The organism is Kribbella pratensis, from assembly GCF_004366075.1.
Lineage (GTDB): Bacteria > Actinomycetota > Actinomycetes > Propionibacteriales > Kribbellaceae > Kribbella > Kribbella pratensis.
Map to the genome: position 1 here is coordinate 791,329 of NZ_SODU01000003.1, position 56,013 is coordinate 847,341.

Genomic DNA, 56,013 nt, shown 5'->3' on the forward strand with positions numbered 1-56,013 from the left:
GCCGTACGACATGATCCGGCGGGCGCGGTCGAGAAACTCCTCCTCGCCCTCCTTCAGGCTGATCGAGTTGACGACGCCCTTGCCCTGCACGCACTTCAGGCCGGCCTCGAGCACCGACCACTTCGAGCTGTCGATCATGATCGGGATCCGGGCCACCTCGGGTTCGGTCGCGATCAGGTTCAGGAACGTGGTCATCGCCTGCTCGCTGTCGAGCAGGTCGGCGTCCATGTTCACGTCCAGCAGGTTCGCGCCGCCGCGCACCTGCTCCAGCGCCACGTCGACCGCGGCCTGGTGGTTGTCGCTCTCGATCAGCCGGCGGAACTTCGCCGACCCGGTGACATTGGTCCGCTCGCCGATCATCACGAACCCGGTGTCGGCGCCGATCTTGAACGGCTCGAGCCCGGAGAACCGCGTGGTGTGATCGGTCGGTACGACGGTGCGCGGCTGCAGCTGATCCACGGCGGCCGCGATCTGCTTGATGTGGGCAGGCGTCGTACCGCAACAGCCGCCGACGATGTTGACCAGTCCGGACTCGGCGAACTCCCGCAGCAGCGCCGACGTCTCCTCGGGAGTCTCGTCGTACCCGCCGAACGCGTTCGGGAGGCCGGCGTTCGGGTGTGAGGCGACGTACGTGCCTGCGAACCGGGCCAGGTCGGCCACGTGCGGGCGCAGCTGGGCGGCGCCGAGGGAGCAGTTGACGCCGACGACGAGCGGGTCGGCGTGCTCGACCGAGCTCCAGAACGCCTCGACGGTCTGCCCCGACAGCGTCCGGCCGCTCAGGTCGACGATCGTCACCGAGATCCACAGCGGCAGCTGCGGCGCGACCTCGCGGGCCGCGGCGACGGCGGCCTTGGCGTTCAGGGTGTCGAAGATCGTCTCGATCAGCAGCAGGTCGACGCCGCCCTCGGCGAGCGCCGCGATCTGCTCGGCGTACGCGTCCTTCACCTGCTGGAAGGACACGGCGCGGTACGACGGGTCCTCGACGCGCGGGCTCAGCGACAGGGTGACGTTCAGCGGGCCGATCGAACCGGCGACGAACCTGCCGCCGAACTCGTCGGCCGCCTGGCGGGCCAGCCGCGCGCCGGCGACGTTCATCTCGCGGACGTGCTCCTGCAGGCCGTAGTCGGCCTGGCCGATGCTCGTCGCGGTGAAGGTGTTCGTGGTGGTGATGTCCGCGCCGGCCGCCAGGTACTGCCGGTGGACGTCGAGGATCAGGTCCGGCCGGGTCAGGTTCAGCACGTCCGGGTCGCCGGTCACGTCGTGCGTGTGGTTCCCGAAGCGATCGCCCTGGAAGTCGGCCGTCCGCAGCTTGGCGCCCTGGAGCATCGTGCCCCAGGCACCGTCGAGAACTGCGATGCGCTGATCCAGCAGGTCCCGCAGCGCGGTTTCACTCATCTGCCAACCCCTCCAGAAGAATTCTCCGGAGGCGCCCTTGCATCAGTGCTCCAGGTCGAGCGTGGCGGACCTGGGTCCGTTGCAGCGCCTCTCGGCCTGGATGGTCCATGTTAGTGGCGTCACACTCAGCGCCAAGCGCATTGTCCACATTCTAGGACGGGCGTTCAATCAGTGGATGAGTTGCTGGATCGCCGGCGCGTAGAGCTCCGCGACGGTGTCCAGGTCCGCGGTGGCGATCGGGCCCGTCTTGTCGATCGCGATCGCGGCGCCGAGGCCGAGCAGGTGCGCGGTGATCAGGCCCGCCCGGAGCTCGGCGTCCGGTCCGGTCAGCCGGGCGGCGAAGGCGCGGGTGACCTGGTCGCGGAAGTGCTCGCGGATCTGCGCCCGCTCGTCGGCCTTGCCGGCCGCGAAGACGACCCGGACGAGCAGATCCTGATCGTTGTCCCGGCGGTACTCGACGAGCGTGCGGACGGCGTGTTCGCCGAGCCGCTCGTTCGGTGCGGCGAGCAGCAGCTGGGCCGCCTCGGTGAAGTCGGCGACCCGCTCGAACAGCGCTTCCTTGCCGCCGAAGTACTTGACGATCAGGGCGGCGCTGACACCGGCGTCCGCAGCGACCCCGCGCAACGTGACCGCGTCGTACGGCTCCCGTGCGAACGCCTTGCGCGCCGCGCGGAGGATCGTGGTCCGCCCCGGGTCCGTCACGTCCTCACCTGGACCGCCACCGGCTCCGGCCGCCGCGCCGGGATGAACATGACCAGACCCGCGGCAACCAGCGCCGAGATGCCGGCAATGACGAACACGATCAGGTACGCCGACAGCGCGGGCGCGACCCGGCCGCCCGAGGAGATCGTGACGCCGGCGAGCACGCTGGCCACGATCGTGCTGCAGATCGCCTGCCCGATCGTGCGCATCAGCGTGTTGAGTCCGTTCGCGGCTGCCGTTTCGGTCACCGGCACAGCATGCATGATCAAGGCCGGAAGCGCCGAGTACGCAACGGCGGTTCCGGCGCTCACGACCGTTGCACCGATCACGATCCCGGCGACATTGCTGCTGGTGAAGAGGCGGACGACGTACCCGGCGGCCATCAGCACCGACGCGATCGCGAGCGTGAACCGCGGGCCGCGCGCGCTCGAGATCCGGGCCGACACCGGTGAGAGGAGCACCATCGCGACCCCGCCGGGGAGCAGGCACAGGCCGCTGACCACGATGGATTCGCCGAGACCGTAGCCGGTCCAGGTCGGCTCCTGGACGAGTTGGGCGGTCGACAGCGAGTTGGCGTAGAAGGCGAATCCGATCAGGAGAGCGCCGAGGTTCGTGAAGAGAACGGCCGGACGCGCGAAAACGCGGAGGTCGACGAGCGGGCTCTTCGTGCGCAACTCGTACCAGCCCCAGAGCGGGACCATCAGGATCGCGGCGGCGGACAGGCCGACGATCGTCGTCGTACTCCAGGCACTGCTCTTGGAAACCGCGAGCAGCAGGCAGACCAGGAACGCACTCAGTCCGAAGGCCCCGAGGATGTCGAACCGGCCGCGGGTGCGGATCGCGGACTCCGGCACGATCAGCAGCACCAGGACGATGTCGAGCACGCCGAGCCCGAGGTTGATCCAGAACATCGTGTGCCAGTTCGCGTACTCGACGACGAGCGTCGCGGCCGGGATGCCGAACGCGGCGCCGATGCCCAGGGTCGAGCTCATGATGGCGATCGACGGGATCACCCGGCGCGGCGGCAGTTCGTCGCGCAGGATGCTGATGCCGAGCGGGACGACCGCGACCGCAGCGCCCTGGAATGCGCGGCCGACGATCAGCACGCTCAAGTTCGAGCTGCTCGCACAGAGCAGTGAGCCGATGACCATCGACGCCAGGGCGATCAGGAGGACGCGGCGCTTGCCGTACATGTCCCCGGCGCGGCCGAGCAGCGGCGTGAACACCGCGCCGGTGAGCAGCGTGACCGTGATCAGCCAACTGACGTCGGACGGCGGGCTGTGCGTGATCGCGGGGAGTTCTGGGAGCAGGGGTACCACGATGGTCTGGCTGATCGAGACCAGCACGCCGCAGAACGCTAGCGCTGCTAGGACCAGGCGTGGACGGGCAGCAGGACGGACGGTCAAGCGAAGTCCTCACAGAGGTGAACAGTTGTTTACCCAGCATCGTAAACGCTTGTTCACCCCCGTTGGAAGTGGACCGGGAAACCGCTCACCAATTGGCCCAGCGCGACCGGCACCCAGTTGCCTACGGTGGCTCGCATGAGGATCTTCATCGCCGGCGCCACCGGCGCAATCGGCCGCCGCCTCGTCCCCCTCCTAGTAGCCCAAGGCCACCACGTAACAGCCCTGACCCGCCGCCCCCACCCCGAACCAGATGGGTCCGGCGGCAGGTTGGCTGGTGGGACGACGGCCGCCGACGGGATCGGTGAGTCCAGCGGGAGGTTAGGCGGTGGGGGCTCGTCCGTCCGCGGGATCGGTGGGTCCAGCGAGAGGTTGGGCGGTGGGACGACGGCCGCCGACGGGATCGGTGGGTCCAGCGGGAGGTTGGATGGTGGGACAGCCGTCGGCGGATCGGGCGGGGCGACGGTTGGTGGCGTGACGACCGTTGTGGGGGATGTGTATGACGCTGAGCGGCTGCGAGAGGTGATTGCGGAGGCTCGGCCGGATGTGGTGATGCATCAACTGACCGATCTGGCGTCGCGGGACTTCGCCGCGAACAGCCGCATCCGCCGCGAGGGCACGCGCAACCTGGTGGACGCAGCCCTGGCCGCCGGCGTACGGCGGGTTGTGTCGCAGAGCATCGCGTGGGCGTACGAGCCCGGCTCGACGCCCGCAACCGAATCCACCCCGCTCGACCTGCACGCCCCGGACGCCACCCGACGCGCCACGGTCGAGGCGGTCGCCACACTCGAGGCGATCACCGCCGAAGCACCCGAGTGGGTCGTGCTCCGCTACGGCATGCTCTACGGTCCCGACACTTGGTACACCAAGGGCGCCCTGATGGCCGACCTCGCCAGCACCGGCAACCTCCCCGCCGGCCCCGACATCACCAGCTTCCTCCACGTCGACGACGCCGCCACGGCCGCAACAGCCGCCCTCACCTGGCCCACCGGCCCCGTGAACATCGTCGACAACGACCCGGCCCCCGCCTCAACCTGGACCCCCGCCTTCGCCCAGTCCGTCGGCGCCCCTCCCCCAAAAACCACCACCTCATCCAACGCAACCGCCTCCCGCCCCACCACACCCGCCGCTCCCACGGGCGCCGCAGCTACGAGCGATCCAACCGCAAGCGACGCACCGGATGAAGCCGGCGCCGCGGCCGGTGGACCTACGAGCGACCCAACCGCGGGCGACGCACCGGGTGAGCCGGGTGTCGCGCGAACCCCGTGGGCTCGTGGGGCCTCCAATGCCTACGCCCGTTCGCTCGGCTGGTCCCCCGCCCACCCGACGTGGCGCACCGGCTTCACCTCCTGACTCGTCGAGTCGTGGCGATTGGCCGGCGCCCGGGAGCGCGAGTCGTGGATTATGGCTGGCTTTTCACTGGTTTAACTGCCGATTTCCACGACTCGGCGGGGGCAAAGAAGACCGGACCCGGCGCTGCGAGGCGCGGTGAAGCGGGGCGGTGAAGCGGGCGGGTGGAGCTGCGGGCGGTCCGACTGCGGGCGACGTACCGGTTGAAGCGGGCGCCGCGGGCGGTGGAGCTGGGGGCGGTCCGACTGCGGGCGACGTACCGGGTGAGCCGGGTGTCGCGCGAACGCCGTGGGCTCGTGGGGCCTCCAATGCCTACGCCCGTTCGCTCGGCTGGTCCCCCGCCCACCCGACGTGGCGCACCGGCTTCACCTCCTGACTCGTCGAGTCGTGGTGTTTGGTCGGCGGCCCGGATCGCGAGTCGTGGATTGTGGTTGAGGTTTGGCGCCGATTCTCACGACTCGGTGCGGGCAAAGGGATCGGGCCCGGCGCTCCGAGGGGGGAGGGGGAGCGTCGGGCCCGATCTGGGCGGTCCGCCGGCAGCGAGGGGGTGCTGGGGTCAGCGGACCGGGCCTGTGATGAGTTCGATGGTTGCCTTGTGGGTCTGACCGGACTGGTCGGTCCAGCCGACCTCGACCTTGTCGCCCGGGTGCTGCTTGTTGAGCAGTTCGGACAGGGTGTCGGGCGAGGTGACGGCGTGCCCGGCGAACGAGGTGATCACGTCACCGGCCTCGATGCCGGCCTCGTCGGCGTGACCGTCCGCGACCACGTCGCCGACGACCGCTCCACTGGTACCGGCGCTGGTCACGACCGAGACTCCGAGCATCGCCGAGTCGCCGATGTGTACGTCGGCCGACGCCTTCCCGTCCTCGATCTGCTCGGCGATGTCGAGCGCCTGGTTGATCGGGATCGCATACCCCTCGGTCGTCGTCCCCGACCCGTCACCAGAACCGTTCCCGGACCCACCACCCGAGCCGTCCCCGTACCCGTTGCCGGATCCATCACCCGACCCGTTCCCGAACGGGAAGCCGCCGGTCCCGTCGCCGTTTCCGTTACCGGATCCGTCGCCCGACCCGTCCCCGTAACCGTTGCCCGTGCCGGAGCCGTTGCCGAACGGGAAGCCGCCGGTCCCGTTCGGGTCGCCGTAGCCGTTGCCGTTTCCCGTGCCGGTGTTGCCGTCGCCCCAGGCGGCGAGGGTCGCGGTGGCTGCCTGCGCGGTGGACGCCGAGGTCTGTCCAGGACGGCCCTGGCCGCCGTTGTTGCCGCCGTTGCCGGCCACGTCGACGCCGACCACCTCGCCGTTCGCGTTCACCAGCGGGCCGCCGGAGTCGCCGGCCTGGATGTTCGCGTCGGTCTGGATCAGGTCCTCGAGGTTCTCCGGGTCCTGCCCGTTCTCGTCGGTCGCGGTGATCGACTGGTTCAGCCCCGTCACCTTCCCGGCCGCGTAACTCGGCGTACCGCCGACGCCGCCCGCATTCCCGACCCCGACCACCTGGTCGCCGAGCTTCACCTGGTCGGAGTTCCCGGTCTTCGCGGTCTCCAGCCCGGACGCGTCCTTCAGCTTCAGTACGGCGATGTCGTGCTCCTCGTCGTACCCGACGACACTCGCGCTGTACGTCTTCCCGTTCCCGATGTCCGTCACGGTGATCGACGTCGCGCCCTCGATCACGTGGTGGTTGGTGAGGACCTCGCCGTCGGAGGTGAGCACGATCCCGGTGCCGGCCGCTCGCGCGTTCTCGTACCCGAGGACGGTGTTCACGTCGACCAGCCCCGGCGATACCTTCGCCGCCACGGCCGCCGGGTCGAACGCCTGCTGCGACAGCTGCGAGCTGTTCGCGCCGGCGCGCTGGTCGATGCCCCAGGCAACCGATCCGGCGACGAGCACGGCGGCCAGCCCGAGCGCGCCGGCGCCGAGCAGTCGCCGCCCGCGCTTCTTGGGCAGCTGCGGCGGAGGACCGAACGGGTACGGCGAACCGAACTGCGCCCCGTACTGAGGCGCGCCGTACTGAGGCGCCCCGTACTGCGGCATCTGCTGGTACTGCGGATACGGCTGCTGCTGCCCATACGGCCGACCGTGCTGCTGCCCGCCGTGCGGCGCCTGCCCACCGTACTGCTGTCCGCCGTACTGCTGTCCGCCGTACTGCTGTCCGCCGTACTGCTGTCCGCCGTTCGGCGCCTGCCCACCTTGCGGCTGGCCGCCGTTCGGCGCCTGGCCGCCTTGCGCCTGCCCGCCGTGCGGCGGCTGCCCACCTTGCGCTTGCCCGCCTTGGGGCTGCTGTCCGCCGTTGTACGGTCCCGGTCCAGCGCTCTCGTTCATCTGGTGTCGCCCTCCTCGGCAAGTTCCCTCTGCCTTCGAGTAGAGCTCGCGAGACTGAGAACTCCATCGGGCCCGCCAATGAATCAGCTGAGAATCCGCTCCACCGCCATCACGACGGCCGTCCGCCGCTGCGACCGGTCCGGCAACTCCGCGCCGTACTCCGGATTCATCGACGACCAGCTCGTCGCGATCGCCTGGATCAACGACAGCAGAGTGACCGGGGTGAACCGGCGCGACACCACCCGGCGCCGGATCCCCCGCTGAATCTCCTCCAGTCGGCGCTGATTGACCGCGACGATCGCCTCCAACGGCTGACCGTCCGGCCGCTCGAGCCGGTACCAGACCGACAGCCGGAGCCGGTCCGGATGCTCCTCGAAGTAGTCGAACACCCGGCCCGCGTACGACGGGAGGTCTTCGACGTCGAACCCGACCTCGTCCAGGTACTTCTCCACCGACGCGCTGAACACCGCATCGAACAAGGCGTCTTTGTTCCCGAAGTAGGCGTACAGCATCGCCTTGTTGCACTCGGCCACCTCGGCGATCCGGCTGACCCGCGCACCACCGATCCCGCGCGCCGCGAACTCCTCGGTGGCGGCCTCCAGGATCCGGGCCCGAGTCCGGTCTGCGTTCCGTTGCTGCATACGGCGAGCTTACCAACCAACCGGTTGGTTGATTTCCAACCAACCAGTTGGTTAGATAGAGGCTGTATCCAACCAAACGGTTAGTTAGGAACGGCAATGAGCAAGATCTGGCTGGTCACCGGCAGCTCGCGCGGCCTGGGTCGCGCGCTGACCGAGGCGGTGCTGGCGGCCGGCGACCGCGTCGTCGGCACGGCCCGCAAACCCGAGCAACTCGACGACCTGGTGACGAAGTACGGCGACCAACTGCGGGCAGTCGCGCTCGATGTCACGGACGCCGACGCCGCGCGCGCCGCCGTACGGACCGCGGTGACGGAGTTCGGCGGGCTGGATGTGGTGGCGAACAACGCCGGCTACGCGAACAGCGCGTCGATCGAGGAGATGGCCGACGACGACTTCCGGGCGCAGGTCGAGACCAACCTGTTCGGTGTGGTCAACGTGACGAAGGCTGCGCTGCCGGTGTTCCGCGAGCAGCGCGGCGGGCACTTCCTGCAGTTCTCGTCGATCGGTGGACGGGCCGGCGGGACGCCCGGCATGGGTGCGTACCAGACCGCGAAGTTCGCCGTCGAAGGCTTCTCCGAGGTGCTGAACAACGAGGTGCGCCCGTTCGGCGTGAAGGTGACGATCGTCGAGCCGGGCGGCTTCCGGACCGACTGGGGCGGCTCGTCGATGCAGCTCGCCGAGGTGCACCCGGACTACGAGTCCACCGTCGGCGAGATGCACCGGCGCCGCCTGGAGATGGACGGCAAGCAGCCGGGCGACCCGGCCAGGGCCGCGCAGGCCATCCTCGAGATCGTCGGCCTCGACAACCCGCCACTCAGGTTGCTGCTCGGCAGTGACGCCCTCAAGCTCGCCGAAAGCGCGTCGGCCTCCCGTGCCGCCGAAGCCACCGCCTGGGCCCACCTCACCACCTCAACCGACTTCGACTGACGCGATACCCGGCGATCACCACCCACAGCTGATGGGCCGGCGATCACCACCGCCAGGATGGGTAAGCGTCCGAGAAGCCGGCACGTCCCAGAAGCCGGGTTGACGTCCCAGAAGCCGGGTTGACGTCCCAGAAGCCGGGTTGACGTCCCAGAAGCCGGGTTGACGTCCCAGAAGCCGGGACGACGTCCCAGAAGCCGGGTTGACGTCCCAGAAGCCGGGTTGACGTCCCAGAAGCCGGGACGACGTCCGCGAAGCCGGCCGACCTCCGAGCAGCCGGGTTGACGTCCGGGAAGCCGGCACGACGTCCGAGAAGCCAGGTTGACCTCCGAGCGGCCGGGACGACGTTCGGGAAGCCGGCACGACGTCCGAGAAGCCGGGTTGGCGTTCGAGAAGCCGGGTTGACGTCGGGGGTCCGGGGTGTAAACCCTGTATCTCGGACGTCAACCCAGCAAATGCCACAGCAGGCCAAGAGTGGCGCTATCCGCGTAGGTCGCGGAAGAACTCGCGGACGTCGCTCACCAGCAGCTCGGGCTCTTCCAGGGCTGCGAAGTGGCCGCCGTGGTCGACCTCGGTCCAGCGGGTGATCGTGTTCGAGGTCTCGCAGTACCGTCGGATCGCGACGTCGTGTGCCAACGCGAGGACGGCCGTCGGGACGCCCGAGTTCGGCCGCGGCGTCCAGTCGCGCGGCTGCGCGTACCCGATGTAGGCCGCCGACCCGCCGGTCCCGGTCAGCCAGTACATCATCACGTTCGTCAGCAGCCGGTCCTTGCTGATGATTGCCTCCGGCAAGGTCTCGGCCGGGTACGTCCAGGCCTTGAACTTGTCCATGATCCAGGCCAGTTGCGCGACCGGCGAGTCGACCAGGCCGTAGCCCAGCGTCTGCGGCCGGGTCGACTGGATCGAGATGTAGCCGAACTCGTCCTTCATGAACTGACCGATCCGCCGCATCTTGTCCTGCTCCAGCGGCGTCAGCGTCTGCAGTTCCTCGTCGGACATCTGCAACGGCGGCAGGTTCGTCCCGCCGTTCGTGTGGACGCCGACCACGTGCTCCGGGGCGGCCCGTCCGACCTCGGGTGACACCGATCCACCCAGATCGCCGCCCTGTACGCCGTACCGCTCGTAACCGAGCTCGTTCATCAGCGCCGCCCACACCCGGCCGATCCGCGGGAAGGTCCAGTCGTCGTCCGCCGTCGGCCCGGAGAATCCGAACCCGGGCAGCGCCGGGATGACCACATGGAACGCGTCCGAAGCCTGCCCACCAAAAGCAACCGGATCGGTCAGCGGGCCGATCAAATCGAGGAACTCGACGATCGACCCCGGCCAGCCGTGCGTGAGCATCAGCGGCAGCGCATCCGGCTCCGCGGACCTGACATGGATGAAGTGGATCCGCTGCCCCTCGATCTCGGCGGTGAACTGCGGGTACGAGTTCAGCTCCTTCTCGGCGGCGCGCCAGTCGTACGACGTACGCCAGTAGTCGACCAGCGACGAAAGCCAGGAGACCGGTACGCCGGTGTTCCAGTCGTCGCCGGGAAGCGGTGCGGGGAGCCGGGTGCTCGCCAGCTTGGCGGCGAGTTCGTCGAGCGTGCTCTGCGGGATGTCGATGCTGAACGGCTTGATCATGTCCACAACTCTGTCACCCACCTAGGACACCTTCAGTCCTAGGAAGCTGCCAGAATTCAGAACATGATCGAGACCTCGGCACGACTGCTGAAGCTCCTCTCCCTGCTGCAGCAACCCAAGGAGTGGAGCGGCGCCGCCCTGGCCGGCGAGCTCGGCGTCGGGGTCCGGACGGTACGGCGGGACGTCGACAAGCTCCGCAACCTCGGCTACCCCGTCGACGCGATCCCCGGTGTCGCCGGCTACCGCCTCGGCGCCGGCGCCGCACTCCCCCCGCTGCTGCTCGACGACGAGGAAGCGATCGCGGTCGCCATCGGACTGCGCGCCGCGGCGAACGGGACCGTCGCGGGCACCGAGGAGTCGTCGGTCCGCGCGCTGACGAAGCTCGAACAGGTCCTCCCGTCGCGACTGCGCCACCGGATCGAACTTCTCCAGCAGATCGCCGTCACGCCCTCGGGCGGTCCGTCCGTACAACCCGACGTACTGCTCGCGGTCGCCGCCGCATGCCGGGACCACCAGCGGCTGCGCTTCAACTACCGCAATCACGACGGTACGGCGGCCACGCGGACGACCGAGCCGCACCGGCTCGTGCACACCGGGCGGCGGTGGTACCTGGTCGCGTGGGATCTCGACCGTGACGACTGGCGGACGTTCCGCGTCGACCGGGTGGAGCCACGCATCCCGACCGGCCCGCGGTTCACCCCGCGCGAGGTGCCTGATCTCGCGACCACGAACCGCGGCGTCGCGTACGGCGGCTACCGCTACCAGGCCCGACTGCTCGTCCGGGCCCCGGCCGAGCAGGTCGCGGACAAGTTCGGGCCGGCCGTCGCCACGGTGACGTCTGTCGACGCGACGACGACGCTGGTCGAGACCGGGGCCAACTCGCTCGACCAACTCGCGCTGCACCTCGGCCTGCTCGGCTACCCGCTCGAGATCCAGTCACCGCCGGAGCTCATCGACCACATCCGCGAACTCACGACGCGCCTGGCGGCGGCGATTCCGGCGTCCTGACAGCGGCGTGTCCCTGTACCGTTCAGGCATGCAGGATCGGTACGTCGGGACTGTGCTGGGCCGGATCCGCCTGCGCGTCGGCGGGTCGGGGCCTGCGATGCTGTTCTGGCCGAGCCTCTTGATGGACGGCACGCTGTGGTCCGCCCAGGCCGCGCACTTCGCGGATCGCTTCCAGGTGATCCTCGTCGATCCGCCCGGGCACGGCGGTAGCGATCCGCTGACCGGGCCGTTCACGTTCGAGCAGTGCGCCGAGGTGATACTGGCGATCATCGACGACCTGCAGGTCGAGAAGGTGCACCTGGTCGGCAACAGCTGGGGCGGGATGATCGGCGGCACCTTCGCGGCACTGCATCCGGACCGGATCGGCATCGCCGTACTGATGAACGCCACCGCGTCACCGGCCGGACGACGCCAGAAGGTCGAGTACGGCGTCCTGATCCGCGCGGCGCAGCTCCTCGGCGGGATGCGCGGACCGCTCACCGGGCCGGTCCGCGACGCCTTCCTCGGCCCGACCGCGAAACGCGAGAAGCCCGAGGTCGTTGCCACAGTCAACGAACTCGCCCGCAAGGTGGACATCACCTCGGGACGGCACGCCGTCACCAGTGTGGTCCCGCATCGTCCCGATCAGCGCGCCCTGCTCGGAAAGATCCGGACGCCGGTGCTGGTGGTGGCCGGTGCGGAGGACGCCACGTTCCCGGTCGCGGAGACCGAGGAGATGGCGGACTCCATCCCCGGCGCGAGGTTCGTCGTACTCGAGCAATCCGCACACCTGGCGGCACTCGAGTCCCCGAAAGAGGTCAACGCCCTGATCGACGACTTCCTCGCCGACAACGGCTGACGCCACCTGCGGACCTGTGCCACTCACCAACCCGCCCCGATGACCGCTCCGGGACTCCCCTGAGCGTGCGCCACGTCGCACACGAGCAGTTGGTGAGTGGCTGAGGTCCGCCTAGCGCCGCGACGGGACCGGTGTGCGGGTCAGGTCGGCGGCGACCACGATCTCGCCGGAGAACTCCGCCGCGGCCTCCTCGTGAAAGCGTTCCGGTTCCAGGTAGCGCTGGGAGAAGTGCGTGAGGACGAGCTTGCGGACGCCGCACTCCTCCGCGACCCGGGCCGCCTGGCGTGCGGTCAGGTGACCGAACCGGCGCGCCAACTCCGTCTCCGACGACAGGTACGTCGACTCGATCACCAGCAGGTCGGCCCCGTCGGCCAAGCGCAGGACGTTCTCACACAGGCGGGTGTCCATGATGAACGCGAACCGCTGCCCCGCCCGCAGCTCGCTGACGTCCTCCACACGCACAGTGCGATCGCCGAGGTCGAGCGATCCGGCTCGTTGCAGCCGGCCGACGTCCGGCCCGGTCACGCCGTACGCCGCGAGCTTGTCCGGGAGCATGCGGCGTCCGTCGGGCTCGATCAACTGGTACCCGAACGACTCGATCGGGTGCTCCAGGCGCCGCGCCCACAACTGCCCGAACGAGCCGACGGACAGCAGCCCGTCCTCCTCCACCGGCTCCTCGAGCAGTTCGGCCCGCTCGAAGAACGAGGCGGCGTACCGCAACCGTGTGAAGTACGTCTGCCCCGACGCCGGATAGTGCGCCCGCACCGGATGCGGTACGTCGTCCAGCGACAACCGCTGCACCACGCCTGGCACCCCGAGACAGTGATCGCCGTGGAAGTGCGTCACACACAACCGGGTGATCGCCCCGGCCGCGAGCCCGGCGTAGATCATCTGCCGCTGCGTCCCCTCGCCGGGATCGAACAGGAACCCCTCATCGTCCCAGCGCAGGAAGTACCCGTTCTGCGTACGTTCCCGGGACGGCACCTGACTGCCGGTCCCGAGCACGACGAGCTCACGCAAGCGCGGCCACCAACGTGGAGGACGACATGTTGCCGCCGCAGGACACGACCGCGACGCGCTTCCCGGTCAATTCGGTACGTCGCTTGCTCGCAGCTGCGAACGCCAGCGCTGCCGAGCCCTCGATCAACTGGTGCTCGGTGTCGATAACCATCCGGAGCGCGTCCCGGATCGCATCCTCCTCGACCAGCACCCAGTCGTCGACCAGTTCACGGCACAGATCGAAGGTGATGCTCCCAGGCTCGACGCTGCCCGCCGTACCGTCCGACAACGTGTGCCCGGCGTCGATCTGTACGATCTCGCCGGCCCGTACCGAGGCCGCCATCGCGTCGTCGACAGCCGGCTGCGCGCCGTACACGCGAATCCCGGGCAAGTGCTTCTTGAGCACCGCGGCGACTCCGCTGATCAGCCCGCCACCACCGACCGCGACCACGACCGCATCGAGCGACGCGCCGGCCAGCTGCTCGACGATCTCGACACCGACCGTCCCCTGCCCGGCGATGATGTCCGGGTCGTTGTACGGCGGAACGTACGCCAGCCCGTGCTCCGCGGCGTACGCCCGCGCCTTGATCTCGAGGACGCCGGTGTCGTTGCCCTCAGCCCGTAGTTCCAGACCGAGCCGGCGCAGTGCCGCGACCTTGCCAGGCGCGGCGTTTTCGGGCAGGTAGACGATGCCATGACCGCCGAGCGTCGCGAGTGCGTTACCGACCCCGAGTCCGTGATTCCCGGTGGACGCCGTGATCACGCCTGCCGCCCGCTCCGCCTCGGTCAGCGTGAGGATCTTCGCCAGCGCACCGCGGGCCTTGAACGATCCCGTCCGCTGCTGGTGCTCGCACTTCACGAGCACCTCGGCGCCGAGTTCCTCGCTGAACGCGTCGTACCGGACGAACGGTGTCGGCGGCAGGTGCTCCCGCAGTGCCGGCGCGACGCGCTCGGCCCGTGCGGCAGCTTCCGCGGGGGTCATCACTCTGCAGCGTTGAGGCTCGTGCCGAGGGCCTGCCAGTCGAGGACCGGTGCGGCGAGCCGGCTGATCGTTGCCAGCAGCCCCAACCGTGCGGCGCGGATCTCCGGCTCCTTCGCCATCACGAGGATCTCGTCGAAGAACGCGTTCACCGGATCGACTAGAACCGAGGCAGTCGAGACGAAGTCGCCGAGCCCGGTCGGTGCCTGTCCGATCTTCTGGACCGCCTCGTGCAGCACGACCTCCGCAGGCTCCGTGAGCTTGCCGGCGTCGTACTCCGCCTCGGTGCCTTCCGGAACGATCCGGCGGACGCGCTGCAGTACCGCGACCAGGTCGGCGAAGTCGCTGTTGCCGACGAGGCCCTGCAGAGTCTTCAGCGTCTCGTCCGCGACCACCGGAGCAGTTGCCAACGGCAACACGGCGGCAACCTGGAGGTGATCGTCGCCGCGGTCGAGCAGCTGCTGCTCGTACCGCCGTACAGTGAAGTCGGCGACCTCGTCGAGCGAGTCGGCCGGTACGTCGATGCCTTGCGCACCGATCTCGTCCGCGGCCGCTTTCAAGCCGACCGGCAACGTGATCGCCCGCAGTGCCGGGTGCTCGCGGAGGATCGCAACGACTCCGGCCGCGGCACGGCGGAGCGCGAACGGGTCGGAGCTCCCGGTCGGCTTCGCGCCGATCGCGAACAGCCCGGCCAGCAGGTCGAACCGATCGGCCAGCGCGAGCAGCGCACCCGGGGTCGTGGACGGGACCGGGTCACCGGCCGACCGCGGCAACTCCATGTCGTACAGGGCCTGCGCGACGGCCTCGGTCTCACCGGCGCGCTTGGCGTACTCGCGCGCCATCGTGCCGGCCAGGCTGGTCAGCTCGACCACCATCTGCGAACCCAGGTCGAACTTGGCCAGCTCGGCGGCGCGCTTCAGCGTGGCCAGGTCGTCGCCGTCGAGGTCGACCTTCGACGCCAGCGTGAGCGCGATCCGCCCGATCCGGCCGGCCCGATCGGCCATCGAGCCGAGCCGCTCCTCGAAGGCCAGCTTCTCCAGCTCGCTCTTCATCGACTCCAGCGGCGTCTCCAGGTCGGCCCGCCAGAAGAACGCGGCGTCCTCGTAGCGTGCCCGCAGTACGCCCTCGTTGCCGGCCCGGACCAGGTCCTCGTCGACCGAACCGTTGGCCACGGCAACGAAGTGCGGCAGCAGCTTGCCGTCGGCGTCGCGGACCGGCAGGTACCGCTGATGCTTGCGCATCACGGTCGTGAGGATCTCGCTCGGCAGGTCCAGGTAGTCGGCCGCGAACCCGCCCAGGATCGGCGTCGGCTCCTCGACCAGGTTGACGATCTGGTCGAGCAGCGCGGACTCGCCCTCGGCGTCGACCGTGCCACCGACACCCTTCGACAGCTCCGCCGCGGCCTCGACGATCTGCGCCAGCCGACGAGCCGGGTCGGCCTCGATGCCGTGGATCCGGAGCAGGTCCAGGTAGCCCTCGGCCGATGCGATCTCGACCTTCGGCTGGGCGGCGGTCCGATGCACCCGCGTCGTCCGTCCGGCCGCGAGGCTCGACACCGAGACCGGGACGATCTCGTCGCCGAGCAACGCGACCAGCCAGCGGATGGGGCGGGTGAACGACAGCTTGGCGTCGTTCCACCGCATGTTCTTGTCCGAGCGCAGGCCCGCGACGATCTCACTCAGTACGCCGCTCAGCACCTCGGCCGCCCCGCGACCAGGGTCCGGCTTGGTCACCGCGACGTACTCGACGCCGTCGACATCGAGGTCGTGCAGCTCGGACGGCTCCACCTTCTGACCGCGGGCGAACCCGGCAGCGGCCTTGGTCAGGTTGCCGTCGGCGTCGTACGCGGCCGCCTTCTTCGGGCCCCGGACCACCCGCTCGGCATCCGGCTCACCGGCCTGGACGGACGCGACGAAGGCGACTACCCGGCGCGGGGTCGCGTACGTCGTGATTGCGCCGTGCTCGAGCCGCGTCGCGGCCAGCTTCTCCTCCAGCGCGGCCTGCACCGCCGCAGCGGTCTTGGTGACCTCGGACGGCGGCATCTCCTCGGTGCCGATCTCGAAGGTCAACTGCCGGGTCCCGGTGATCTTGGGGAACTCGGTCGGCTGCGCCGCCGCCGGCGGCAGTTCGGCGAGACCCAACGGGTGCTTCAGCTCCTCGCGGCGCTCGGCCCACAGCCGCGAGACCTCGCGAGCCAGGGTCCGCATCCGGCCGAACGCCTTGGCGCGTTCCGTCGTACTGACGGCGCCGCGGGCGTCGAGGACGTTGAACGTGTGCGAGCACCGCAGCACCTGGATGTGCGCCGGCACCGGGAGGCGGTCGTCGATCATCCGGCGGGCCTCGTTCGCGTACTCCTCGAACAAGCGCTTCTGCGACTCCACGTCCGCGTCGTCCAGGTAGTACCGGCTCATCTCGTACTCCGCCTGGCCGAATGCCTCGCCGTACGAGATGCCCGGCGCGTAGGCGATGTCCTTGAAGTGCGAGACACCCTGCAGCGCCATCATGATCCGCTCGATGCCGTAGGTGATCTCCACCGACACCGGGTCCAGCGTCATCCCGCCGGCCTGCTGGAAGTACGTGAACTGGGTGATCTCCAGACCGTCCAGCCAGACCTCCCAGCCCAGGCCCCAGGACCCGGTCGCCGGGTTCGCCCAGTTGTCCTCGACGAACCGCACGTCGTGCGCGTCGATGTCGATCCCGAGCGCGGACAGGCTGTCCAGGAACAGCTCCTGCGGGTTGCCCGGGTCCGGCTTGAGCACCACCTGGAACTGGGTGTGCGTCTGCAGCCGGTTCGGGTTCTCGCCGTAGCGGCTGTCGTCCGGCCGCACACTCGGCTCGACGTACGCCACCCGCCACGGCTCCGGACCGAGCACCCGCAGGATGGTCGCGGGATTCAGCGTTCCGGCCCCGACCTCGGTGTTGAACGGCTGCACGACCATGCAGCCCCGGTCGGTCCAGTACTTCGTGAGCGCGAGCAGCGCGTCCTGCATGGTGAGCACAGCAAACCTCAAGCCATCTTTCGGGGGGTTTCCGCTGCGAAGTCTATTAGTAGGAGGCGGGTGCTATCCCCCGGATTGCCAGCGTGAGCAACCGGTCGGCCTGAGCGGTGTCCTCGGCACTGGCCAGCGAGATGCCGTTGACCAGCTTCAGCAGGTCCTCGATCCGGACTTCCGCGGGTACGGCGCCGGCCTCCTGAGCGCGCTCCAGCAGCTTCCGGCCGGCCGAGATCACCCGGGCGTGCGTGTCCGAACCACAGTCCCCACTCATCACCAGCGCCGTCGCGAGACCGCGACTGCTGGTCGCGTGCCGGACCATCGCGCGCAGCCAGTTCGTCAACGCCTGCAGGGAATCCGGCTCGTCGAGCAGCTCGGTCGCCTGTGCGCAGACCTCGTCGACGCTGCTCCGGAACACCTCCTCCAGCAACCTGATCCGGCCGCCGAAATGCCGGTGCAGGGTCGCCGACCCGACACCCGCCCGGCGGGCGATCTCCTCCAGCGACGCGTCCGCGCCCTGCTCGGAGACCACCTCGGCCGCGACCGCGACCAGGCGGTCCCGGTTCCGCTGAGCGTCCGCACGCATCGGCACATCCTTGACATAAGTGGGGTGGTCCCCCATATCGTAGCCGCCAATAAACGGGGGCCCACCCCGTTTGAGTTCGAGGAGACTTGATGCGCATTGGCTTGGCGTTCGGCGACGTCCGTGGACGGGCCCCGCTGCCCGAGATCACCCGGCAGATCCAGGAGGCGGCCGCGGCCGGGGCCGACTCGGCCTGGGTGACGCACGGCGTCGGCTGGGACGCCCTCACCACGCTGGCGGTCGCCGGACCCGCGGCGCTCGGTATCGAGCTCGGCACCGCGGTCGTACCGTTCCCCCAGCGGCATCCACTCGTGCTCGCGACGCAGGCACTGACCGTGCAGGCGGCGATCGGCAACCGGCTCACGCTCGGCATCGGCGCCGGCATCGCCCGCATGGTCAGCACGATGTACGGGCTACCCACCGATCGACCGGCTCGACGGATGCGTGAGTACCTTGAAGTGCTGCGGCCGCTGCTCCAGGGCGAGACGGTCGACCATCACGGCGAGACGTACACGGCCATCGGTGCGATCGACCTCCCCGGGGCCCAGGCTCCGTCCGTGCTGATCGCCGCGCTCGGGCCCGCGATGCTGAAGGTCGCGGGCGAGCTCGCCGACGGCACGATCACCTGGATGACCGGACCCCGGACACTCACCAACCACGTCGTACCGACCATCACCCGAGCGTCCGGGAGCCGCACTCCGCGGATCGTGGCGGGGCTTGCTGTGTGTCTCACGTCCGCCGAGGATGCCGTACGGGCGCGGTTCGCCGAGCAGTTCGCGTTGGCCGGGCAGGTCCCGGAATACCGCGCGATGCTCGACCGGGAAGGTGCCGACGTGGCCGACGTACTGATCGTCGGCGACGAGGACTCGATCGCGAAGCAGCTCACCCGGATCGGCGACACCGGCGTGACCGACCTGATGCTGGCGCCGATCGGTACCGCGGAGGAGCAGGCCCGGACGACCGCATTCGTGTCTACTATCGGCGGGTGACGGTTACGGATGCGCACGGGGCGGTCGACGCGGTCTGGAGGATCGAGTCGGCGCGGATCATCGCGGGCGTCGCGCGGATCGTGCGGGACGTCGGGCTCGCGGAGGAGCTGGCGCAGGACGCCCTGGTGGCCGCGTTGGAGCAGTGGCCCGAGTCCGGCGTACCGAACAATCCCGGCGCCTGGCTGATGGCGATCGCCAAACGGCGGGCGATCGACCTGATCCGGCGCAAGGACACGTACCAGCGCAAGCTCGCCGAGCTGGGCCACGAGCTGGAGATCGACGGCGACAGCGTCGAGGACGATGTGGAGGCGATCCTCGAGGACCACATCGAGGACGACCTGCTCCGGTTGGTGTTCACCGCGTGTCACCCGGTGCTCACCATGGACGCGCGGGTGACGCTGACGCTCAAGCTGCTCGGCGGCCTGAAGACCGACGAGATCGCCCGCGCGTTCCTCGCCCCGGAGGCGACGATCGCGCAGCGCATCGTCCGCGCCAAGCGCAACCTGGCCAAGGCCGGCGTCGAGTTCGAGGTGCCGTCCGGGCCGGAGCTCCTGGAACGGACGTCGTCAGTCCTCGAGGTCGTCTACCTGATCTACAACGAGGGGTACTCCGCGACCGCTGGCGACGACTGGATGCGGCCGGCCCTGTGCAACGAGGCAATGCGTCTGGGCCGGCTGCTCGTCGAGCTGATGCCGACGGAGCCCGAAGTCCTCGGCCTGCTGGCGTTGATGGAGCTGCAGTCGTCCCGCGCGAACGCCCGCGTCGGGAGCGACGGCGAGCCGGTACTGCTCCTTGACCAGGACCGCCGCCGCTGGGACCGCCTCCTGATCCGCCGCGGTCTCGAAGGCATCGAACGCGCCTGGGCATTGGAGAAACCGCCCGGCCCGTACCTCCTGCAGGCCGCGATCGCTGCCTGTCACGCCCGCGCGACCGATCCCGAGGACACCGACTGGGCCCGGATCGCCGGCCTGTACGCCGTACTCGCGCAAGTGACCCCGTCGCCGGTCATCGAGCTGAACCAGGCCGTCGCCATCTCGATGGCCTTCGGCCCGGAACGTGGACTGGCAGCGGTCGACCTGCTGGCGGACGACCCGTCGCTGAAGGAGTACCACCTGCTGCCGAGCGTGCGCGGTGACCTGCTGTTCAAGCTCGGCCGCCTGGACGAGGCCCGCGCCGAGTTCGAGAAGGCCGCCGCCCTGACCCGCAACGAACGCGAACGCAAACTCCTCCTGGAACGCGCCGCCGCCTGCTGACCAACCGCCTACTTGTGCCGGCGTGCCAACCAGGCCATGGCGCCGGCACCGAGTACCACGGCTCCGCCGACTGCGGCGGTCGCCTTCGGGTGGCGCTTGCCTGTCGCGGGCAGGCCCTGCATCGCACTGGGCACCTGCTTCATCATCTGACCGGTGCGCCCCGCAGCGCCCTTCATCATCTGACCGGTCTGGCCCGCGGCACCCGACATGCGGTGGCCGGCGCTCGACGCGGTCTCCTTCATCCGGTGCGGAACGTTCAGCCGCCGGGTGAGTTCCTGGACCGTATCGGCGAGGTGCTGCCGGGTGTACTCGAGATCCTCCCGGAGCGTCTCGCTCTCGGTCATCGGCTCCCGGTGAGTGGCATTCTTGGTGGTGGTCATGGGGTGCTCTTTCCTTCTGGATGGTGACCCTTGAGCGCTTCCAGGTCCTCGTGCACGCCGTCGACGGCACGTTTCGGGACGGGCGGGGTGGCACGGGAGACGTGCCGCTTGCCGAGCAGTGCGGCGACGCCGGCGATCGCGAACAGCACCGCCGCGACGATCAGCGCCGACAGCCAGGCCGGCAACGCGGTCGCGAGCCCGAGGACCGCCGCCGCGATCAGGACGCCGAGACCGTACAGCGCGATCGCGCCGGCCCCACCGAACAACCCGGCGCCGACGCCCGCCTCCTTGCCCTTCTCCTTGAGCTCGACCTTGGCCAGCTCGATTTCGTCGCGGACCAACTGGCTGAGGTCGGTGGTCGCCTGGCTCACGAGCCCACCGATGTTCGTGTCCTGACCGTTCAGTCGATTCAGTCCGGTCTCACGCCGGACCAGTTCCGGGCGTGTCGTCATGACCGCCTCCCGTACTCGGTTGCCGCACCGGTACCCATACCGCGCGACCGCCACGCAGCCGACCGAGGCTGAAGTGATCTGCATCACATGATGTCGAGTAGTCGCCGGCTGTTCGACGCACGGGTGAGATCGTCACCCACCAGGAGGAATCATGAACACCGTCGTATCGAAGGACGGCACCACCATCGCCTACGACCGGCGCGGGAACGGGCCGGCGCTCGTTCTCGTCGACGGCGCGCTCTGCTCCCGTGCACAGGGTCCGATGCCCGACCTCGCCGAGGCACTCGCGGACCTCTTCACCGTCTACAACTACGACCGCCGCGGGCGCGGCGACTCCGGCGACGCGGGCGACTACGCGGTCGAGCGGGAGATCGAGGACCTGACCGCGGTGATCGAGGCGGCCGGCGGATCGGCGTACGTCTACGGCTCGTCGTCCGGCGCTGCCCTGGCGCTGCGGGCGACGGCGGCCGAGTTGCCGGTCGAGAAGCTGGTCGCGTTCGAGCCGCCGTACGTCGTCGACGACAGCCGCAAGCAGATCCCGCGGACCTGGGTCGCCGACCTGCAGGCGCTCGAGCCGGGCGACGCGATCAAGTACTTCTTCACGAAGGGGATCGGGCTGCCCGGGATCTTCGTCACGATGATGAAGCTGATGCCGGCCTGGAAGCCGATGAAGGCGATCGCGCACACTCTGCCGTACGACGCGCAGGTGCTCGGGAACAACTGCTTCGGCGACCCGATGGACACCGAGCAGTGGGCGCCGATCGAGCAGCCGGTGCTGGTGGTGAACGGCGGGAAGAGCCCGCAGTGGATGAAGACCTCGACGCGGGCCCTCGCAGCGGCGGTGCCGGGTGCCAAGCACACCGAAGTACCGGGTCAGAACCACGTGATCAAGGCCGCGGCGATCGCCCCGGTGATCGCGGACTTCTGCAGGTGACGGATCCCCAGGCCATCACAATCGCGCCCGCCGGCCCCGCGTGAGCGGGAACCCGGCGGGCGCGATCAATGGTGATGACGTGGGCGTCCGCGTTGGTCAGGCGCCGGTGATCAAGGCGCCGGCGCCGGAGCGGGCGGCGTCGAAGCGCGCCTGGGCGTCGGCCCAGTTGACGACGTTCCACCACGCCTTGACGTAGTCGGGCTTCACGTTCTTGTACTGCAGGTAGAACGCGTGCTCCCACATGTCCAGCATCACGATCGGGATCTGCCCGGCCGGCAGGTTGCCCTGCTGGTCGTACAGCTGGTGGACGAGCAGCCGCCCGCCGAGCGCGTCCCAGGCGAGGATCGCCCAGCCGGAGCCCTGGATCGTGGTGGCGCTCGCCGTGAAGTTGGACCGGAACCCGTCGAACGACCCGAAGAAGTTGTCGATCGCGGCACCCAGCTCGCCGTCCGGCTTGTCGCCACCGTCCGGCGACAGGTTCTTCCAGAAGATCGAGTGGTTGACGTGCCCGCCGAGGTTGAAGGCGAGCGACTTCTCCAGCCCGACGATCGCGCCGAAGTCGTCCTTCTCGCGGGCCGCGGCCAGCTTCTCCAGGGTGTCGTTCAGACCCTTCACGTAGGTCGCATGGTGCTTGTCGTGGTGCAGCTCCATGATCTCGCCGGCGATGCTCGGCGCCAGTGCGCCGTAGTCGTAGGGGAGGTCGGGAAGCGTGTACGTGGTCAACTCTGCTCCTTCGTCAGGGCCCCGCGAGGGCCGATATCTCCGATGTCCTGTGTCAGCGGCACCAGCTTGAAACTTCAACCACGGTTGAGGTCAAGACGCCACGCCGACGAGCGTGGTACGTCGGGACCGGTGCCCGATGAGATCGCCTTGACACCCGCGCACCCATCGAACACCTCCCAGCTTCACATACTCCACCTGACGACCCACGGGCGAGTCTCACCTCCGCGGATGAACGGTTCCCAGCAGCGCACGCAGAGCCTCGGCGAAGGCGTCAGGGTGGTCGACGAAGCCGGTGTGGCCGCCCGGGAAACGGGTCGGCTCGATGCCGAGCCGGTCGGCCAGGCCGGTGGAGGTACGGTCGCAGAGTTGACCGGTCGACTCCTCGCCGATTCCCACCACGATGTCGACGGCGCGCAGCTTGTCGACATCCGGCAGCCAGGTGATGGACTCGCGCATCTCGTGGCCGAACCAGAACCGCTCCGTCGCCTCCTGCTCGGGGTCCCGCTCGCCGCCGAACATCATCTCCACGACCTCGTCGGGCAGCTGGATGTTGGCGAGCGCGAAGAACTGCTTCCAAGCGCCGGTCACGTCACCGGCGAGGTAGTCGGCCATCAGCTTCTCCGACCGCGCGAGTACCTCGTCCGCGTCCGGGATCAGCCGGTCGAGCGGCGGCTCGTGCGCGATCACGGTCCGGACGACGTCCGGGTGATGCTGGGCCAGCGCGAGCGCGCTCACCGCTCCCCCACTGGAGCCGAGTACGACGGCCGGCCCGGCGTCGACGTGCCGGATCAGCGCGGCCAGGTCGTCGGCCCGCTGCTCGGGTCGCGACGTACCGCGCGGGGCGAGCTTGCTCCGCTTCACCCCGCGCGGATCCAGCGTCAGGACCGTGTAGTCGGGCGCCAGCAAGTCGGCCAGCGGCGCGAACGCGGCCGCGTCCATCGGGGCGCCGACCAGGACCAGCAGCGGTCCTGATCCGCGCACCTCGTAGTACAGCTCAGCGTCGGAAACCTTCAGCGTGTTGTTCATGCCATCTCCACGAACGAGGGTGGCACGAATGGACATCGGTGTCCGTGGGGATCAGGCAGTTGCGTACTGCGGGCGCCCGGCCGGCCGGTAGACCTGGAGCGTCATGCCCGTCGGGAAGGATCGCGACTCCACCAGGTCGAGCGCCAGGTCCGGGCCGCTGTCGGGGAACAGTCGCGTGCCCTGGCCGACGACCACCGGGACGACGAGCAGAACGATCTCGTCGACGAGGTCGTTCTCCAGCAGCCACCGGACCAGGACACCGCTGCCGTGCACCTGCAACTCGCCTTCCGGCCCGGCCTTCAGCTCGCCGACGGCCTCCGCGAGGTCACCGGACAGGACGGTCGTGTCCGACCACGTCGCCTCGGTGAGGGTGTTCGACGCGACGTACTTCGGCTTCGTGTTGAAGGCGTCCGCGATCGGACCGCTGCCCGGAGCGAGCGCGCCCCAGTAGCGGGCGAAGATCTCGTATGTCCGCCGGCCGAACAGGAACCCACCGGCGCGCTCGCAGAACTGGTTGACGAACGCCGTTGCCTCACTGTCGAACGCTGCCATCGCCCAGCCGTCGCGCTCGAAGCCCTGCTTGCGGTCAACCTCCGACGGGCCGTTTCCCTGCATCACTCCGTCGACGGAGACCTGTGTGATCGTCGTCAGTTTCATGATCGCGTCAGCTCTCGAACGCGTCGGAGTCCGGGCCGAAGTCGGCTTCCTCGACAACCCGGCGTACCTCGACCTCGGAGCCGAGGGCCTCGGCCAGCCGCGCGGCCCACTCGATCGCCTCGTCGCGGCTGCGGACCTCGACGACGATCACACCGCCGATCAGCTCCTTGGTCTCGGCGAACGGGCCGTCGGTGACGGTGCGCTTGCCGGCGTCGACCTTGACCCGCGCGCCGAGCGAACTGCGGTGCACGCCTTCCGCGAACAGCAGTACGCCGGCCTTCGACAGGTCCTCGACGACCCGTCCGACACCTTCGGCCACCTCCTGCGGCGGCAACTTCCCGGCCTCACTGTCCGCGTCGGCCTTGTTGATGATCATGTAGCGCATCGCTGATGCTCCCTCGTCGTGTCGGTCGAGCTCTTACTCTCACGTCGAGCGGGCCACCACCAGATCGACACCCTGACTTCAGATCATTTCCCCGGTCAGCTCGTACAGGCGACGCGGCGGTGCGCGAGGGCTAGTTCGGCTGGTCGCCGTTGGGGTTGTAGGCGCAGGCGTCGGCGAGGTTCTGGGTCGGGCCGGGGGGCGCGGTGGTGGTTGTGGTGGGCGGCTTGCGCGTGGTGCCGGGCTCGGTCGGCGTGGTGCCGGGCTTGGCCGGCGGGGTGGCGGGCGTCGGGGGCGGGGCGGACTCGAGGGCGTTCTCGACGGTGTCGCGGAGGGCCTGGTAGTCGGGGTGCAGGTACTTCAGGCGGAGCTTGTCGGAGTCGAGCGTGACGTTCGAGACCGTTCCCGACTTCACCTTCAGCGCCAGCTGCACCATCGCGGGCAGCAGCTCCTGCGGTATGTCGGTTCGCAGCAGGTGCTTGCCGGCGCGAGCGATCGCCTTGTACTTCGTGACCAGCGTCTGCGGATCCCCCGCGTCGACGATGCTCTTGATCACGCACCGCTGCCGGACCTGCCGCTGGTCGTCGTCGGCGCCGTACCGCCCGCGCGCGAACCACAGCGCGTGCCGACCGTCGAGGTGCTGGTTCGGTCCCGGCTCGATCCATTCCTTCGGCGGGATGTGCGAGCTGCTGACGCCGCCCATCGCGACCCGCTCGTTGACATTCACCCGGATCCCGCCGAGCGCGTCGACGATCTCCGGGAAGCTCTGCAGGTTGACCTGGAGGTAGTAGTCGAGCTTCAGCCCGATCGCCTCGCCGACGGACTGCTTCACCACGTCCGCGCCCTCGTTGTCGGACGGCCCGAGGATGCCCGGATGCGCGTCCGGGACGTTCTGGTACATCGCGGTCAGCATCCACTCCAGCCGCCCGTCGAGGCTGAGCCCCTCCTTGCCGAAGCCGTTCGGGTAGTACTTGCGCAGCGGCGAGTCCGCCGGGAACGGCATGAACGTCAGGTTCCGCGGCAGTGAGACCAGCGCCGTGTTGCCGGTCTTCGTGTCGATGCTCGCGACGATCACCGTGTCGGTCCGCACGCCCTCGCGGCTCGGCGCGTCGTCACCGCCGAGCAGCAGCAGGTTGAGCCGCGGCTTGTCCTCCCACGGATCCTTGACGTTGACCGTCGACGGCCGGGTGGCACTCCTGCTCTCACCCTGCGCCTGGAACACGTCCTGCACCAGCGACCGCTGCGCCAGCACACTCTGTACGCCGATCGCCGCCGGTGCCGCGACCGCGAAACACAGCAGCCCGACGAACGTCGCGCCGAAGGCCCGGCCGCCGGCTCCACCCGTTGCCGGACGCAACGACCGGTGCGAGGCCACGATCACGACGATCCAGCAGCACGCGAGCGCGCCGATCACCACCGAGGTCATCAACAGCCGGCTCGGTACGACGGCGGCCGCAAGCACCTCGTCCCGCCGGGTAAGACCGACGTACACCCCGAGTCCGACCAGGCCGAGGAAGAGCGTCAGCACGAACGCGCCGATCCGCCGGCGCCCGCCGACGATCAGCCCGAGTCCTGGGATCAGAGCGCCCAACAGAGTGAACCCCAGCAACTTCGGCATCGACCGCGGCCGCCTCGCCGTCGCGCGCGCACTCCCCATCGGCACCCCTGTCGCCCCGTCGTCCCCTGATTCAAGTGTGCGTCAAGTACCCGCGCCCTTACCTCTTCAGACGTGTTACAGGGTCAATCGGTTGTCAAACGGTCAGATGAGCGCCGTTGAAGCCCTCCTGCTCGACGAGTGTGCGGACCACGGCGGCGATCCGGTCCGGCGGGCTCCACTTGCTGGTGTCGGCCTTCGGCATCGCGCTGCGGTTCGCGGGGGTGTCGATGGTGCCGGGCAGGATGGTGTTCACCCGGACGCCGTCGCGTGCGTACTCCGCGTGCAATGCGTCGGCGAACGCGATCACCCCGGCCTTCGCGGTGATGTACCCGGCCGCCCCGGAGAACGGGCGGAGCGCGGCGCCGCTCGACGTACAAACGATCGATCCACCACCGCCCGCGAGCAGATGCGGCAGGACCCCCTGGGTGATCAGGTACGTCGGACGCAGGTTGAGCCGGAGCTGCGTCTCGAAGTCCTCGATCGGCGTCTCGTGCACCCGGGACCCGGATGCGAAACCGCCGACGAGGTTGACCAGGGCGGTGAGCGGAGCGTTCTCGTCCGAGGTGGCGAGCGCGACGACATCCGCCGTACCGGCGGGATCGAAGGGGTCGGCGATCACCGGGTTGAGCGCCGGGTCGGCGCCGAGGCGGGCGAGGGACTCCTCGGACCGCCCGGGTACGACGACCCGCCAGCCGGCCCGCAGGAACTCGGCCGTCACCGCGACCCCGAGCGTGCCGGTGCCACCGGCAACCACGACCGTTTTCGTCATATCCGCGAGCCTAATCGGACTGCGGGGACTAAGTTCATCGGTTGTGCGGATTCTGATGCTGGGTGGGAACGGGTTTGTCGGGCGCGCGGTCGTGGACGACGCGTTGGCGCGGGGCTACGACGTCACGTCGTTCAGTCGCGGGAAGAGTGGTACGCCGCTCCCCGCAGGCGTGACGCAGCTGATCGGGGATCGCGAGGCGGGCGACTACTCGGCGCTGCGGACCGGTGAGTGGGACGCGGTCGTCGACACGAGCGGCTTCCGGACGCGGGACGTCGATCAGGCGATGGACGTGCTCGGGGACCGCGTCGGGCGGTACGTGTTCATCTCGAGCCATGCCGTCTACGTACGGGATCTGCCGGCCGGGACCGACGAGACCGCACCACGCCGCGAGCCGCTGCGCGACGCCGACGTACTCACGAACGACACGTACGGACCCTGCAAGGTCGCGTGCGAGGACGACGTCGTCGAGCGGTACGGCGATCGCGCGACGCTCGTCCGCCCCGGTCGGGTCACGGGCCCCGGCGACTCGTCCGGTACGGCGCTCTACTGGATCCGGCGCGGCGCCCGTGGAGGCCGCGTCGCGCTCCCGACCAAGCCCGAGGCGCCGCTCCAACTGGTGGACAGCCGCGATGTCGCCGGCCTGATCACGCGGCTCGTCGCGGACGACCGCGCCGGCGCCTACAACGCGACCGGTCCCGACTCCACCATCGCGGAACTGATCCACACCGCGGCCGAGCTGTCCGGCAGCACCGTCGACATCGTCCCTGTCCCGTTCGACGCCGTACCGCGCCGTTTCCCCCTCATCGACCCCGAGTCCGAATGGGGTGAACGTCGCCGCAACCCAGCTAAGGCCCGCGCCGTCGGCATGCCCGTCACTCCGCTGCGCCGAACCGTCGCCGACGTCCTCCAGTGGGACCACGACCGAGGCACCCCACCCCTCACGATCGGCCTCACCCCCGAAGCCGAAGCAGCCCTCCTCACCCACCACAATTTGCCTGGCTAACCCACCAATTTGCCTGGCTGACCCAGCAAATCGGGGGTTCTGCACCGTGGTTCCGGGTGTAGAACCCCTCATTTCGCTGGCTGACCCACCAAATGGGGAGAGGTTACTCCGGGAGCGCCAGCGTTCGGCCGGCGTCGCGGGCGGCGTTGATGGATCGGGTGAGGGTGTCCTTGAGGGCGCCGGCCTCGTCGGTGAAGCCCTGTACGACGGACGTGTCGCCGACGGGTTCGGTGCGGGCGAGCAGCTCGATGTAGCGGTCGCCGTCGTCCAGCGCGGCCTCGGCACGCAACGCGGCGTCGGCGGAGCGGACGCGGTCGGCGTACCGGTCCAGCAGATCCACCTTGCGCTTGATCGCGTCCACCGAGAGCGCGAGGGCACGACGCTGCGGTCCGAGTACGGCGTCGAGCTCGGCGGTCGCCATTCCGCGCGCGACGTCCTGCTGCCTGGCCCGCAATACGGTCTGCTCGCGGAGCACCTGCGCGATGTCCCACAACTGCTCCGGCAGAACGAGCTCGTTCTGTACGTCGTCCAGCAGGCCACGCCGGGTAACTGTTGCCTCAAGCACCGTTTTCACGGCCCGCTGCGCCCGTGCGAGCAGCCGCGCGGCCGGCTCGTCGAAGTCCTCCGGCAGAAGGTACTTCCCGTGCTGGAGGCGGACCGCCTTGTGCCCGCGGTCCTCGACCGCCGACTTCACCAGGATCCCGCCGGTCGCGAGCGCCGCGACCCCGGCGAGCGCGACCGAGCCCCACGCCGCTACCGCGGTCGGCAGCGTCGCCGCCATGATGATGAGCGCCAGGATCCACCCGCCGACACACACCGCGATCCACACGAGCAACGTCCCGAACGTGTTGCCCGGCGCGACCGACCAGGACGTCTGCCGCTTCGGCCGCGGCGCGTCGGCCGCCACGAACAACTCCGGCCGGTGCTCGTACAACCGCCGCACGCCAACAGGCACACCCGGCGCGAACACAGGCTCCATCGCCACCTCCGGAGAAGTCGTCAGCACTCAGCGTAGCCGGGAAGCGAGACCATCCAGGAAGACCGAAAGGCCGAACTCGAACAACTGGTCCAGGTCGTACTCGTACTCGAAGCCGTCGGCCAGCAACTCCTGGAACGCGGTCAGGTTCCCGGCCGCGATCATCGCCGCCAACTGGTCGCCCTGCCGGGTAGCCCATTCGTCCGCGGTGACCCCGGTGTCCTGCTCGGCCTGCGCCTCGGACTCCATCACCAACGCGATCCCCCGCACGTACGCGAACAGGCTGATCACCGTCGACAACGCCGCGCCCTTCTCCAACCCGCGCAACGCCCGCAGCACCGCGTCCGTGTGCGGCAGCAACCGCGGCACCAGCTGCGGCCGGCTGAGACTGATCGCACTCGCCATCCAGAGATGCCGCCGGTACGCCGCCCAGTGCACCCGCGCCACCGCCGTCACCGCATCCCGCCAGTACGCCGGAATCTCGCCGAGCGGAAACTCTCCGAGCGCCGCATCCACCATCTGCACGACCAGGGCGTCCTTGCCACCGACGTACCGGTAGAGCGCCATCGTCGACACCCCGAGCTCGGCCGCGATCCGCCGCATCGACAACGCCGCCAGCCCTTCGGCGTCCGCGATCGCGATCCCCATCCGCACGACCTCGTCGCGATTGAGGTCCGGCACTCCATCGGGTGCAATCGCCGTACGCCGGGAACGCGGCGGCGGACCGACCACGGTCCCGACCCCCGGCGCGGGATGCACCAGCTGGTCGGCCTGCAGCACCTGCAACGCCTTCGTCGCGGTCGCCATCGCCACTCCGAAGTCACGGACCAACGCCCGCGTCGACGGCACCCGATCCCCAGGCAACAGCTCCCCGGCCTCGATCCGCCGCCGCAACTCGGCCGCGATCACCTGGTACGGCGCTGCATTCATACGTCTCCTTCAACTAGTGCGCGTACATCGTAAGCGCACTACCTCGCCGCCAGAGGCCGTCAGACACCCCTCAACCGTGTCAAGATTGGCCGCATGCTGCGCGAACTGCACCTCACCGGCAACCCGGATGCCGACAAGTTGCTCAACGACGATCCGTTCGCCTTGCTGGTCGGCATGCTCCTCGACCAGCAGTACCCGATGGAGCACGCCTTCTCCGGTCCGTTGAAGATCGCGAACCGGATGGACGGTTTCGACCTGCACAAGATCGCCGCGACCGACCTGGAGACGTTCGTCGAACTCTGCGTCACCCCGCCGGCGATCCACCGGTACGGCGGCTCGATGGCCCGCCGGGTGCACGCCCTCGCGCAGGAGATCATCGAGAAGTACGACGGTGAGACCGCCAACATCTGGCTCTCCGGCCGCCCGAAGCCCGACGGCGCCGAGGTGCTGAAGCGTCTGAAGGCGCTGCCCGGATTCGGCGAGCAGAAAGCGAAGATCTTCCTGGCCCTGCTCGGCAAGCAGCGCGGCGTAGCGCCGAAGGGCTGGCGTGAGGCCGCGGGCAGCTACGGCGACCGCGGCTCCCGCCGCTCCATCGCCGACGTCACCGACGCCGCGTCCCTCGCCGAGGTCCGCTCCTTCAAGAAGGCCGCAAAGGCAGCCGCCAAGGAACCCGCCGGCGCCTGACCGCTCGCGCGTCTGCCGCGACACTCGGGCCCAACCTGTTGCAACCCGCCGCGGGATGTCCGTTGTACTCCACGCGATTCCCTGCGAAGTCCGCCGTACCGGCCTATGCTCCTTAAGGCGATGGGAGGAGCGCGGATGGATATCCGGGATCTGGATCGCAGGGCCGGCGCGGTGCTCGGGGAAGTCGTGATGCAGGTACGGCCCGAACACCTGTGGTTTCCCACCCCGTGCCCCGACTGGACGGTGCGTGGCCTGATGCGCCATCTGGTCAGCCAGAACGAGGGCCTCGCCGCGGCCGCGCTGAACGGCTCGGCCTCTGTGCACGTCTGGACCGGCGGTCGCCTCGGCGACAACCCGGCCGGCGCCTATCGCCGCTCGAACGTGCGGGTCGCGGACGCGTTCGCCGACGGCGGCGCGCTGGACCGGCTGGTGGAGGTCCGCGAGTTCGGCTCGTTCCCCCGCCGGATCGCGCTGACCTTCCACCAGCTCGACTGCATCGTGCACGCCTGGGACCTGGCCCGCGCGATCGACGTCCCGTACAACCCGCCGCCGGACATGGTCGAGATGGCGCTCACCCTGGCCCGCCGGATCCCCGACACCGATGCGAACCGCGGCGCCGGCTACGCGTTCGAACGCAGCGTCAAGGTCTCCGGCACGGCCCCCGACCTCGACCAGCTACTCGGCCTCCTCGGCCGCAACCCGGAGTGGGTCAGCCCGCTGGACTGAGTAGTCGGGCAGGTCGATCGCGTCCGGCTTCGCGACGGCCGACTTCGCGAGTACGCCGGCCAGCAGCCGCGACGTCATCACCCGCAGCACGAAGTCCCGGTACGCGATCCCGAACCGGCTCATCGGCATCGCCATCTTGATCCCGCCCGGCGGCAGCTCCATCCGCTGCTCGACGTACGCCTGCATCCGGTTCTGGTACGCCGGGAACGCGCGGACGTGATCGCCCTGCGCAGCGGCCAACTCGCCCGCGAGCACATACGCGCCGACGAGTGAGAGCGCCGTACCGTGGCCGGCCATCGGTGAACCGCAGTACCCGGCGTCACCGACCAGCGCGACCCGGCCGCGGGACCATTCCGGCACCTCGACCCGGCTGATGGTGTCGAAGTAGAAGTCGTCCGCCGCGTCCAGCCCGTTGAGGATCTGCGGGGTGTGCCAGCCGAGCCCCTCGTAGCGCGACCGCACCAGCTGCTTCTGCGCCTCCAGATCACGCCGGTCGTACGTGAGCACAGGCGACCGGAAGCTCAACAGGGCCTTCGCGAACCGCGGATCGCGATCCGGCCGCAGGCCGACCCAGCGCCCGCCCGGAGCGGTGTAGAGCTTCATCCAATGGTCCAGGTCCTCGGGCGCCTCGACTGTGAAGTACGAGGTGTAGCCGCCGAGGTGGTGCACGAACTGCTCCTCCGGCCCGAACGCGAGCCGCCGTACCCGCGAATGCACCCCGTCCGCGCCGATGACGAGATCGAACCGCCGTCGCGTCCCGCTCGCGAACGTCACGTCGACGCCGCTCGCATCCTGCGTCAGTTCGGCGACCGAGTCGCCGTACAGGTACTCCACCTCGCTCGTCGCGTCGGCGAGGATCCCGGCGAGGTCGCCGCGGAGGATCTCGATCTCCGCGACCGGCCCGGCGCCGTCGAGCAGTTCCGCGGGCATCGCCGCGGCCTGCCGCCCGTCGCCCTTCACGTACGCGAGCCCGCGCTCGTGCAGCTGCCGCTCGGCGACGGCCGGCATCAGCCCCATCCGCTCGGCCACCACGCGCGACACCCCGCGCAGGTCCACGGTCTGCCCACCCGGCCGCGGCGCCGACGCGATCTCGACCACCGTCGGCGCGAACCCGAACCGCCGCAACCAGAACGCCAGCGCCGGACCCGCAATCCCACCACCGGAAATCAGCACAGTCTTCATATCCCAGCTCCCCTTCACTAGTGCGCGTACGCTGTACACGGTGCACTAGGTGAAGGGAATGCCGCCAGCGCGCACTAGTGCACCGGTTGTTGGTGCACTAGGCGCGGACCGCTCCCACTCACCAACCTCGGTCAGCCGCCCTCCGACGCCCCACGCTGAGCGTGAGGCCGTCGACCGCGAGCTGGTTGGTGAGTGGCTGAGGTCCGCCTCAGAGCGCGAGAGCGAGCCGGGTCGCTTGCTCGATCGCTCGTTTCGCGTCGAGCTCGGCCGCGACGTCCGCTCCGCCGATCAGGTGGACCGAACGGCCGGTGGCGCGGAGCGCGTCGGCGAGGTCGCGGACCGGTTCCTGGCCGGCGCAGACGACGACCGTGTCGACGGCGAGCACGCGCGGCTTCTCGCGTTTCGGGCCGAACGTGACGTGCAGGCCTTCGTCGTCGATGCGTTCGTAGTTCACGCCACGCAACTGCTCGACCTGCTTGTTCTTCAACGCCGCCCGATGCACCCACCCGGTCGTCTTGCCGAGCCCGGCGCCGATCTTCCCCGCCTTGCGCTGCAGGAGATACACCTTGCGCAGCGACGGTTCCGGCCGCGGTACGGCGAGCGCACCCCGGAGCAACGTCGGATCACCGACACCCCACTCCGCCTTCCACGCGGCGAGATCCGGCGACGTGGTGGTCAGGAACTCGCTGACATCCACCCCGATCCCGCCGGCCCCGATCACCGCGACCGTGTCCCCGACCGGTTGACGTTCGCGGACAACCTCGACGTACGAAAGGACCTTGGGGTGATCGATGCCGGGGATCGCGGGCACTCGCGGTACGACGCCGGTCGCGAGCACGATCTCGTCGAACCCGGCCAGGTCGTCGACCCCGGCGCGGCGGCCGAGGTGCAGCTTGACGCCGGTCAGTTCGAGCCGCCGCCGGTAGTACCTGATCGTCTCGGCGAACTCCTCCTTGCCCGGGATCTGCTGCGCGATCCCGAACTGTCCGCCGATCTCCGCATCCGCCTCGAACAGCTCCACGTGATGCCCGCGCTCGGCCGCCGTCACCGCCGCCGCGAGACCAGCCGGGCCGGCCCCGACGACAGCGATGCTCTTGGTACGCCGGGTCGGGAGCAACTGCAGTTCGGTCTCGCGAGCGGCCCGCGGGTTGACCATGCAGCTCGCCTTCTTCTTCGCGAACACATGATCCAGACACGCCTGGTTGCAGGCGATGCAGACGTTGATCTCGTCGGCCCGGTCGGTCGTTGCCTTCAGCACCCACTCCGGATCGGCCAGGAACGGGCGGGCCATGCTGACCAGGTCGGCGTCACCACGGGCGAGAACCTCTTCGGCGACCTGCGGGAGGTTGATCCGGTTCGACGTGACGACCGGGATCTTGACGTGCGGCTTGAACGCCGCGGTCACGCTGGTGAACGCAGCTCGGGGCACGGACGTGACGATCGTCGGGACCCGCGCCTCGTGCCAGCCGATCCCGGTGTTGATGATCGACGCCCCGGCCGCCTCGATCTCCTTGCCCAGAGCAACCACGTCGTCCCAGGTCTGCCCACCCTCGACCAGGTCGGCCATCGACAGCCGGTAGATGATCAGGAAGTCGTCGCCGACCCGTTCCCGGGTCCGCCGGACGATCTCCACCGCGAGCCGGCGACGGTTCTCCGGGCTGCCGCCCCAGCGGTCGGTCCGCTTGTTCGTGCGCTCGGACAGGAACTGGTTGATGAAGTACCCCTCGGACCCCATGATCTCGACGCCGTCGTACCCGGCCTCGCGGGCGAGCGCCGCGCAGTCGACGTACGCCTCGATCTGCTTGCGGACGCCGCGATCGGACAGGGCGCGGGGCTTGAACGGGTTGATCGGGGCCTTCAGTGCGGAGGCGGAGACGCTGAACGGGTGGTACGAGTACCGGCCGGCGTGCAGGATCTGGAGCGCGATCCGGCTGCCCTCGGCGTGCACGGCATCGGTGAGCAGGCGATGCTTCCGGGCCTGTCGCCGGTTGACGAGGGTCGATCCGAAGGGTGTCAGCCAGCCGGTGCGGTTCGGCGCGTAGCCACCGGTCACCATCAGGCCGACGCCACCGCGAGCACGCTCGGCGAAGTACGCCGCCAGCTTGGGCAGATCGCTCAACCGATCCTCGAGCCCGGTGTGCATCGACCCCATGATCACCCGGTTCGGCAGGACCACATGGCCGAGATCCAACGGCTCCAGCAGGTGTGGATAAGAACTCACTTGTTGTCCTTCCGGAGGGCGTCGATCACTTCGTCGCACCAGGCGACGAAGGACTCCTCGGCGCGGACCCCGCCGCGCAGTACGAGGTACTGGTGCAACTCGCGGCCGCGCAGGCCGGACGGCTTCGGGAAGTCCCGCTTCTGGATCCCGCGGTACACCTCGAGTCGCGTCGCGTGCTCGGCCCGGTGCCGCTCGATCTCCTTCAGCACGAGTTCGACCGACCCGAGCGAGGCGCCGCGCAACTTCACCCCGAGACCGTCCCGCAGTACGGCGGGATCCTCCGGCTCGGCCAGCCAGCGTGACAACTCCGCACGCCCGGCCGCCGCGACCCGGTACACCTTCTTGTCCGGGCGTCCGTCCTGGCCGATCTCCGTGTGCTTGACCCAGCCCGCCTCGTCCATCCGGCGCAGCACCCGGTAGATCTGCTGATGCGTGGCCGGCCAGAAGTACCCGATCGACCGGTCGAACCGCCGGGCCAACTCGTACCCGGACCCGGCCCGCTCGGTCAGCGATACCAGAATCGCGTGCTCCAGCGCCATGACCTGAGGCTACCTATGCAACCAGTTGCACTGCACCTGATTGCATCCCAGGTCACATCACTTGCCCGAACAAGCCTTGCCCGCTTTGAGAGAATGGTTGCAGACGCCATCTATCCCGGAGCGGAGCATCATGAACCACCCGACCAAGACGATGTTGCCCGGTATCGGCGTGCGGTACGACCTGGTCACCGAGACCGGAAAGCACGTCTCGGTGGTGGTGCACAACGACGGGCGGCGGTTCCTCGGCTTCCACAATCCCGAGGACGACGACGAGTGCCAGGCCAGCGTCCCCTTGGGTCAGGGCGAGGCGGCCGCGCTCGCGCAGCTGCTGATCCCGGAGCAGCTCGACCCGGTCCGCGGCGAGATCGAGATCGACCTGGTCACGGAGCACATCCCGATCACCGCCAAGTCGCCGTACTCCGGCCGGACGCTCGGCGACACCCAGGCCCGCAGCCGCACCGGCGCGTCGATCGTCGCGGTACTGCGGCGTACCGGGGCGACCCCGTCGCCGACGCCGGACTTCCGGTTCGCGACCGGCGACACCCTGGTGGTCGTCGGCACCCGTGAGGGCGTCGACGCCGTGGCCGATCTGATCGCAGGCGGCTGAGCATGCACGAGAACATCACTGCCCTGCTGATCGAGTTGGGCGCGGTCATCCTTGCCCTCGGCATCCTCGGCCGGATCGCCGGCCGCCTCGGCTTCTCGCCGATTCCCCTTTATCTGCTGGCCGGTCTGGCGTTCGGGCACGGCGGGTTGTTGCCCTTGGCGGCGAGCGAGGAGTTCGTCGCCACCGGCGCCGAGATCGGCGTGATCCTGCTGCTGTTGCTGCTCGGGCTCGAGTACACGGCCTCCGATCTCGTCAGCACACTGAAGACGCAGTACATCTCCGGAGCGGTCGACTTCCTGCTGAACGCGTTGCCCGGCGCGGCGGTCGCGTTGCTGCTCGGCTGGGGTCCGGTCGCGGCGGTCGCGCTGGCCGGTGTCACCTGGATCTCGTCGTCCGGCGTGATCGCGAAGGTCGTCGGAGATCTCGGTCGGCTGGGTAATCGGGAAACGCCGGTGATCCTGGGGATCCTGGTGCTCGAGGACCTGTCGATGGCGGTCTACCTGCCGATCCTCACCGCGCTGCTGGCCGGCGTCGGACTGGCCGGCGGAAGCATCACGCTGCTGATCTCGCTCGGGACCGTCAGCGTGGTGCTGTTCATCGCGCTCCGGTACGGGCGTGTCATCAGCCGGGCCGTTTCCTCGGACAACCCGGAGATGCTGCTGCTCGTCGTCCTCGGCCTCACACTGCTCGTCGCGGGAATCGCACAACAGTTGCAGGTGTCGGCCGCGGTCGGCGCGTTCCTGGTCGGTATCGCGTTGTCCGGCGAGGTCGCCCACGGCGCCCGGAACCTGCTCAGTCCGCTGCGTGACCTGTTCGCCGCGGTGTTCTTCGTGTTCTTCGGGTTGAGCACCGATCCGGCGAAGATCCCGCCGGTGCTGGCGATCGCGTTCGGGCTGGCGATCCTCACCGCGCTCACCAAGATCATCACCGGCTGGTACGCCGCTCGGCGTGCGGGCATCTCGACCGCGGGTCGCTGGCGCGCGGGCGGGACCCTGGTCGCGCGAGGTGAATTCTCGATCGTCATCGCCGGCCTCGCGGTCGGTGTCGAACCGAAGCTCGGTCCGCTGGCCACGGCGTACGTGCTGATCCTGGTCATCCTCGGCCCGGTTGCGGCCCGCTACACCGAACCGCTCGCCCGCCGCCTCACCCACAAACCCACCAAGCCGACGGAACCGACCGATGTCACTGCCGTCGAGCGCTTGGACGACACCGCCCACACAGCCGGCTGACCCGGCGGTCCTCTGAGCCGTCAGCGGACTGGCCGACGTTCTCGGTCGTACGCGGAATTGGCCGACGTTCTCGGCCGTCAGCGCACCCGGTTGCCGTTGGCGGCTTGTGCGACGGTCTCAGCAATCCGGCGCTCCCGCGTCTCCGCGCGCTTGGCGAGGGTGATCCACTCGAGGATCGTCCGGCGGGCCGACGGCGGGAAGGCCCGGAAATTCTCGTCCGCTCGCGGGTCTGCCGCCAGCGCGGCCCGCAGGTCGGGCGGGACGATCAGGTTCTGCGCGTCGGCGAGCAGATCCCACGTCCCGGTGCTCCGGGCGTGCGCCACCAACTCCTCCCCCGGCGGCATCATCAACCCCGCTGCGGTCAGTCGCTCGACCCGCTCGCGGTTCACCTTGCTCCAGGTGCTCCGCGGGTTCCGCGGTGTGAAGCACTGGTACGTCGTCCGCTCGTCGCGCCGGATCGTCTTGCTGTCGATCCACCCGAAGCACAGCGCATGCTCGACCGCGGCCGCCAGGTTCAGACCGTCCGCCTCGCGATGCACGACGAGCCAGACGGACCGTTCACTCCGCCCGTTGGCGGTCAGCCAGCCACGCCACTCGTCGACATCCGCGCAGTTCAGAGCCTCGATCTCGTTCATGAAACCAGCATGCGCCGGATAAGTGCTCATCCAGTGAGCAGTTTTTCTCCGCGTTCGTGATCGAGCAGCGTCCGCTTGCGTTCGATGCCGCCGCCGTACCCGGTGAGGTTGCCGGTCGAGCCGACCAGCCGGTGGCACGGCACGATGATGCTGATCGGGTTCTTCCCGTTCGCCAGCCCGACCGCCCGAGCCGATCCCGGCCTCAGGCCGAGCGTTTCAGCAAGACCGCCGTACGTCGTGGTCGTGCCGTACGGGATGTCCTGGAGTGCGACCCAGACGTCACGCTGGAACGGCGTACCGACGAGGTGCAGCGGTACGTCGAAGGTCGTGCGGCCGTGATGGAAGTACTCGTCCAACTGCTCGGCCACCGCGGGGAGGACCGCGTCGTCGCGATCACCGAAGCCCGCCTGCTCCGGGCGGTAGCGCTGCTGGTCCATGTACAGCCCGGTCAACTCGCCCGCATCGGTCCCCACGAGCGTGAGCGGACCGAGCGGGCTGTCGACGACGGCGTACGTCACCGGGTGGACTCCCACTGCGCGCGGTCGATCCGGTAGAGCACATGCCGCTGCAGCCGGTGGCCCTCCTCGATGCGCGGGTGGTCGAAGTCGCCGGGCTCGTCGTGCACCATGCCGATCCGCTGCATGACGCGCTGGGACGGCAGATTCGTGGTCGTGGTGAACGAGACGACCGCGTCCAGCCCGGCCGGCCCGAAGCCGTGGGCCAGCGCCGCGCGGGCCGCCTCGGTCGCGTAGCCGTTGCCCCAGGCACCCTTCGCGAGCCGCCAGCCGATCTCCACGGCCGGCATGAAGTGTGCCTCGAAGCTCGGCACCGACAGGCCGGTGAACCCGATGAACTCACCAGTGTCCCGCACCTCCACCGCCCACAGCCCCCACCCGCGCTCCTCGATGGCGGGGATCTGCCGGTCGATCAGGGAGTCGCTCTGCTCACGCGTCTGCAGAGCCGGGAAGTGCTCCATCACCGCCGGGTCCGCATTCAGCGCCGCGAACGGCTCCCGATCGGAGTCGCGCCAATTGCGCAGCAGCAGCCGGTCCGTGATTAGTTCGGTCATTCGTCACTCCGTGGGGATCTTGTTGATCGCATGGTCGCCGGTGGCCCACAGGTACTGCACGGCGTACGCACGCCAAGGCCGCCACGCGCGGGCGTGGTCGGTCAGGAGTTTGGGGGCCTCGGACAAGCCTAGGTCACGCGCGGCGTACCGGATGCCCAGATCGCTGGCCACGAAGGCATCCGGGTCACCGAGCGCGCGCATCGCGATCGACTCCACCGTCCACGGCCCGATCCCGGGCAGCGCGGCCAGTTGCTCGCGCGCACGATCCCAGTCGGCGCCGGCGCCCAGGTCGATCTCACCGCGCGCGAGCGTCGCGATCAGCGTGGTGAGCGTCGTACGGCGAGACTTCGGGAACGCCAGGGTCTCCGGGTCGAGCTCGGCCAGCGCCTGCATCGTCGGGAACAGATGTGTGAGCCCGCCGGCCGCATCCTCGATCGGCTCGCCGTGCTGCAGGACGAGGCGGTGCGCGTGCGTCCGTGCCGCTGCCGTCGACACCTGCTGGCCGAGCACCGCGCGTACGGCGAACTCCTCGCCGTCGACCGTGTGCGGGACCCGGCGGCCGGGCGCCTTCGCGATCAGCGGAGCGAGTACGGGATCGGTGCTGAGCAGGTCGTCGACGGCGACCGGGTCCGCGTCGAGGTCGAGCATCCGGCGGCACCGGCTGATCGCGATCGCGAGATCGCGTTGATCGGTGAGCGAGAGCTGGCAGGCGATGTGGTCCGGCATCGGCCGCAGGGCGACGACACCGTGCCCGTGCGGGAGCCGCAGCGTGCGACGGTAGTGGCCGTCGCGCCACTCCTCGACACCCGGTACGCCGGTCGCGATCAGGTGACCGAACAGGTTGTCGGGCGTCAACGGTGCGCGGAACGGGAGCCGGAGCGAGATCGTTCCGGGCGTGGCAGACGTCGTACCCCTGCGTGCTCTTCGGCGCAACTCCGTCGGCGCGAGTGCGAAGACCTCCTGCACGGTTTCGTTGAAGGTGCGGACGCTGGAGAAGCCGGCGGCGAACGCCACGTCCGCCATCTGCAGCTCACTCGTCTCGATCAGCAGCCGGGCGGTCTGTGCACGTTGCGCCCGAGCAAGCGCGAGCGGGCCCGCGCCGAGCTCGGCCTGGAGCTGGCGTTGCACCTGGCGAACGCTGTACCCGAGCTGACCGGCCAGCCCCGGTACGCCGTCGCGGTCGACGACGCCGTCCGCGATCAGGCGCATCGCCCGGGCGACCAGGTCGGCGCGGTCGTTCCACTCGGGTGAGCCCGGGCTCGCATCGGGACGGCACCGCTTACAGGCGCGGAACCCGGCCTGCTGGGCGGCCGCGGCGCTCGGGTAGAACCGCATGTTCTCGACCTTCGGCGGCACCACCGGACAGCTCGGCCGGCAGTAGATCTTGGTGGTCAGGACCGCCGTGAAGAACCACCCGTCGAACCGCGCGTCCTTGGACTGCACCGCCCGGATGCATCGCTCCCTACACTCGTACACACCCTCCAGCATCCCTGCCCCCACCGACAGTTCCTAGCGGTTTTACGACATCGAAGTGAGGCGGTCGCGGTTTTGCGACGCGAGGATCCGGTGGCCGATTCTCGCCAGCTTCGCCGTCGTCGTGCCGCTGAAGTTGAAGGCATGAACGAACTACTTGGCAAGAAGGCCCTCGTCACCGGTGGCAGCCGCGGGATCGGCGCGGCGACCGCCGTCGCACTGGCGGAGCGTGGTGCGGATGTCGCGATCACCTACAACTCGTCCGCGGACGCCGCGGCTTCGGTGGTGAAGGAGATCGAGGCGCTCGGGCGGCGCGGGTTCGCCTATGCGGTCGACTCGGGTGACGCGGCGGCGGTCGGTGACGGCGTACGGCGGGCTGCGGAAACCCTTGGTGGGTTGGACATCCTGGTCAACAACGCCGGCGTCGGTGCGATCGCTCCGATCACCGACCTCTCGTTGGAGGACGTCGACCGGGTGATCGCGGTCAACGTCCGCGGGGCCTATGTGGCCGCGCAGGCCGCCGTACCGCACCTGTCCGACGGCGCCCGGATGATCCACCTCGGCAGCTGCGTGACGGGGCGGGTGCCCGGGCCGGGGATGACGCTGTACGCGATGAGCAAGTCCGCGATGACCGGCCTGAGCAAGAGCCTCGCCCGCGAACTCGGACCACGCGGCATCACGTCCAACGTCGTCCACCCCGGCCCGATCGACACCGACATGAACCCGTCCGACGGCCCCTTCGCCGCCGCCCAACTCACCAACCTGTCCCTCCCCCGCTTCGGCACCCCCACCGAGGTAGCAGCCGCCATCAGCTACCTGGCCGGCCCGAACGCGTCGTACATCACCGGCACCGCCCTAACCATCGACGGCGGCCACACCGCCTGACGTGCACAAGAACGGGTAGTGCACCGCCGCGGCCCGCACCACGGAACTACTGCACCGCGCGCCCGAGCGCCAAGCCGCTCACCCGCAGCCCGTCCCACCCCGGCACTACCCGTTCGTCCGCACACCCCAACCCCACCCACCGCCTCCGTGGTCGCGTCACCCCACCACGCCAACACGACGGGATATCCCCCCGCGTTATGGGTTCTCTGCTCTTACACGAGGGGAGAACCCTGCACGCGAGGGGATAACCCGTCGTCTGCTCAACGGGTGGGATGGCCAACCGGCGCGGCGACGGCGGGCGGCGGCGGGTGGGGTGGCGGTGGGGTGGCGGTGGGGTGGCGGCGGGGTGGCGGTGGGGTGGCGGCGGGCGCCACGGAAGGGGTGGCGGCGGGGAGGTGGGAGTGGGGACAGGCGGTGGGGACTGGGGACCGGCAATAGCAGGTGCCGACTCACCATTGCCTGTTGCATGAGTCAGGATCGGGCTGATCACCGCCCACGTAGCGGGCAGCCGGCGGAGGCGAGATCGGGCAGGAGTGCCGGTTGTCCTCTGGGCAGAGCGGGTGGCGTGGGGTGTCGGTGGGTGGGGTTAGCGTCGAGGCATGAGGTTTTCGGTGACAGTGGGGGCTGTGGGGGTCGGGCGGGATCCGCGGGGGCTCGCGGAGTTGGCGAAGGTTGTGGAGGGGGCGGGGTGGGACGGGTTGTTTCTGGAGGACTATCTGGTCTACCAGGGGGATGTGTCTCAGCCGACGTACGATCCATGGGTTTGTCTGGCGGCGATGGCGATGACCACCGAGCGGATCCGGATCGGGACGACCGTCACTCCCTTGCCGAGGCGGAGGCCGTGGAAGGTGGCGGCAGAGGCGGTGGCGGTGGATCAGCTGTCCGGCGGCCGGATGATCCTCGGGGTCGGGATCGGGGATCCAGGGGACCCGTTCATGGAGAGCGACGATCCGCGGGTGCTCGCGGAGATGCTCGACGAAGGGCTCGCGGTCATCGACCAACTGTGGACCGGGCAGCCGGTGACCTACAGCGGGAAGCACTACACGCTGAAGGACGCGCAACTGACGGCCCGGCCGGTGCAGGAGCCGAGGATCCCGATCTGGGTAGGAGGCAACTTTCTCGTGCCGTCGGTACGGCGGCGGATCCTTCGCTGGGACGGGTCCTGCGCGTACAAAGGCAGCACGGACGCACCCCAGCAGATCACGCCGGACGACGTCCGCGCGCTACGTGCCGACGGCGGCCGGGACCTTGACGTGAAGGTGAGCGGCGGGGACCCGGCCGCGTTCGCGGAAGCCGGCGCGACGTGGTGGGGGCGATGGATCCCGCCGCTCTCCGTCGCAGAGACCGAGGCCATCGTGCGTCAGGGCCCGCCGACACTCTGAACCGTTGACAGCGCGACGGCTCCGGGAGAGACTGCGGATTGTTTTTAACGTTCAAAACGTCCGTGGGAGGTCGCTGTGGCTACTTTGAAGCAGGTCGCCGCCCACGCCGAGGTCTCCGTGCAGACGGTGTCGAACGCGCTGAACGCCCCGCACCGCCTGCGCGCGGACACGCTCGAACGGGTCAACCGCTCCATCGAGCTGCTCAACTACCGGCCCAATCGTAACGCCCGCAGCCTCCGCACCAGCGCGGTCGAGCTGATCGGGTACTGCGTGCCGAGCTGGCCGAACCAGACGCACCTGGTGATGGACCAGTTCCTGCACGCCCTCTGCGCCGCCGCCGAACGGACCGGCCGGCACATCCTGCTCTTCACCGCGCCGGGCGGCGTCGACGGTATGCCGACGTACGACGACCTGCACGCACGCCGGATGGTCGACGGGTTCGTCCTGTCGCAGACCGAGACGCACGACCCGCGGCACGGCTGGCTGAAGGAACAGGGCATCCCGTTCGTCAGCTTCGGCCGGGTGTGGAAGGAAACCACGCAACCCGGCCCGTGGGTGGACGTCGACGGCGCGGCCGGCTCCGCGATGGCGGTCCGGCACCTGTACGAGAGCGGCCGCCGCCGGATCGCCTTCCTGGGCTGGCCGAAGTCGTCCGGCCTCGGCGAGGACCGGGTCGGCGGCTGGCGCGACGCGTGCAAGGACCTCGGTCTGCCGACGACCGGGCTGACCGTCCGCTGCCGCGAGGACAGCATCGAGGAGGGCGCCCGCGCCACCGCGCGGCTGCTCGACGCCGGCCGGACCGTCGACGGGATCGTTGCCCTGAGCGACATTCTCGCGCTCGGCGCCCTCCGCGAGCTCACCCGCCGCGGCCTCACCCCCGGCCACGACGTCGGCGTCACCGGCTTCGACGACTCGCCGCTCGCCGAGGTCGTCTCCCCCGGCCTGACCAGCCTCCGGCAACCGATGGACCAGATCGCCGAAGAGCTGATCACGATCCTGACCGGCTCCAGCAACGGGAGTCCGGTCGAACGCCTGCTGCGGCCAGAACTGGTGATCAGGGGCAGCTCGGCCCCTGGCTGATTTTCGGCGCTTCTCCCCGGGCGCCGCGAGAAGGAGGAACCGCCATGACTCCCTATCCGACCAACCGAAGTCGCCGACGTGGTGCAGCCCCACCCGGCGGGAAACCGGTGCGGAAGATCGCCGGTGTCGCCCTGCTGGCCACCGCCGTCGTGCTGGCCGGCACCGCCTCGGCCACCGCCGGCTCATCCGGTACCACCACAACCAGGGCGACAGCACCGTCCGAACTCTCCGAGACCACCCGCCTGACCGACCGGCGTTCGCTCGTCGTCGGCGACCGCGCCTACGCGATGGGCGACGAGTCCGGTCTGTACCCCGCCGCCGGGTGGCACATCCGCGGTGAGATGGGCGGCTTCTGGTCGCAGCCGATCAAGCTCCTGGACGGCATCTGGTTCGGTCTCGACGGCAATTGGCTCGGCAAGCAGGTGCCCGCCGCGAAGTACACCAGCGGCCACGGCTACAGCCGGATCGACTACTCCGGATCCGTGAACGTACGCCGTACCGACTTCGTCCCCGACGGCATCCGCGCGACGCTCGTCGGACTCACCCTGAGCTCGAGTACGGCGAAGACGGTCAAGCTCGACGTCGACGCGCACTCCGAGTTGATGCAGCCGTACCCGTGGGGCTGGACCACTCCGAGCGCCGCGGACGCGAACTTGCCCGACACCGGCGACTTCAGCGACGGCGCGCTCCGCTTCCGCGAGCAGGGCACCCCGTCGTACCCGAACGCGACCGCGCACGACTACGCCGCGTTCGTCGGATCGTCCCTGCGTCCGACAAGCCACCAGCTCGGCGCGGATCACCGCGGACCGCAGAGCCCGGCGGTGACATGTCCGGCCGACGGTACGACGCCTGCTCGGTGCGACGACTCGCTCGTCGGGAAGGGCACCGGCGGCCGGCTCACGTACGACGTACCGCTGGCCGCGGGTCAGCAGAAGACGATCTGGTTCGCCGTGGCCGGATCGGATCAGGGCAGCCGGGCCGCGGAACGCGAGTACGGCAAGGCGCTGAGCGACCCGGACAAGTTGCTGCGGGCAAAGACTTCAGCGCGGCACCAGATCGACGTGCAGTCCGCAGTGGACCTTCCTGGTGACCGTTTACTGCAGCAGAGCGTCGAGTGGAGCAAGCAGAACCTCGCGGACTCGGTGCAGGAGGCGCGCAACCTGCAGATCCGGGACGTGAACGAAGGCAAGGACTACCCGGCGCCGGTCGGGACGGTGCCGACCGCCCGCTGGTTCGGCGCCGGCTTCCCGGACTATCCGTGGCTGTTCGCGACCGATGGCGAGTACACGGCGTTCGCCGCAGTCGCAGCCGGACAGTTCGACACCGTGAAGGAGCACCTGCGGGCTCTCCGCGATGTCAGTGACCTCTTGAACAACCGCAGCGGCAAGGTCGCGCACGAAGTGACACCGACCGGCGACGTGTACTTCGGCTCGAACCAGAGCGCGGGCAACACCGACGAGACGGTGAAGTTCCCGAGTACGGTCGCACTGCTGTGGCGCTGGACTGGTGACAACAAGTTCCGCGACGAGATGTACGACTTCAGCGTCCGGAACCTGCAGTACATCTACAAGTCCCTCGACAAGGACAACGACGGCTGGCCCGAAGGACTCGCGAACGTCGAGCGCGCGGGCATGGGCGTCGAGAAACTCGACAGCACCGTGTACCTCGCCCGCGGTCTGCGGGACCTGGCCGACCTCGCCGCGTCCAAGCACGACACGAAGGTGCAGCAGTGGGCGACCGGCCGCGCCAACGACCTCGAGTCCAAGTTCGAGGCGCAATGGTGGGTGCCGGCGGCGAAGGGGTACGCCGACTCGGTCGACGACCCGGCCAACCCGGCGAACGACAACACCCCGATCTTCCAGCGGCACTGGATCGGCGTCACGCCGATGGAAGCGGTACTGACTCGTCCTGGCCAGACGTCGCCGCTGGCGTCGGCCGAGCACGCGAAGATCGCGCTCGACCAGCGCGAAACCTCTTGTTACACAGGGGAATTCGGCCTCTTCCATACCGGGACCGGCCCGACCTCAGCCGCGGGCGGCAACCGCGGTGACACGTGTGACCCGGTCGTCTCGACGGTCCAGAGCGAGCGCACCATGTTCGGTCTGAATACATCGATCATGGCGGTTGCGGAGGGCAACTTCGGCCGCCTGGGCACGACGCAGCAGCAGCGGTACACCACCGGCAACGCCCGGATCCAGCTCGACCCGTCGGTCTGGGAGACGCCCGGTGCGATGCCCGAGATCGCTCCGTCGCCGGACTCGCCGGCGAACATCGGTCGGCCGTTCTACGACCGCTCGATGACGCTGCAGGCCTGGGGCGCGTACGGCATCCTCTGGCCGGTGATCCACCAGCAGCTCGGCATCGATCCCGATCTGGGACACGGGCGGATCGCCGTCGTACCGCAACTTCCCGAAGGCCAGCAGAAGGTGGCCGGTAGCAACATCCGCGTCGGTCGTGGGGCGCTCGATGTGTCGGCACGCCTTACAGGTAAGGCGTTGTCGACCGAGGTGACCGCGAAGAACACCGACGCGGCGCTCACGGTCGGCGCCGTACTGCCGACCGGCGCACAGGTGCGGAGTGTGGCGGTCGACGGTCACGCGGCGCAGTACCAGCTGGTCACGACCAGCCGCGGGACGGAGGTGCGGGTACCGGCGAGCGGCGCGCACACGCTCCTGACGATCACGCTGAAGTAGATCTCTCGAGGGCCGGCCGGTGCGCAAACGTTTAGCACACCGGCCGGCCTTCTCATGCCCGGGAATCCGGTACTGCGGAGTCTTGATGCGCAACGAGAAGGCGGGCCCCTCCGAGTATGAGTCGGAGGGGCCCGCACAGCTGAAGGAAAGTGACGTCTCCAGCTTCCCGATACGGGTCCGTGGAGGCCGGCAGACCCCGTCACCGGTCTACCTCGGTGGGGATCCCCACCGCGAGGGCCCTCGGTTTCCGTTCGACCCGCCGCTCCGATCGAAGCAGCGTGTCGACCTTTCTACCGCTGTCGGCAGTCCCGGCACAACCCTTTACAGGCAACAGTTTCGGTCGTCCACAGTAGGACCGCAATCATCCACAGAAACCGTCCGGGTTATGCACAGCCCCTGTGCATAACCCCCTTAGCCCTTAGGCGGTTTGACTGCCATCGGGTGCAGGAGCCGGTACCCGGCGTACACGCCGAGCACGCTGACCACCAGTACGGACGGTACGGCGACCGCGAGGGGTGGACGGTGGTACCCGATGTTGTTCAGCACGTCCGCGAGCCACTGCGCGACGAGGAGGAACTCGGCCGCCGCCGCGGGCACCAGGGCTAGGGGCAGCAGCAGGACTCCGCGCCAGAATCCGAACCGGACGAAGGTGATGCCGAGCAGCCAGCCCGTCACCTCGTGGGCGACGATCAGCAGGAAGAACTCGGCGAACACCAGACCGACCTGCGACGTACTCGTGAACAGGTGCGGGTTGGTCAGTTTGCCGGGCCAGTCCTGCCACGCGTACAGAACGTGTTCCACCTGGTAGACCAGCACCCACAGCAGCGCGGTGGCCGCCGCGGCACCCGTGAGATAGATGCCTGCGGCAACCGAAAACATCCGGCGAGTGATGCCCTGAGAGATCAGCAAGGCGAAGTACGCCGGGGTGACGGTGATGCCGACCGCCATCGAGAAGTACTTCGGCGACTGGGTGCCGTAGTCCCACGCACTGCTGGTGACGCCGCCGGACAGAAGCTGGATGACGATCCCGACGAGGAACAACGCGAGGACCATCACCGCCCAGTAGCCGAGCAGCATCGGCCGCAGACCGATCGCCAGCGCCCGCAGCACGTGCTTGAGCCGATGCCAGTCTGTGACCCCGCGCGGCAACGTCGCCCCAGTCTGGACCGCCGTACTCATGACTTCACCCCCGTGAGGTGGACGAAGAGGTCCTGGAGACCGACCGGGCCGATCTCCAGGCCGGCGGCGGTCGCCTGTGCGAGCAGCGCCGGGTCGAGGTCGCCGAGGACCGTGGTCGACTTGGTGCCGCCCAGCCGTTCCTCCGCGAGCACGGTGAAGCTCGCGGTGAACTCGTCGACGGTCGCGGCCGGACCGACGAGCGAGGCGCCACGCCCGCGGAGCGCGTCGACCGGCGACTGGGTGACGAGGCGGCCCTGGTCGAGGATCACGACCTCCTCGAGCATCGCGCTCACCTCACTCACCAGATGGGTTGAGAGCACGATCGTCCGCGGCATCTCGGCGTAGTCCGCGAGCAGCATGTCGTAGAAGAGGTTCCGCGACGGGACGTCCATGCCCAGGTAGCTCTCGTCGAAGATCGTCAACGGGGCGCGGCTGGCGAGACCGAGGACGACGCCGAGCGCGGACTTCTTACCGCGGGAGAGCTTTTGGATCTTCTTGTTCAGCGGGACCTCGAAGCGGTCCAGGAGTTCGCCGGCGAGGTCGGCGTCCCAGTACGGGCGCAGCGCCGCCGCGAGCCCGACCGCGTGCTTGACGGGTACGGCGTCCGGACGGTCACCGGACTCGCGGATCAGGCACACCCGGCTCGTGACGACCGCATTCTCGTACGGCTCCTGCGCCGCACCGAGGTCACCGCCCTCGATCAGCACCCGCCCCTCGTCGGGCCGCCGGAACCCGGCCAGCGTGGCGGCGAGCGTGCTCTTGCCGGACCCGTTCCGGCCGAGCAGCCCGTGGATCTTCCCAGGCGCGAGACGCAGGTCGAGCCGGTCCAACGCGGGCACACCGGCGAACCGGACCGAGAGATCCTCGGTCCTGACAGTCAGGGCGGCGGTCATCAGGCTTCTCCGTAGGTGCGGATGTGCTGGAGGATGTCTTTGAGGGGGATGCCGATCGCCTTGGCCTCACGGATCATCGGGTCGACGACGTCGGCGAAGAACGAGTCGCGGCGGCCGGTGCGGAGCAGATCGCGGGCGTTCGGCGCGACGAACATGCCGATCCCGCGCTTCTTGTAGAGGACGCCGTCGTCGACCAGCTGGGCGAACCCCTTGGCCGCGGTGGCCGGGTTGATCCGGTAGAAGGCGGCGTACTGGTTGGTCGACATCACCTGCTCGCCCTCGGCCAGCGCGCCGGTCACGATGTCGTTCTTGATCTGCTCGGCGATCTGCAGGTAGATCGGACTCCGGTCGTCGAACACCACTCCACCCCCTTCCTCGGTTCATTACATGAGTAACGAACCATAGCGGCGCTGAGGGTCAGCCTGCGGTCGAGTACTGCGACTGCTGGAGTGACTTCTTCAGGGCCGGTACGACGGGACCTACGCGTACCGCGAGCTGGGCCAGGCGATCCTTGTGCCGGGCCTGCTGCTCCTTCGTGACGACGGTGCGTAGATCCGCCGTGGACGCGAGTACGACGACAGCGGCGTCGCGGAGGTCGACCCGAGTGACGAGCCGGGACGGTCGCAGGGTGTCGCGGGCGCTCTGGAGGATGTGGCGGCGTACCAGAGGGTGGCGCAGCGTGATGCGGGCTGCCGGGAAGATGCCGAGGACGCGGCGCGGCTCGACCTTGATCAGATGCGCGCGAGCGAGCTCGTCGCGAACCTGACGGACGGTCACGCCCGCCCGCCGATCGATCCAGTGCCGCCAGCGCCGCGGGCCAACCGCCCGCAACTCCTCGAGCACCGCCGCCACCACCGGATCGACGGGCGCCGGCACGGAACCCCATCCGGCCGAGCCCGATCCGGTTGAGCGCGATCCGGTTGGGCGCGATACCGGCGTCGTCACCCGCGCCCGCCCATTGTCGTCCTCGATGTTCCCGTTGAGCTGCAGGTCGATCAGCACCGCCGCCCGTAGCACCTTCCCCAGCTTCGACCGGGCCGTCAGCCGCCCGCGCTCCGGATCGTAGGCCAGCAGAAAAACCCTGGCAGCCAAGGAGTTCGGGACAGCCGCGTTGCCGAGCGCAACTGTCTTTCGGGGCCGGGCCGGTCGCCTGGCCGACGTCGAGCGTTCCGGCCGCCGCAGCGGCGTCACCACAGCTCTACTCATCGTTGTCCTCCTTGGACGGGCGGCCCGGGCGACGTTGTTTCGTCACGCCGGTCGGGAGGCGACCGGCGTCGGCCAGGGCACGGCGGAGCAGGAACTCGATCTGGGCGTTCGTGCTGCGCAGGTCGTCGGACGCCCAGCGGGCGAGCGCGTCGTGCACCGCGGGATCCAGCCGGAGCAGGATCTTCTTCCGTTCGACGGGCACTGGAAACTCACTGGTAGAGCGAGCCGGCGTTGACCACCGGCTGCGCGTCGCGATCGCCGCACAGCACCACCAGCAGGTTGCTGACCATCGTCGCCTTGCGCTCCTCGTCGAGGTCGACGACCTCGTGCTCGGACAACCGGTCCAGCGCCAGCTCGACCATGCCGACCGCACCTTCGACGATCCGCTGCCGGGCCGCGACGACCGCACCGGCCTGCTGGCGGCGCAGCATCGCCTGAGCGATCTCGGGCGCGTACGCGAGATGCGTGATCCGGGACTCGATCACCCGGACACCGGCTGCCTGCACGCGGGCACCGATCTCCGCCGACAGCGTCTCGGTGATCTCGTCGGTGCTGTCCCGCAACGACATCCCACCGTCCTCGGTGTGGACGTCGTACGGGTAGCTGTTGGCGATGTGCCGTACGGCGGTCTCGGTCTGGATCGCCACGAACTCGACGAAGTCGTCCACCTCGAACATCGCCTGCGCGGTGTCCTCGACCTGCCACACGACGACCGCGGCGATCTCGATCGGGTTGCCGTCGGCATCGTTGACCTTGGCAACGGCTGTCTCGTGGTTACGGATCCTCGTCGAGACCTCGCGCCGCGTGGAGATCGGGTTCACCCAGCGCAGACCGTCCGTCCGGATCGTGCCGGCGTACCGTCCGAGGACCTGCAGGACCCGGGCCCGCCCCGGCGAGACCGCGGTCAGCCCGCCCGCGACGATCAGCGCGGCCAGGAACACCAGGATCCCCACCGTGATCAGTGCGCCGTTGCCGCCACTGAGGACGGACAACAGCACGCCGGCCACCGCCAGCACGAACGCCAACACTGCCATCGGCCACCCGTTCAGCCCCCGCCCCGCGCGCTCGGCCACCTTCGGCGCCGGCATCTCCACCGCGACATCCACCATCACAAGCTCCTCTCGAATAGCTCGAAGGTAGCAAAGTGATATCACATTTAGCAAGCGGTGATTCCGTCTCCTCTCATGGGTCCGCCCATCAGATGCAGGGTTGAGGGCACTCGGCCCGCGGCCGGGGCGGGAGGTCAGGGGAGGCGGGTGGCGAGGGATTCGAGGTGGGACTGCCAGAGGGCGGAGTGGGAGTTCGGGAGGGGGTCGATGGCGGAGGGGCCCCAGGCGTGGATGGGGCGGATGCCGTGCAGGGCGTTGACGAGCCAGGCCTCGGTGGTGTTCTGCAGCGCCTCGGGGGTGATCGAGTGCTCGACGACCTCGACGCCCTGATTGGCGGCGATCCGACGGAGGAGCTGGGCAGTGACCGAAGGGAGCAGTGGGCGGTCCGCCTCCGGGAAGCAGAGGGTGTCGTCCTCCCACCACACGACGGCCGAGTACGCCGCCTCGAGGACCGTCCCGTCGGTATCCAGGAGCAGGATCTCGTCGGCGCGGTCGGCCGCGGACTCCTTCAACTTGCCGAGCAGCTCCAGGTCCGGTCCCTTCACCCGCGGCGCCGTCCGCGGATCCGGTCCCTCGTGTACGGCGACCCGCACCCGGCCACCGATCGGCGGCGCCGGCCGCAGCTGCAGCGCCAACTCCCCCGGCGCCTTCAGCTCGAACCGCGGGAACCATCGGCCGAACCCCGGCAGCCGCCCGATCTGCTCGTCCCAGAACCGCTCCGCGGCGACCCCCGCCGCGGCACACGACCGGACGAACCGGTCCCGATGCAGTTCCAGTCCCCGAACCTTGCCATTGGCAACCAGAAACGAGTCCGCCACCAACAGTTCCGTCATTGTCCCCCACCTTGTCCGCCGACGGCAGCCGTTGCCTTCAGCACCATTTCGTCGTACTCCGCGACCGGGTCGGAGTCGAGCACGATCGCACCCCCGGCCCCGATCACGGTCTCGTCCGCGGTCAGCACCGCCGTCCGGATCACCACACTCAGGTCCGCCCGCCCGTCCACGGTCAGGTAGCCGAGCGCACCGGAGTACACCCCCCGCGCGCTCCACTCCAACGAGTCGATGATCTCCATCGTGCGGATCTTCGGCGCGCCCGTCATCGACCCCGGCGGGAAGCACGCGCGGACCGCGTCCACCGCGGTCACGCCGTCGCGCAGCCGGCCGCGGACGGTTGTCACCAGTTGGTGCACGGTGCGGTAGCTCTCGACCTGCATCAGCTGCGGCACGTTCACGGTCCCTGGCACGCTGACCCGGCCGAGGTCGTTGCGGATCAGGTCGACGATCATCAGGTTCTCGGCGCGGGTCTTGTCGTCCTCGGCGAGCGCCTTCGCCGCGAGCTGGTCCTGCGCCGGATCGAGATCCCGCGGCGCGGTCCCCTTGATCGGCCGGCACTCGGCCCAGCCGTCCGCGTCCACGGTCAGGAACCGCTCCGGCGACGAGCTCGCCACCGCGAGATCGCCGTACCTGAGGAAGGCGGCGTACGGCGCGGGGTTCGCGGACCGCTGCCAGCGGAAGAACTCGAACGGGTCCTGGACCGCGGGCAGCCGGACCCGGTTCGTCAGGTTGACCTCGTACGTCTGGCCCGCCTCGAGCTCGGCCAGGACACGGGTGATACCGGCCAGGTACGTCGTGCGGTCCTGCTCCAGGTGCGCCTCGAGATCCAGCCGGGCGATCGCGGGGACGTCGACGCTGCCCATCCACCAGTTCGACGCGGCTTCCTGTGCCTTGTCCAACCAGCCCTCGCCGACGCCGGCCTCGTCGAGCGCCACCAGATGGGTGACGTCGCGGTCGTGGTCGATGACGACGAACCGGTTCGCCCAGATCCACAGCGCGTCGGGCGTCGGGGCCTCGTGTGCGGCCACTCCTCCGGTCAGGGCCTTGAGCTCGTAGCCGAAGTAGCCGACGTACCCACCGCAGAACAGGCCGGTCAGCTCGAGGGGCGGCTCCGCGGCGCGGGCCGCCAGCAGTTCGTTCAGTTCGGCGAAGACGTCGCCGTCGGTCACGTCCCGGGTGATGACGTCGTCTGTCGTCGTACCGAGGACCGAGAGCTTGCGGGCCGTGCGGTCGGTCAGGCTGCCGTCGAGCCAGTAGGCGACCGGCTCGGCGGCGAGCAGCTCGCGGTAGACAGTCTCACCGTCGAGCGCCCGGTCGAGCGTCCGGACGGACCAGCGCAGCGCACTCACAGGCACACGGTACCGAGATCAGGACGTGGTCAGGGCCACCTTGGTCCGCATCGCGGTGATCCGGCGGATCGGGATCGCGACCTCGAGGCCGTCCTTGGACTCGGCGCGGTCCGCGAGCCAGGCCGCCGCGGTGTCCCGGCGGACGTCCGGCGTACCCGGGAGGTAGAGCGCGTTCACCAGCCGCATCGCGTCGTCGCGGCTGTGGATCATGTACACGTACCGCTCGCGCTGGCTCTCCATCACGTCGAACCCGGCGTGCTTCAGCTGATCCTTCAGCTCGGTGATCTCACCGCCGGCCGGGAACTGCGGTGTCGACCGCAGCCGTGTGGTCAGACCGCTCAGCGTGCGGATGTCGCCGCGCCGCAGCGGCCGTACGGCGGGCACGATCGCGGCCAGTACGCCGCCGCGCCGCAGCACCCGTGCCGCCTCGGCGAGCACGTCTGCCAGCGGCTGGAGGACCATCAGACCCATCGAGCAGGTGACGACGTCGAAGACCTCGTTCGCGAACGGCAGGTGCAGCGCATCGGCCCGTACCTTCGGGCCGGGCGCACCGGCGAGCTGGGCCTCGTTGTTGTCGACCCCGACGACCCATCGCCCGTACAGCTCCCGCGCCACCGGCCCGTTGCCGCAGGCCAGGTCGAGCACCCTGCGCGCCTCGCCCGAGACAGCACGGACGAGCCAGCGGTACGGCGTGTGATCGCCGGCCACTGCACGGGACAACAGGGCTTCGGTACTCCCCGGAGCCGCGGTGTGGAACTCCCGCAGGTACTCCGGCCAGTTGATCGCATTCTCAGACATCGCGGCCCGAACCTACCGGCTGGCGACCCGGCGTGCCTCGCCGGGTGCTCAGCGTTAACACTTTGTTGACTGTCAGACTCTGCTGACGAAGATGTGGCCCGCGGTTTCGTCGGTGATGACGCCGCCGGCTTCGCGGCTCCCGACCAGGACGCCCTCGGCGTCCAGGGTGGAGTCGACCTCGCGACCGGGCAGTGCCCCGGCTCGGCGCAGGACCGCCATCGCGAAGTCATCGGTCTGCACCGGCTCGGCAATCCGCCGTACCAGCACTCGCACGCTCTCGCCGGTGGCTGCGTCGAGGACCTGGTCAAGGGGCTCGACACCGATCCGGAAGTCCCCGATGTTGCTCACCTGGTGGTCCTTCTGCAGCTCCTCCAGGCCCGGGATCGGGTTGCCGTACGGCGATTCGGTCGGGTTGCCGAGCAGTTGCAGCAGCCGCAGCTCGACGGCGTCGCTCATCACGTGCTCCCACCGGCAGGCCTCGGCGTGCACGTCCTCCCACTCGAGCCCGATCACGTCGACCAGCAGCCGCTCGGCCAGGCGGTGCTTGCGCATCACCCGGACCGCCTGCTTGCGGCCGACGTCGGTGAGCTCCAGGTGGCGGTCGCCCTCCACCTTGATCAACCCGTCGCGTTCCATCCGCGCGACCGTCTGGCTGACCGTCGGACCGGACTGGTGCAGCCGCTCGGCGATCCGCGCGCGCAGCGGCAGGATGCCTTCTTCTTCCAGCTCGTAGACGGTCCGCAGGTACATCTCGGTGGTATCGATCAGCTCGCTCACGACCACCATTCTCACCTATTGAGGCAAGCCTTACCCAATTCGGCTGGGTACCGGGGCACGATGAGCACGGTGACGGCAGTGATGTGGTTCCGGCGGGACCTTCGGTTGAGCGACAACCCGGCACTCCTCGACGCGGCGGCCCACGGTCGCGTGCTCGGACTTTTCGTGGTGGATCCGTTGCTGTGGGGACGATCCGGCGATCCGCGCAGGGATCAGTTGGCCGCGTCGTTGCGCAGCCTGTCGGAGTCGATGGGCGGCCGGCTCGTCGTACGGCGGGGTGATCCGGCGGCCGTCGTACCGGCGATCGCGGACGAGCTCGGTGCGGCGAGCGTGCACGTGAGCGCGGACTACGCGCCGTACGGGCAGCAACGGGATGAAGAGGTTGAAGCCTCATTGAAGTGTCCGTTGGTGCGGACCGGATCGCCGTACGCCGTCGCACCAGGGCGGGTGCTGAATCAGCAGGGGCGGTCGTACCAGGTGTTCACGCCGTACTTCAAGGCATGGCTGGCGCACGGGTGGCGGCAGCCGGTGGAGGCGCCGTCGCGCGTTCGATGGATCAAGGCGGACAGCGAGGACTTGCCGGATAGCTCGCTGGTCGCGGGTGAGCAGGCGGCGCTCGACCGATGGCGGGACTACGAGGTTTCGGCGTACGACGACGAGCGCGACCGGGCCGATCTCGACAGTACCTCGCGGATGTCGATCCCGTTGAAGTACGGCGAGATCCACCCGCGGACGATGCTCGCCGACCTGGCCCGCAAACGCAGCGCCGGCGCGGAGGCGTACCGCCGCGAACTGGCCTGGCGCGAGTTCTGCGCCGACCTGCTGGCGCGGCACCCGCACGCCGCGTGGAAACCGCTGCGTCCCGAGTTCGACCGGATGCGGTACGACGAACCGGGTGAGCTCCTCGACGCCTGGCAGGAAGGCCGCACCGGATTTCCGTTCGTCGACGCGGGGATGCGGCAACTGGCCGAGACCGGGTTCACGCACAACCGCGTCCGGATGGTCGTCGCGTCGTTCCTGGTCAAGGATCTCCACGTGCACTGGAAGTTCGGCGCGCGGTGGTTCATGCGCACGCTGCGCGACGGCGACCTCGCCTCGAACTCGCTCAACTGGCAGTGGGTGGCCGGCTGTGGCGCGGACGCGGCGCCGTACTTCCGGATCTTCAATCCGGTCAGCCAGGGCCTGAAGTTCGATCCCGACGGCGCTTACGTACGGCGCTGGATCCCCGAGCTCCGCGACCTCGACGGCCGGACCGCTCACGAGCCGTGGAAGCACGGCGGGGCGGACGGCTACCCCGAACCCGTCGTCGACCACGCGGAGGCCCGCACCGAAGCACTCCGCAGGTACGACGCCATCCGCTCTTGACGCCCGTTTGCCTCGTACATCTATAGTGCTAGTTACATAGATGAATGGGGTTATCGATGATCGAGTTCCATCTGGACGGCCGGTCGGGGGTCTCGCCGTACCAGCAGATCGTTCAGCAGGTCCGGAACGCGTTGCGGCTCGGACTGCTGCGGGAGGGTGACCAGCTGCCGACCGTGAAGGACGTGGTGGCGGCGCTGGCGATCAACCCGAACACCG

The 56,013-nt window shown here is 69.3% G+C and carries 56 protein-coding genes and 1 riboswitch (2 of these 57 cut by a window edge); of the genes, 19 read left to right on the forward strand and 37 right to left on the reverse strand.

What is annotated here, in order from left to right:
• From metH to EV137_RS27985, 3 genes are all read right to left on the reverse strand, one after another.
• Window positions 1-1,395, reverse strand: partial view of a methionine synthase gene (gene metH, locus EV137_RS27975; RefSeq protein ID WP_134131387.1) — the beginning only. The gene continues 2,208 nt to the left of window position 1, outside the view; only the first 1,395 of its 3,603 coding nucleotides appear in the window; the start codon lies at window positions 1,393-1,395; its stop codon lies beyond the left edge, outside the window.
• Window positions 1,396-1,417: 22 nt separating this feature from the next.
• A riboswitch (S-adenosyl-L-homocysteine riboswitch) is annotated at window positions 1,418-1,494 on the reverse strand.
• Window positions 1,495-1,563: 69 nt separating this feature from the next.
• Window positions 1,564-2,097 (reverse strand): TetR/AcrR family transcriptional regulator, encoded by a 534-nt coding sequence (locus EV137_RS27980; protein ID WP_134131388.1) that lies wholly within the window; start codon window positions 2,095-2,097, stop codon window positions 1,564-1,566.
• Window positions 2,094-3,503, reverse strand: coding sequence for an MFS transporter (locus EV137_RS27985; RefSeq protein ID WP_134131389.1), 1,410 nt, complete (start codon window positions 3,501-3,503; stop codon window positions 2,094-2,096). Before EV137_RS27985 ends, EV137_RS27980 begins: the two co-directional genes overlap by 4 nt.
• 135 nt (window positions 3,504-3,638) lie before the next feature.
• On the opposite strand from EV137_RS27985, the gene EV137_RS40780 reads away from it, so the two are divergent.
• Together EV137_RS40780 and EV137_RS41160 are read left to right on the forward strand one after the other, a co-directional pair.
• Window positions 3,639-4,853 carry an NAD-dependent epimerase/dehydratase family protein gene (locus tag EV137_RS40780; RefSeq protein ID WP_202871180.1) on the forward strand — a complete coding sequence of 405 codons (1,215 nt, stop codon included), beginning with the start codon at window positions 3,639-3,641 and terminating at the stop codon, window positions 4,851-4,853.
• Between the two features lie 148 nt (window positions 4,854-5,001).
• The gene (locus EV137_RS41160; RefSeq protein ID WP_202871181.1) at window positions 5,002-5,226 is read left to right on the forward strand and encodes a hypothetical protein; all 225 of its coding nucleotides are present in this window, start codon (window positions 5,002-5,004) and stop codon (window positions 5,224-5,226) included.
• Window positions 5,227-5,406: 180 nt separating this feature from the next.
• On the opposite strand, the gene EV137_RS28000 is transcribed toward EV137_RS41160, so the two are convergent.
• Together EV137_RS28000 and EV137_RS28005 are read right to left on the reverse strand one after the other, a co-directional pair.
• Window positions 5,407-7,164 carry a S1C family serine protease gene (locus tag EV137_RS28000; RefSeq protein ID WP_134131390.1) on the reverse strand — a complete coding sequence of 586 codons (1,758 nt, stop codon included), beginning with the start codon at window positions 7,162-7,164 and terminating at the stop codon, window positions 5,407-5,409.
• Between the two features lie 83 nt (window positions 7,165-7,247).
• The gene (locus EV137_RS28005) at window positions 7,248-7,805 is read right to left on the reverse strand and encodes a TetR/AcrR family transcriptional regulator (protein ID WP_134006133.1); all 558 of its coding nucleotides are present in this window, start codon (window positions 7,803-7,805) and stop codon (window positions 7,248-7,250) included.
• Between the two features lie 96 nt (window positions 7,806-7,901).
• Between EV137_RS28005 and EV137_RS28010 the strand changes: the two genes are divergently transcribed.
• Window positions 7,902-8,732 carry an oxidoreductase gene (locus EV137_RS28010; RefSeq protein WP_134131391.1) on the forward strand — a complete coding sequence of 277 codons (831 nt, stop codon included), beginning with the start codon at window positions 7,902-7,904 and terminating at the stop codon, window positions 8,730-8,732.
• Between the two features lie 477 nt (window positions 8,733-9,209).
• Here EV137_RS28010 and EV137_RS28015 read toward each other — a convergent pair whose 3' ends face one another.
• On the reverse strand, window positions 9,210-10,373 hold the full coding sequence (locus EV137_RS28015; RefSeq protein WP_311136385.1) for an epoxide hydrolase family protein: 1,164 nt from the start codon (window positions 10,371-10,373) through the stop codon (window positions 9,210-9,212).
• Between the two features lie 42 nt (window positions 10,374-10,415).
• On the opposite strand from EV137_RS28015, the gene EV137_RS28020 reads away from it, so the two are divergent.
• Both EV137_RS28020 and EV137_RS28025 read left to right on the forward strand, forming a co-directional pair.
• On the forward strand, window positions 10,416-11,360 hold the full coding sequence (locus EV137_RS28020) for a helix-turn-helix transcriptional regulator (RefSeq protein WP_134131392.1): 945 nt from the start codon (window positions 10,416-10,418) through the stop codon (window positions 11,358-11,360).
• Between the two features lie 28 nt (window positions 11,361-11,388).
• Entirely contained in the window at window positions 11,389-12,198 is an 810-nt protein-coding gene (locus tag EV137_RS28025) for an alpha/beta fold hydrolase (protein WP_134131393.1), read from the forward strand.
• Window positions 12,199-12,309: 111 nt separating this feature from the next.
• Here EV137_RS28025 and EV137_RS28030 read toward each other — a convergent pair whose 3' ends face one another.
• Genes EV137_RS28030 through EV137_RS28045 form a run of 4 tightly spaced genes read right to left on the reverse strand, consistent with a single transcriptional unit; the run spans window position 12,310 to window position 17,755 of the window.
• Window positions 12,310-13,218: a ribonuclease Z gene (locus EV137_RS28030; protein ID WP_134131394.1), complete on the reverse strand. Its 909-nt coding sequence runs from the start codon at window positions 13,216-13,218 to the stop codon at window positions 12,310-12,312.
• Window positions 13,211-14,179, reverse strand: coding sequence for a pyridoxal-phosphate dependent enzyme (locus EV137_RS28035; RefSeq protein WP_134131395.1), 969 nt, complete (start codon window positions 14,177-14,179; stop codon window positions 13,211-13,213). The genes EV137_RS28030 and EV137_RS28035 overlap by 8 nt, the downstream gene beginning before the upstream one ends.
• The gene (locus tag EV137_RS28040; protein ID WP_166680080.1) at window positions 14,179-17,166 is read right to left on the reverse strand and encodes a glycine--tRNA ligase; all 2,988 of its coding nucleotides are present in this window, start codon (window positions 17,164-17,166) and stop codon (window positions 14,179-14,181) included. The genes EV137_RS28035 and EV137_RS28040 overlap by 1 nt, the downstream gene beginning before the upstream one ends.
• A 55-nt stretch (window positions 17,167-17,221) precedes the next feature.
• Window positions 17,222-17,755 carry a TetR/AcrR family transcriptional regulator gene (locus EV137_RS28045; RefSeq protein WP_134131397.1) on the reverse strand — a complete coding sequence of 178 codons (534 nt, stop codon included), beginning with the start codon at window positions 17,753-17,755 and terminating at the stop codon, window positions 17,222-17,224.
• A gap of 89 nt (window positions 17,756-17,844) precedes the next feature.
• Here EV137_RS28045 and EV137_RS28050 point away from each other — a divergent pair, with 89 nt between their 5' ends.
• Both EV137_RS28050 and EV137_RS28055 read left to right on the forward strand, forming a co-directional pair.
• A complete protein-coding gene (locus tag EV137_RS28050) occupies window positions 17,845-18,741 on the forward strand; it encodes a TIGR03564 family F420-dependent LLM class oxidoreductase (protein WP_134131398.1) in 897 nt (298 codons plus the stop codon).
• Complete coding sequence (locus EV137_RS28055; protein ID WP_134131399.1) at window positions 18,738-19,994, forward strand: RNA polymerase sigma factor; 1,257 nt, start codon at window positions 18,738-18,740, stop codon at window positions 19,992-19,994. Before EV137_RS28050 ends, EV137_RS28055 begins: the two co-directional genes overlap by 4 nt.
• 8 nt (window positions 19,995-20,002) lie before the next feature.
• On the opposite strand, the gene EV137_RS28060 is transcribed toward EV137_RS28055, so the two are convergent.
• Together EV137_RS28060 and EV137_RS28065 are read right to left on the reverse strand one after the other, a co-directional pair.
• A complete protein-coding gene (locus tag EV137_RS28060; RefSeq protein WP_134006114.1) occupies window positions 20,003-20,374 on the reverse strand; it encodes a DUF3618 domain-containing protein in 372 nt (123 codons plus the stop codon).
• Window positions 20,371-20,826, reverse strand: a complete 456-nt coding sequence (locus tag EV137_RS28065) for a phage holin family protein (protein WP_134006112.1) — start codon at window positions 20,824-20,826, stop codon at window positions 20,371-20,373. The genes EV137_RS28060 and EV137_RS28065 overlap by 4 nt, the downstream gene beginning before the upstream one ends.
• 151 nt (window positions 20,827-20,977) lie before the next feature.
• On the opposite strand from EV137_RS28065, the gene EV137_RS28070 reads away from it, so the two are divergent.
• Complete coding sequence (locus tag EV137_RS28070) at window positions 20,978-21,760, forward strand: alpha/beta fold hydrolase (protein ID WP_134131400.1); 783 nt, start codon at window positions 20,978-20,980, stop codon at window positions 21,758-21,760.
• Between the two features lie 96 nt (window positions 21,761-21,856).
• Here the strand turns inward: EV137_RS28070 and EV137_RS28075 are convergent, their stop codons facing one another.
• From EV137_RS28075 to EV137_RS28100, 6 genes are all read right to left on the reverse strand, one after another.
• The gene (locus EV137_RS28075; RefSeq protein WP_134006108.1) at window positions 21,857-22,483 is read right to left on the reverse strand and encodes a superoxide dismutase; all 627 of its coding nucleotides are present in this window, start codon (window positions 22,481-22,483) and stop codon (window positions 21,857-21,859) included.
• Between the two features lie 216 nt (window positions 22,484-22,699).
• Window positions 22,700-23,509 carry an alpha/beta fold hydrolase gene (locus tag EV137_RS28080; protein ID WP_134131401.1) on the reverse strand — a complete coding sequence of 270 codons (810 nt, stop codon included), beginning with the start codon at window positions 23,507-23,509 and terminating at the stop codon, window positions 22,700-22,702.
• A 51-nt stretch (window positions 23,510-23,560) separates the two neighbouring features.
• Entirely contained in the window at window positions 23,561-24,166 is a 606-nt protein-coding gene (locus tag EV137_RS28085) for a dihydrofolate reductase family protein (RefSeq protein WP_134131402.1), read from the reverse strand.
• Window positions 24,167-24,173: 7 nt separating this feature from the next.
• Window positions 24,174-24,551: a YciI family protein gene (locus tag EV137_RS28090; RefSeq protein WP_133782581.1), complete on the reverse strand. Its 378-nt coding sequence runs from the start codon at window positions 24,549-24,551 to the stop codon at window positions 24,174-24,176.
• A gap of 130 nt (window positions 24,552-24,681) precedes the next feature.
• A complete protein-coding gene (locus EV137_RS28095; protein WP_238175596.1) occupies window positions 24,682-26,166 on the reverse strand; it encodes an LCP family protein in 1,485 nt (494 codons plus the stop codon).
• A gap of 133 nt (window positions 26,167-26,299) precedes the next feature.
• Complete coding sequence (locus EV137_RS28100; protein ID WP_134131403.1) at window positions 26,300-26,974, reverse strand: SDR family NAD(P)-dependent oxidoreductase; 675 nt, start codon at window positions 26,972-26,974, stop codon at window positions 26,300-26,302.
• A gap of 43 nt (window positions 26,975-27,017) precedes the next feature.
• Between EV137_RS28100 and EV137_RS28105 the strand changes: the two genes are divergently transcribed.
• Window positions 27,018-27,977, forward strand: coding sequence for an NAD-dependent epimerase/dehydratase family protein (locus EV137_RS28105; RefSeq protein ID WP_134131404.1), 960 nt, complete (start codon window positions 27,018-27,020; stop codon window positions 27,975-27,977).
• A 103-nt stretch (window positions 27,978-28,080) separates the two neighbouring features.
• Here EV137_RS28105 and EV137_RS28110 read toward each other — a convergent pair whose 3' ends face one another.
• Together EV137_RS28110 and EV137_RS28115 are read right to left on the reverse strand one after the other, a co-directional pair.
• Window positions 28,081-28,956, reverse strand: coding sequence for a hypothetical protein (locus tag EV137_RS28110; protein WP_238175597.1), 876 nt, complete (start codon window positions 28,954-28,956; stop codon window positions 28,081-28,083).
• A 27-nt stretch (window positions 28,957-28,983) separates the two neighbouring features.
• The gene (locus EV137_RS28115; protein ID WP_134131405.1) at window positions 28,984-29,883 is read right to left on the reverse strand and encodes a GntR family transcriptional regulator; all 900 of its coding nucleotides are present in this window, start codon (window positions 29,881-29,883) and stop codon (window positions 28,984-28,986) included.
• Window positions 29,884-29,976: 93 nt separating this feature from the next.
• Between EV137_RS28115 and EV137_RS28120 the strand changes: the two genes are divergently transcribed.
• Together EV137_RS28120 and EV137_RS28125 are read left to right on the forward strand one after the other, a co-directional pair.
• Window positions 29,977-30,567, forward strand: a complete 591-nt coding sequence (locus EV137_RS28120; RefSeq protein ID WP_134006094.1) for an HhH-GPD-type base excision DNA repair protein — start codon at window positions 29,977-29,979, stop codon at window positions 30,565-30,567.
• Between the two features lie 135 nt (window positions 30,568-30,702).
• Window positions 30,703-31,293, forward strand: coding sequence for a TIGR03086 family metal-binding protein (locus EV137_RS28125; RefSeq protein WP_134006092.1), 591 nt, complete (start codon window positions 30,703-30,705; stop codon window positions 31,291-31,293).
• On the opposite strand, the gene EV137_RS28130 is transcribed toward EV137_RS28125, so the two are convergent.
• The 3 genes from EV137_RS28130 to EV137_RS41865 all read right to left on the reverse strand — a co-directional run bounded on the left by EV137_RS28130 (window position 31,243) and on the right by EV137_RS41865 (window position 35,235).
• A complete protein-coding gene (locus EV137_RS28130; RefSeq protein ID WP_134006090.1) occupies window positions 31,243-32,475 on the reverse strand; it encodes an FAD-dependent monooxygenase in 1,233 nt (410 codons plus the stop codon). The two genes, EV137_RS28125 and EV137_RS28130, sit on opposite strands and share 51 nt — an antisense overlap.
• 208 nt (window positions 32,476-32,683) lie before the next feature.
• A complete protein-coding gene (locus tag EV137_RS28135; protein WP_134131406.1) occupies window positions 32,684-34,696 on the reverse strand; it encodes an NADPH-dependent 2,4-dienoyl-CoA reductase in 2,013 nt (670 codons plus the stop codon).
• The gene (locus tag EV137_RS41865; RefSeq protein WP_134131407.1) at window positions 34,693-35,235 is read right to left on the reverse strand and encodes a PadR family transcriptional regulator; all 543 of its coding nucleotides are present in this window, start codon (window positions 35,233-35,235) and stop codon (window positions 34,693-34,695) included. Before EV137_RS41865 ends, EV137_RS28135 begins: the two co-directional genes overlap by 4 nt.
• Window positions 35,236-35,365: 130 nt before the next feature.
• On the opposite strand from EV137_RS41865, the gene EV137_RS28145 reads away from it, so the two are divergent.
• Window positions 35,366-35,842 carry a cation:proton antiporter regulatory subunit gene (locus EV137_RS28145; protein ID WP_134131408.1) on the forward strand — a complete coding sequence of 159 codons (477 nt, stop codon included), beginning with the start codon at window positions 35,366-35,368 and terminating at the stop codon, window positions 35,840-35,842.
• A 2-nt stretch (window positions 35,843-35,844) separates the two neighbouring features.
• Complete coding sequence (locus EV137_RS28150) at window positions 35,845-37,071, forward strand: cation:proton antiporter (protein ID WP_134131409.1); 1,227 nt, start codon at window positions 35,845-35,847, stop codon at window positions 37,069-37,071.
• 77 nt (window positions 37,072-37,148) lie between these two features.
• Here EV137_RS28150 and EV137_RS28155 read toward each other — a convergent pair whose 3' ends face one another.
• From EV137_RS28155 to EV137_RS28170, 4 genes are read right to left on the reverse strand one after another with little or no spacing between them, the layout of a single operon-like run.
• Entirely contained in the window at window positions 37,149-37,706 is a 558-nt protein-coding gene (locus tag EV137_RS28155) for a YdeI/OmpD-associated family protein (protein WP_134131410.1), read from the reverse strand.
• A 26-nt stretch (window positions 37,707-37,732) separates the two neighbouring features.
• Window positions 37,733-38,224 (reverse strand): methylated-DNA--[protein]-cysteine S-methyltransferase, encoded by a 492-nt coding sequence (locus EV137_RS28160; protein ID WP_134131411.1) that lies wholly within the window; start codon window positions 38,222-38,224, stop codon window positions 37,733-37,735.
• The gene (locus EV137_RS28165; RefSeq protein WP_134131412.1) at window positions 38,221-38,775 is read right to left on the reverse strand and encodes a GNAT family N-acetyltransferase; all 555 of its coding nucleotides are present in this window, start codon (window positions 38,773-38,775) and stop codon (window positions 38,221-38,223) included. Before EV137_RS28165 ends, EV137_RS28160 begins: the two co-directional genes overlap by 4 nt.
• Window positions 38,776-38,778: 3 nt before the next feature.
• A complete protein-coding gene (locus tag EV137_RS28170; RefSeq protein WP_134131413.1) occupies window positions 38,779-40,251 on the reverse strand; it encodes an AlkA N-terminal domain-containing protein in 1,473 nt (490 codons plus the stop codon).
• Window positions 40,252-40,392: 141 nt separating this feature from the next.
• On the opposite strand from EV137_RS28170, the gene EV137_RS28175 reads away from it, so the two are divergent.
• The 4 genes from EV137_RS28175 (at window position 40,393) to EV137_RS28190 (ending at window position 46,288) form a co-directional block, all read left to right on the forward strand.
• The gene (locus tag EV137_RS28175; RefSeq protein WP_134131414.1) at window positions 40,393-41,133 is read left to right on the forward strand and encodes an SDR family NAD(P)-dependent oxidoreductase; all 741 of its coding nucleotides are present in this window, start codon (window positions 40,393-40,395) and stop codon (window positions 41,131-41,133) included.
• 599 nt (window positions 41,134-41,732) lie between these two features.
• The gene (locus EV137_RS28180) at window positions 41,733-42,515 is read left to right on the forward strand and encodes an LLM class flavin-dependent oxidoreductase (RefSeq protein ID WP_134131415.1); all 783 of its coding nucleotides are present in this window, start codon (window positions 41,733-41,735) and stop codon (window positions 42,513-42,515) included.
• Window positions 42,516-42,590: 75 nt separating this feature from the next.
• Window positions 42,591-43,595, forward strand: coding sequence for a LacI family DNA-binding transcriptional regulator (locus EV137_RS28185; RefSeq protein ID WP_134131416.1), 1,005 nt, complete (start codon window positions 42,591-42,593; stop codon window positions 43,593-43,595).
• 44 nt (window positions 43,596-43,639) lie between these two features.
• Window positions 43,640-46,288: a glucosidase family protein gene (locus EV137_RS28190; RefSeq protein WP_238175598.1), complete on the forward strand. Its 2,649-nt coding sequence runs from the start codon at window positions 43,640-43,642 to the stop codon at window positions 46,286-46,288.
• 411 nt (window positions 46,289-46,699) lie between these two features.
• Here EV137_RS28190 and EV137_RS28195 read toward each other — a convergent pair whose 3' ends face one another.
• The 10 genes from EV137_RS28195 to EV137_RS28240 all read right to left on the reverse strand — a co-directional run bounded on the left by EV137_RS28195 (window position 46,700) and on the right by EV137_RS28240 (window position 54,441).
• Complete coding sequence (locus EV137_RS28195; RefSeq protein ID WP_134131417.1) at window positions 46,700-47,467, reverse strand: hypothetical protein; 768 nt, start codon at window positions 47,465-47,467, stop codon at window positions 46,700-46,702.
• Entirely contained in the window at window positions 47,464-48,360 is an 897-nt protein-coding gene (locus tag EV137_RS28200) for an ATP-binding cassette domain-containing protein (RefSeq protein WP_134131418.1), read from the reverse strand. The genes EV137_RS28195 and EV137_RS28200 overlap by 4 nt, the downstream gene beginning before the upstream one ends.
• Entirely contained in the window at window positions 48,360-48,719 is a 360-nt protein-coding gene (locus EV137_RS28205) for a GntR family transcriptional regulator (RefSeq protein ID WP_134009050.1), read from the reverse strand. Before EV137_RS28205 ends, EV137_RS28200 begins: the two co-directional genes overlap by 1 nt.
• 58 nt (window positions 48,720-48,777) lie before the next feature.
• Window positions 48,778-49,566 (reverse strand): GOLPH3/VPS74 family protein, encoded by a 789-nt coding sequence (locus EV137_RS28210; RefSeq protein WP_134131419.1) that lies wholly within the window; start codon window positions 49,564-49,566, stop codon window positions 48,778-48,780.
• Window positions 49,559-49,768 (reverse strand): type II toxin-antitoxin system antitoxin, encoded by a 210-nt coding sequence (locus EV137_RS28215; RefSeq protein ID WP_133782542.1) that lies wholly within the window; start codon window positions 49,766-49,768, stop codon window positions 49,559-49,561. The genes EV137_RS28210 and EV137_RS28215 overlap by 8 nt, the downstream gene beginning before the upstream one ends.
• 7 nt (window positions 49,769-49,775) lie before the next feature.
• Window positions 49,776-50,675 (reverse strand): SPFH domain-containing protein, encoded by a 900-nt coding sequence (locus tag EV137_RS28220; protein WP_134131420.1) that lies wholly within the window; start codon window positions 50,673-50,675, stop codon window positions 49,776-49,778.
• 134 nt (window positions 50,676-50,809) lie between these two features.
• The gene (locus EV137_RS28225; RefSeq protein WP_134131421.1) at window positions 50,810-51,508 is read right to left on the reverse strand and encodes an aminotransferase class IV; all 699 of its coding nucleotides are present in this window, start codon (window positions 51,506-51,508) and stop codon (window positions 50,810-50,812) included.
• Window positions 51,505-52,857 (reverse strand): aminodeoxychorismate synthase component I, encoded by a 1,353-nt coding sequence (pabB, locus tag EV137_RS28230; protein WP_134131422.1) that lies wholly within the window; start codon window positions 52,855-52,857, stop codon window positions 51,505-51,507. The genes EV137_RS28225 and pabB overlap by 4 nt, the downstream gene beginning before the upstream one ends.
• 18 nt (window positions 52,858-52,875) lie before the next feature.
• Window positions 52,876-53,655, reverse strand: a complete 780-nt coding sequence (locus EV137_RS28235; RefSeq protein ID WP_134009041.1) for a class I SAM-dependent methyltransferase — start codon at window positions 53,653-53,655, stop codon at window positions 52,876-52,878.
• Between the two features lie 72 nt (window positions 53,656-53,727).
• Window positions 53,728-54,441, reverse strand: coding sequence for an iron-dependent transcriptional repressor DtxR (locus tag EV137_RS28240; protein ID WP_133783292.1), 714 nt, complete (start codon window positions 54,439-54,441; stop codon window positions 53,728-53,730).
• Between the two features lie 60 nt (window positions 54,442-54,501).
• Here EV137_RS28240 and EV137_RS28245 point away from each other — a divergent pair, with 60 nt between their 5' ends.
• Both EV137_RS28245 and EV137_RS28250 read left to right on the forward strand, forming a co-directional pair.
• Window positions 54,502-55,797 (forward strand): cryptochrome/photolyase family protein, encoded by a 1,296-nt coding sequence (locus EV137_RS28245; RefSeq protein ID WP_134131423.1) that lies wholly within the window; start codon window positions 54,502-54,504, stop codon window positions 55,795-55,797.
• Window positions 55,798-55,853: 56 nt separating this feature from the next.
• Window positions 55,854-56,013: the start of a GntR family transcriptional regulator gene (locus EV137_RS28250; protein ID WP_165549724.1), read on the forward strand. It continues 233 nt past the right edge of the window; the window shows 160 of its 393 coding nt (coding positions 1-160); its start codon is at window positions 55,854-55,856; its stop codon lies beyond the right edge, outside the window.

Bases quoted from the DNA above. Each gene is read 5' to 3' on its own strand.
- EV137_RS28115 (WP_134131405.1), bottom strand. From the start codon at position 29,883: ATGAATGCAGCGCCGTACCAGGTGATCGCGGCCGAGTTGCGGCGGCGG.
- EV137_RS28005 (WP_134006133.1), bottom strand. From the start codon at position 7,805: ATGCAGCAACGGAACGCAGACCGGACTCGGGCCCGGATCCTGGAGGCC.
- EV137_RS28035 (WP_134131395.1), bottom strand. From the start codon at position 14,179: ATGACCCCCGCGGAAGCTGCCGCACGGGCCGAGCGCGTCGCGCCGGCA.
- EV137_RS28125 (WP_134006092.1), top strand. From the start codon at position 30,703: ATGGATATCCGGGATCTGGATCGCAGGGCCGGCGCGGTGCTCGGGGAA.
- EV137_RS28040 (WP_166680080.1), bottom strand. From the start codon at position 17,166: ATGCAGGACGCGCTGCTCGCGCTCACGAAGTACTGGACCGACCGGGGC.
- EV137_RS28195 (WP_134131417.1), bottom strand. From the start codon at position 47,467: ATGAGTACGGCGGTCCAGACTGGGGCGACGTTGCCGCGCGGGGTCACA.
- EV137_RS28200 (WP_134131418.1), bottom strand. From the start codon at position 48,360: ATGACCGCCGCCCTGACTGTCAGGACCGAGGATCTCTCGGTCCGGTTC.
- EV137_RS28000 (WP_134131390.1), bottom strand. From the start codon at position 7,164: ATGAACGAGAGCGCTGGACCGGGACCGTACAACGGCGGACAGCAGCCC.
- EV137_RS28180 (WP_134131415.1), top strand. From the start codon at position 41,733: ATGAGGTTTTCGGTGACAGTGGGGGCTGTGGGGGTCGGGCGGGATCCG.
- EV137_RS41865 (WP_134131407.1), bottom strand. From the start codon at position 35,235: ATGGCGCTGGAGCACGCGATTCTGGTATCGCTGACCGAGCGGGCCGGG.
- EV137_RS28145 (WP_134131408.1), top strand. From the start codon at position 35,366: ATGAACCACCCGACCAAGACGATGTTGCCCGGTATCGGCGTGCGGTAC.
- EV137_RS28050 (WP_134131398.1), top strand. From the start codon at position 17,845: ATGCGCATTGGCTTGGCGTTCGGCGACGTCCGTGGACGGGCCCCGCTG.
- EV137_RS28220 (WP_134131420.1), bottom strand. From the start codon at position 50,675: ATGGTGGATGTCGCGGTGGAGATGCCGGCGCCGAAGGTGGCCGAGCGC.
- EV137_RS28155 (WP_134131410.1), bottom strand. From the start codon at position 37,706: ATGAACGAGATCGAGGCTCTGAACTGCGCGGATGTCGACGAGTGGCGT.
- EV137_RS28090 (WP_133782581.1), bottom strand. From the start codon at position 24,551: ATGCGCTACATGATCATCAACAAGGCCGACGCGGACAGTGAGGCCGGG.
- EV137_RS28060 (WP_134006114.1), bottom strand. From the start codon at position 20,374: ATGACCACCACCAAGAATGCCACTCACCGGGAGCCGATGACCGAGAGC.
- EV137_RS28100 (WP_134131403.1), bottom strand. From the start codon at position 26,974: ATGACGAAAACGGTCGTGGTTGCCGGTGGCACCGGCACGCTCGGGGTC.
- EV137_RS28225 (WP_134131421.1), bottom strand. From the start codon at position 51,508: ATGACGGAACTGTTGGTGGCGGACTCGTTTCTGGTTGCCAATGGCAAG.
- EV137_RS28070 (WP_134131400.1), top strand. From the start codon at position 20,978: ATGAACACCGTCGTATCGAAGGACGGCACCACCATCGCCTACGACCGG.
- EV137_RS28110 (WP_238175597.1), bottom strand. From the start codon at position 28,956: ATGGAGCCTGTGTTCGCGCCGGGTGTGCCTGTTGGCGTGCGGCGGTTG.
- EV137_RS28235 (WP_134009041.1), bottom strand. From the start codon at position 53,655: ATGTCTGAGAATGCGATCAACTGGCCGGAGTACCTGCGGGAGTTCCAC.
- EV137_RS28020 (WP_134131392.1), top strand. From the start codon at position 10,416: ATGATCGAGACCTCGGCACGACTGCTGAAGCTCCTCTCCCTGCTGCAG.
- EV137_RS28190 (WP_238175598.1), top strand. From the start codon at position 43,640: ATGACTCCCTATCCGACCAACCGAAGTCGCCGACGTGGTGCAGCCCCA.
- EV137_RS28045 (WP_134131397.1), bottom strand. From the start codon at position 17,755: ATGCGTGCGGACGCTCAGCGGAACCGGGACCGCCTGGTCGCGGTCGCG.
- EV137_RS28210 (WP_134131419.1), bottom strand. From the start codon at position 49,566: ATGAGTAGAGCTGTGGTGACGCCGCTGCGGCGGCCGGAACGCTCGACG.
- EV137_RS40780 (WP_202871180.1), top strand. From the start codon at position 3,639: ATGAGGATCTTCATCGCCGGCGCCACCGGCGCAATCGGCCGCCGCCTC.
- EV137_RS28085 (WP_134131402.1), bottom strand. From the start codon at position 24,166: ATGAAACTGACGACGATCACACAGGTCTCCGTCGACGGAGTGATGCAG.
- EV137_RS28080 (WP_134131401.1), bottom strand. From the start codon at position 23,509: ATGAACAACACGCTGAAGGTTTCCGACGCTGAGCTGTACTACGAGGTG.
- EV137_RS28175 (WP_134131414.1), top strand. From the start codon at position 40,393: ATGAACGAACTACTTGGCAAGAAGGCCCTCGTCACCGGTGGCAGCCGC.
- EV137_RS28240 (WP_133783292.1), bottom strand. From the start codon at position 54,441: ATGGTGGTCGTGAGCGAGCTGATCGATACCACCGAGATGTACCTGCGG.
- EV137_RS28065 (WP_134006112.1), bottom strand. From the start codon at position 20,826: ATGACGACACGCCCGGAACTGGTCCGGCGTGAGACCGGACTGAATCGA.
- EV137_RS28095 (WP_238175596.1), bottom strand. From the start codon at position 26,166: ATGCCGAAGTTGCTGGGGTTCACTCTGTTGGGCGCTCTGATCCCAGGA.
- EV137_RS28010 (WP_134131391.1), top strand. From the start codon at position 7,902: ATGAGCAAGATCTGGCTGGTCACCGGCAGCTCGCGCGGCCTGGGTCGC.
- EV137_RS28120 (WP_134006094.1), top strand. From the start codon at position 29,977: ATGCTGCGCGAACTGCACCTCACCGGCAACCCGGATGCCGACAAGTTG.
- EV137_RS28150 (WP_134131409.1), top strand. From the start codon at position 35,845: ATGCACGAGAACATCACTGCCCTGCTGATCGAGTTGGGCGCGGTCATC.
- EV137_RS28025 (WP_134131393.1), top strand. From the start codon at position 11,389: ATGCAGGATCGGTACGTCGGGACTGTGCTGGGCCGGATCCGCCTGCGC.
- EV137_RS28130 (WP_134006090.1), bottom strand. From the start codon at position 32,475: ATGAAGACTGTGCTGATTTCCGGTGGTGGGATTGCGGGTCCGGCGCTG.
- EV137_RS28165 (WP_134131412.1), bottom strand. From the start codon at position 38,775: ATGACCGAACTAATCACGGACCGGCTGCTGCTGCGCAATTGGCGCGAC.